This window comes from Streptomyces sp. NPDC006332, from assembly GCF_040612855.1.
Classification (GTDB): Bacteria; Actinomycetota; Actinomycetes; order Streptomycetales; family Streptomycetaceae; genus Streptomyces.
Genome location: NZ_JBEXRA010000055.1, coordinates 1 through 55,489 on the forward strand (window position 1 = coordinate 1; position 55,489 = coordinate 55,489).

At 71.5% G+C, this 55,489-nt stretch carries 46 protein-coding genes; 19 read left to right on the forward strand and 27 right to left on the reverse strand.

The features are described 5' to 3' along the window. Window positions 1–411: 411 nt before the first annotated feature. Both ABZ027_RS34980 and ptsP read left to right on the forward strand, forming a co-directional pair. On the forward strand, window positions 412–861 hold the full coding sequence (locus ABZ027_RS34980; protein ID WP_356775523.1) for a PTS glucose transporter subunit IIA: 450 nt from the start codon (window positions 412–414) through the stop codon (window positions 859–861). A 74-nt stretch (window positions 862–935) separates the two neighbouring features. Beyond that, window positions 936–2,606, forward strand: a complete 1,671-nt coding sequence (ptsP, locus tag ABZ027_RS34985) for a phosphoenolpyruvate--protein phosphotransferase (protein ID WP_356775525.1) — start codon at window positions 936–938, stop codon at window positions 2,604–2,606. A 71-nt stretch (window positions 2,607–2,677) separates the two neighbouring features. Here the strand turns inward: ptsP and ABZ027_RS34990 are convergent, their stop codons facing one another. Together ABZ027_RS34990 and ABZ027_RS34995 are read right to left on the reverse strand one after the other, a co-directional pair. Beyond that, window positions 2,678–3,571 carry a hypothetical protein gene (locus tag ABZ027_RS34990; protein ID WP_356775527.1) on the reverse strand — a complete coding sequence of 298 codons (894 nt, stop codon included), beginning with the start codon at window positions 3,569–3,571 and terminating at the stop codon, window positions 2,678–2,680. A gap of 22 nt (window positions 3,572–3,593) precedes the next feature. Next, window positions 3,594–4,802 (reverse strand): MFS transporter, encoded by a 1,209-nt coding sequence (locus tag ABZ027_RS34995; protein ID WP_356775529.1) that lies wholly within the window; start codon window positions 4,800–4,802, stop codon window positions 3,594–3,596. A gap of 111 nt (window positions 4,803–4,913) precedes the next feature. On the opposite strand from ABZ027_RS34995, the gene ABZ027_RS35000 reads away from it, so the two are divergent. Further along, window positions 4,914–6,233: an aminotransferase class I/II-fold pyridoxal phosphate-dependent enzyme gene (locus ABZ027_RS35000; protein ID WP_356775531.1), complete on the forward strand. Its 1,320-nt coding sequence runs from the start codon at window positions 4,914–4,916 to the stop codon at window positions 6,231–6,233. Window positions 6,234–6,251: 18 nt separating this feature from the next. On the opposite strand, the gene ABZ027_RS35005 is transcribed toward ABZ027_RS35000, so the two are convergent. Then, window positions 6,252–8,219, reverse strand: a complete 1,968-nt coding sequence (locus ABZ027_RS35005; protein WP_356775533.1) for an acetoacetate--CoA ligase — start codon at window positions 8,217–8,219, stop codon at window positions 6,252–6,254. 213 nt (window positions 8,220–8,432) lie between these two features. On the opposite strand from ABZ027_RS35005, the gene ABZ027_RS35010 reads away from it, so the two are divergent. Then, on the forward strand, window positions 8,433–10,799 hold the full coding sequence (locus tag ABZ027_RS35010; RefSeq protein ID WP_356775535.1) for a TIM-barrel domain-containing protein: 2,367 nt from the start codon (window positions 8,433–8,435) through the stop codon (window positions 10,797–10,799). A gap of 2 nt (window positions 10,800–10,801) precedes the next feature. Here the strand turns inward: ABZ027_RS35010 and ABZ027_RS35015 are convergent, their stop codons facing one another. Further along, window positions 10,802–11,338, reverse strand: a complete 537-nt coding sequence (locus tag ABZ027_RS35015; RefSeq protein WP_356775537.1) for an NUDIX domain-containing protein — start codon at window positions 11,336–11,338, stop codon at window positions 10,802–10,804. 47 nt (window positions 11,339–11,385) lie between these two features. Next, window positions 11,386–12,210 (reverse strand): M15 family metallopeptidase, encoded by an 825-nt coding sequence (locus tag ABZ027_RS35020; RefSeq protein ID WP_356775539.1) that lies wholly within the window; start codon window positions 12,208–12,210, stop codon window positions 11,386–11,388. A gap of 183 nt (window positions 12,211–12,393) precedes the next feature. Here ABZ027_RS35020 and ABZ027_RS35025 point away from each other — a divergent pair, with 183 nt between their 5' ends. Beyond that, window positions 12,394–12,819, forward strand: coding sequence for a zinc ribbon domain-containing protein (locus tag ABZ027_RS35025; RefSeq protein WP_356775605.1), 426 nt, complete (start codon window positions 12,394–12,396; stop codon window positions 12,817–12,819). Continuing rightward, entirely contained in the window at window positions 12,816–14,006 is a 1,191-nt protein-coding gene (locus tag ABZ027_RS35030) for a lipid-transfer protein (RefSeq protein ID WP_356775541.1), read from the forward strand. Before ABZ027_RS35025 ends, ABZ027_RS35030 begins: the two co-directional genes overlap by 4 nt. Window positions 14,007–14,033: 27 nt before the next feature. On the opposite strand, the gene ABZ027_RS35035 is transcribed toward ABZ027_RS35030, so the two are convergent. The 4 genes from ABZ027_RS35035 to ABZ027_RS35050 form a co-directional block, all read right to left on the reverse strand. Beyond that, the gene (locus ABZ027_RS35035; RefSeq protein WP_356775543.1) at window positions 14,034–14,639 is read right to left on the reverse strand and encodes an ATP/GTP-binding protein; all 606 of its coding nucleotides are present in this window, start codon (window positions 14,637–14,639) and stop codon (window positions 14,034–14,036) included. A 377-nt stretch (window positions 14,640–15,016) separates the two neighbouring features. Then, window positions 15,017–15,412, reverse strand: coding sequence for a DUF742 domain-containing protein (locus tag ABZ027_RS35040; RefSeq protein WP_356775545.1), 396 nt, complete (start codon window positions 15,410–15,412; stop codon window positions 15,017–15,019). 9 nt (window positions 15,413–15,421) lie between these two features. Beyond that, entirely contained in the window at window positions 15,422–15,859 is a 438-nt protein-coding gene (locus tag ABZ027_RS35045) for a roadblock/LC7 domain-containing protein (RefSeq protein ID WP_356775547.1), read from the reverse strand. Further along, on the reverse strand, window positions 15,856–18,843 hold the full coding sequence (locus ABZ027_RS35050) for a nitrate- and nitrite sensing domain-containing protein (protein ID WP_356775549.1): 2,988 nt from the start codon (window positions 18,841–18,843) through the stop codon (window positions 15,856–15,858). The genes ABZ027_RS35045 and ABZ027_RS35050 overlap by 4 nt, the downstream gene beginning before the upstream one ends. A 419-nt stretch (window positions 18,844–19,262) precedes the next feature. On the opposite strand from ABZ027_RS35050, the gene ABZ027_RS35055 reads away from it, so the two are divergent. The 3 genes from ABZ027_RS35055 (at window position 19,263) to ABZ027_RS35065 (ending at window position 22,792) form a co-directional block, all read left to right on the forward strand. Next, the gene (locus ABZ027_RS35055; RefSeq protein WP_356775607.1) at window positions 19,263–19,808 is read left to right on the forward strand and encodes a hypothetical protein; all 546 of its coding nucleotides are present in this window, start codon (window positions 19,263–19,265) and stop codon (window positions 19,806–19,808) included. 58 nt (window positions 19,809–19,866) lie between these two features. Further along, complete coding sequence (gene solA / locus ABZ027_RS35060; RefSeq protein ID WP_356775551.1) at window positions 19,867–21,021, forward strand: N-methyl-L-tryptophan oxidase; 1,155 nt, start codon at window positions 19,867–19,869, stop codon at window positions 21,019–21,021. Between the two features lie 202 nt (window positions 21,022–21,223). Then, window positions 21,224–22,792, forward strand: a complete 1,569-nt coding sequence (locus tag ABZ027_RS35065) for an amino acid permease (RefSeq protein ID WP_356775553.1) — start codon at window positions 21,224–21,226, stop codon at window positions 22,790–22,792. A 137-nt stretch (window positions 22,793–22,929) separates the two neighbouring features. On the opposite strand, the gene ABZ027_RS35070 is transcribed toward ABZ027_RS35065, so the two are convergent. The 8 genes from ABZ027_RS35070 to ABZ027_RS35105 all read right to left on the reverse strand — a co-directional run bounded on the left by ABZ027_RS35070 (window position 22,930) and on the right by ABZ027_RS35105 (window position 34,255). Beyond that, on the reverse strand, window positions 22,930–27,549 hold the full coding sequence (locus tag ABZ027_RS35070; RefSeq protein ID WP_356775555.1) for a hypothetical protein: 4,620 nt from the start codon (window positions 27,547–27,549) through the stop codon (window positions 22,930–22,932). A 44-nt stretch (window positions 27,550–27,593) separates the two neighbouring features. Next, window positions 27,594–28,484 carry a hypothetical protein gene (locus tag ABZ027_RS35075; protein WP_356775557.1) on the reverse strand — a complete coding sequence of 297 codons (891 nt, stop codon included), beginning with the start codon at window positions 28,482–28,484 and terminating at the stop codon, window positions 27,594–27,596. Next, window positions 28,481–28,678 carry a hypothetical protein gene (locus ABZ027_RS35080; RefSeq protein WP_356775559.1) on the reverse strand — a complete coding sequence of 66 codons (198 nt, stop codon included), beginning with the start codon at window positions 28,676–28,678 and terminating at the stop codon, window positions 28,481–28,483. Before ABZ027_RS35080 ends, ABZ027_RS35075 begins: the two co-directional genes overlap by 4 nt. A 2-nt stretch (window positions 28,679–28,680) precedes the next feature. Continuing rightward, complete coding sequence (locus ABZ027_RS35085; protein ID WP_356775561.1) at window positions 28,681–30,207, reverse strand: hypothetical protein; 1,527 nt, start codon at window positions 30,205–30,207, stop codon at window positions 28,681–28,683. Window positions 30,208–30,340: 133 nt separating this feature from the next. After that, window positions 30,341–31,036: a GntR family transcriptional regulator gene (locus ABZ027_RS35090; protein WP_356775563.1), complete on the reverse strand. Its 696-nt coding sequence runs from the start codon at window positions 31,034–31,036 to the stop codon at window positions 30,341–30,343. A 56-nt stretch (window positions 31,037–31,092) separates the two neighbouring features. Next, window positions 31,093–31,941 (reverse strand): SGNH/GDSL hydrolase family protein, encoded by an 849-nt coding sequence (locus ABZ027_RS35095; protein WP_356775565.1) that lies wholly within the window; start codon window positions 31,939–31,941, stop codon window positions 31,093–31,095. After that, window positions 31,938–33,125 (reverse strand): glycosyltransferase, encoded by a 1,188-nt coding sequence (locus ABZ027_RS35100; RefSeq protein ID WP_356775567.1) that lies wholly within the window; start codon window positions 33,123–33,125, stop codon window positions 31,938–31,940. The genes ABZ027_RS35095 and ABZ027_RS35100 overlap by 4 nt, the downstream gene beginning before the upstream one ends. Next, window positions 33,122–34,255 carry a glycosyltransferase family 1 protein gene (locus ABZ027_RS35105; protein WP_356775569.1) on the reverse strand — a complete coding sequence of 378 codons (1,134 nt, stop codon included), beginning with the start codon at window positions 34,253–34,255 and terminating at the stop codon, window positions 33,122–33,124. Before ABZ027_RS35105 ends, ABZ027_RS35100 begins: the two co-directional genes overlap by 4 nt. Between ABZ027_RS35105 and ABZ027_RS35110 the strand changes: the two genes are divergently transcribed. Continuing rightward, window positions 34,157–34,375: a hypothetical protein gene (locus tag ABZ027_RS35110; RefSeq protein WP_356775611.1), complete on the forward strand. Its 219-nt coding sequence runs from the start codon at window positions 34,157–34,159 to the stop codon at window positions 34,373–34,375. The genes ABZ027_RS35105 and ABZ027_RS35110 overlap by 99 nt on opposite strands. Window positions 34,376–34,488: 113 nt before the next feature. Here ABZ027_RS35110 and ABZ027_RS35115 read toward each other — a convergent pair whose 3' ends face one another. Further along, window positions 34,489–35,907 (reverse strand): HEAT repeat domain-containing protein, encoded by a 1,419-nt coding sequence (locus ABZ027_RS35115; RefSeq protein WP_356775571.1) that lies wholly within the window; start codon window positions 35,905–35,907, stop codon window positions 34,489–34,491. Between the two features lie 300 nt (window positions 35,908–36,207). Then, window positions 36,208–36,600: an ankyrin repeat domain-containing protein gene (locus ABZ027_RS35120; RefSeq protein WP_356775573.1), complete on the reverse strand. Its 393-nt coding sequence runs from the start codon at window positions 36,598–36,600 to the stop codon at window positions 36,208–36,210. Window positions 36,601–36,861: 261 nt separating this feature from the next. Here ABZ027_RS35120 and ABZ027_RS35125 point away from each other — a divergent pair, with 261 nt between their 5' ends. Continuing rightward, window positions 36,862–37,056: a hypothetical protein gene (locus ABZ027_RS35125; protein ID WP_356775575.1), complete on the forward strand. Its 195-nt coding sequence runs from the start codon at window positions 36,862–36,864 to the stop codon at window positions 37,054–37,056. Window positions 37,057–37,093: 37 nt separating this feature from the next. Beyond that, window positions 37,094–38,686 carry a hypothetical protein gene (locus ABZ027_RS35130; protein ID WP_356775577.1) on the forward strand — a complete coding sequence of 531 codons (1,593 nt, stop codon included), beginning with the start codon at window positions 37,094–37,096 and terminating at the stop codon, window positions 38,684–38,686. Window positions 38,687–38,705: 19 nt separating this feature from the next. Here ABZ027_RS35130 and ABZ027_RS35135 read toward each other — a convergent pair whose 3' ends face one another. Continuing rightward, a complete protein-coding gene (locus ABZ027_RS35135; RefSeq protein ID WP_356775579.1) occupies window positions 38,706–40,211 on the reverse strand; it encodes a PLP-dependent aminotransferase family protein in 1,506 nt (501 codons plus the stop codon). A 98-nt stretch (window positions 40,212–40,309) separates the two neighbouring features. Here ABZ027_RS35135 and ABZ027_RS35140 point away from each other — a divergent pair, with 98 nt between their 5' ends. From ABZ027_RS35140 to ABZ027_RS35155, 4 genes are all read left to right on the forward strand, one after another. Beyond that, the gene (locus ABZ027_RS35140) at window positions 40,310–40,966 is read left to right on the forward strand and encodes a hypothetical protein (RefSeq protein WP_356775581.1); all 657 of its coding nucleotides are present in this window, start codon (window positions 40,310–40,312) and stop codon (window positions 40,964–40,966) included. Continuing rightward, on the forward strand, window positions 40,963–41,730 hold the full coding sequence (locus ABZ027_RS35145) for a glycerophosphodiester phosphodiesterase (protein ID WP_356775583.1): 768 nt from the start codon (window positions 40,963–40,965) through the stop codon (window positions 41,728–41,730). The genes ABZ027_RS35140 and ABZ027_RS35145 overlap by 4 nt, the downstream gene beginning before the upstream one ends. 54 nt (window positions 41,731–41,784) lie before the next feature. Beyond that, complete coding sequence (locus ABZ027_RS35150) at window positions 41,785–43,140, forward strand: MFS transporter (protein ID WP_356775585.1); 1,356 nt, start codon at window positions 41,785–41,787, stop codon at window positions 43,138–43,140. 266 nt (window positions 43,141–43,406) lie between these two features. Further along, window positions 43,407–43,781, forward strand: coding sequence for an RNA polymerase-binding protein RbpA (locus ABZ027_RS35155; RefSeq protein WP_003977404.1), 375 nt, complete (start codon window positions 43,407–43,409; stop codon window positions 43,779–43,781). Window positions 43,782–43,943: 162 nt separating this feature from the next. Here ABZ027_RS35155 and fxsA read toward each other — a convergent pair whose 3' ends face one another. From fxsA to ABZ027_RS35175, 4 genes are all read right to left on the reverse strand, one after another. Next, a complete protein-coding gene (gene fxsA / locus ABZ027_RS35160) occupies window positions 43,944–44,507 on the reverse strand; it encodes an FxsA family membrane protein (protein ID WP_356775587.1) in 564 nt (187 codons plus the stop codon). A gap of 72 nt (window positions 44,508–44,579) precedes the next feature. Beyond that, complete coding sequence (locus ABZ027_RS35165; protein WP_356775589.1) at window positions 44,580–45,380, reverse strand: polyprenol monophosphomannose synthase; 801 nt, start codon at window positions 45,378–45,380, stop codon at window positions 44,580–44,582. A 556-nt stretch (window positions 45,381–45,936) separates the two neighbouring features. Next, window positions 45,937–47,538 carry an amidohydrolase gene (locus tag ABZ027_RS35170; protein ID WP_356775591.1) on the reverse strand — a complete coding sequence of 534 codons (1,602 nt, stop codon included), beginning with the start codon at window positions 47,536–47,538 and terminating at the stop codon, window positions 45,937–45,939. A gap of 77 nt (window positions 47,539–47,615) precedes the next feature. Continuing rightward, window positions 47,616–48,056, reverse strand: a complete 441-nt coding sequence (locus ABZ027_RS35175) for an Lrp/AsnC family transcriptional regulator (protein WP_356775593.1) — start codon at window positions 48,054–48,056, stop codon at window positions 47,616–47,618. 273 nt (window positions 48,057–48,329) lie between these two features. Here ABZ027_RS35175 and ABZ027_RS35180 point away from each other — a divergent pair, with 273 nt between their 5' ends. Next, window positions 48,330–48,767 (forward strand): hypothetical protein, encoded by a 438-nt coding sequence (locus ABZ027_RS35180; protein WP_356775595.1) that lies wholly within the window; start codon window positions 48,330–48,332, stop codon window positions 48,765–48,767. Between the two features lie 449 nt (window positions 48,768–49,216). On the opposite strand, the gene ABZ027_RS35185 is transcribed toward ABZ027_RS35180, so the two are convergent. Beyond that, window positions 49,217–50,389 carry an acyl-CoA dehydrogenase family protein gene (locus ABZ027_RS35185; RefSeq protein WP_356775597.1) on the reverse strand — a complete coding sequence of 391 codons (1,173 nt, stop codon included), beginning with the start codon at window positions 50,387–50,389 and terminating at the stop codon, window positions 49,217–49,219. 330 nt (window positions 50,390–50,719) lie between these two features. On the opposite strand from ABZ027_RS35185, the gene ABZ027_RS35190 reads away from it, so the two are divergent. Beyond that, entirely contained in the window at window positions 50,720–51,967 is a 1,248-nt protein-coding gene (locus ABZ027_RS35190) for a glycoside hydrolase family 18 protein (protein WP_356775599.1), read from the forward strand. Between the two features lie 59 nt (window positions 51,968–52,026). Here ABZ027_RS35190 and ABZ027_RS35195 read toward each other — a convergent pair whose 3' ends face one another. Together ABZ027_RS35195 and ABZ027_RS35200 are read right to left on the reverse strand one after the other, a co-directional pair. Next, a complete protein-coding gene (locus ABZ027_RS35195; protein ID WP_356775601.1) occupies window positions 52,027–52,689 on the reverse strand; it encodes a TetR/AcrR family transcriptional regulator in 663 nt (220 codons plus the stop codon). Window positions 52,690–52,824: 135 nt separating this feature from the next. Then, window positions 52,825–54,189: a peptidase C39 family protein gene (locus tag ABZ027_RS35200; RefSeq protein WP_356775603.1), complete on the reverse strand. Its 1,365-nt coding sequence runs from the start codon at window positions 54,187–54,189 to the stop codon at window positions 52,825–52,827. 212 nt (window positions 54,190–54,401) lie between these two features. Here ABZ027_RS35200 and ABZ027_RS35205 point away from each other — a divergent pair, with 212 nt between their 5' ends. Then, window positions 54,402–55,061, forward strand: a complete 660-nt coding sequence (locus ABZ027_RS35205) for a hypothetical protein (RefSeq protein ID WP_356775609.1) — start codon at window positions 54,402–54,404, stop codon at window positions 55,059–55,061. Window positions 55,062–55,489 lie beyond the last annotated feature (428 nt).

Sequence of the window (55,489 nt, forward strand, 5' to 3'; positions counted from 1 at the left end):
TTTGGCACGCTGTTGAGTTCTCAAGGAACGGACGCTTCCTTTGTACTCACCCGAGAGACTCTCTCGTGGCTTTCCTCCGGGCGCTTCCCTTCGGTGTTCCAAACTCTATCAGTGTTTTTCCGACTCTCTGACCACCGTCCTGCAGGCATGCAGAAGATGACCCCGAGATAGGATCTAACGAGTTTGGTGCTGCCAGGCAAGGACGCGAGTGCGCCGCTCAGCCCTGGGCAGGAGCACGACTGTACACGGGGCCGCGAGACAGGTGCAAATTGATTGGGGTTGTGGTCTAGACCACTTATCCGTAGGCTCTCATGGGGAACCGTTACTACACGTGACATACCCTGCTGAACAGTGCGCCGTCCGGGACAGGCAGTGACGGCCCCAATGAATCTCCACCCCGGGAGGCTTCCCATGACCACCGTCCAGTCCCCTCTTGCCGGGCGCGCCATCGGACTGGCCGCCGTGCCGGACCCGGTCTTCTCCGGGGCCATGGTCGGCCCGGGCACGGCCATCGACCCCGTGCGTGAGCCCTCGGAAGCAGTGGCGCCCGTCGGCGGCGTCATCGTCTCGCTGCATCCGCACGCCTTTGTCGTGGTCGACGAGGAGGGCCATGGTGTCCTCACCCACCTCGGCATCGACACGGTGCAGCTCAACGGCGAGGGTTTCGAACTGCTCGTGAACAAGGGCGACACTGTCGCCCGCGGTCAAGGTGTGGTGCGGTGGAACCCCGCCTCGGTCGAAGCCTCCGGCAAGTCTCCGATCTGCCCCGTCGTAGCGCTCGAAGCGACGGCCGAGGCTCTCGACGAACTCCGTGAGGACGGCGATGTGAAGGTGGGCGACAGTCTCTTCCTCTGGAAGTGACATCGGTGCCGTCGCTGACGGCTCATAGGACAACCATCGCGGTGGCGGGACCGCCGCACTACGGAGACGGTGAGATGGAGACAACGCTGCGAGGCGTGGGCGTGAGCCACGGTGTGGCGATCGGCGAGGTTCGGCACATGGGAACGGCGGTGCTCGAACCGCCCGCCAAGCAGATCCCGGCTGAGGATGCGGAGCGCGAACAGGGGCGCGCCCGCAAGGCCGTGGAGGCCGTGGCGGCCGACCTGATGGCGCGGGGCAACCTGGCGGGCGGCGAAGCCCAGGCGGTTCTTGAGGCGCAGGCCATGATGGCTCAGGACCCCGAGCTGATGGCGGACGTGGAACGGCGTATCGCTGTGGGCAGCACTGCCGAGCGAGGGGTGTACGACGCCTTCGCCGCCTACCGTGCCCTGCTGGCCGGTGCCGGTGAGTATCTCGCCGGTCGGGTGGCCGACCTGGATGACGTGCGGAATCGTATCGTCGCCCGGTTGCTCGGGGTTCCGATGCCGGGTGTGCCGGACAGCGACGAGCCCTACGTCCTCATAGCGCGTGACCTCGCGCCGGCCGACACGGCGCTGCTGGACCCGGCACTGGTGCTCGGGTTCGTGACCGAGGAGGGCGGGCCTACCAGCCACAGCGCGATCCTGGCGCGGGCGCTGGGGGTGCCGGCCGTGGTGGCGCTTCCCGGTGCCGGGGAGTTGGCCGAGGGCACGGTGATCGCCGTCGACGGCAGCACCGGTGAGATCTTCGTGAACCCCAGTGCGGAGAAGAAGACGCGGATGGCGGCGGCAGCGGCCGAGCGCAAGGCCGCGCTGGCCGCGTCGACCGGGCCCGGTGCCACGTCCGACGGTCACAAGGTGCCGCTGCTCGCCAATGTCGGCGGTCCGGCGGACGTACCCGCGGCCGTCGAGGCCGGGGCCGAGGGTGTCGGTCTGTTCCGTACCGAGTTCCTGTTTCTCGACGACAGCAAGAACGCGCCGTCGCAGGAGAAGCAGGTCGAGGCCTACCGGCAGGTCCTCGAGGCGTTTCCCGAGGGCCGCGTCGTGGTGCGGGTACTGGATGCCGGTGCCGACAAACCGCTGGACTTCCTCACCCCGGGCGATGAGCCCAACCCGGCTCTGGGCGTGCGTGGTCTGCGGACGCTGCTGGACCATCCGGAGGTGCTGCGCACTCAGCTGACCGCCTTGGCCAAGGCCGCGGAGGGGCTGCCGGTCTACCTGGAAGTCATGGCTCCGATGGTGGCGGACCGCGCTGACGCCAAGGCGTTCGCCGACGCGTGCCGCGAGGCAGGGCTGCGAGCGAAGTTCGGCGCGATGGTGGAGATCCCGTCGGCGGCGTTGCGGGCGCGCTCGGTGTTGCAGGAGGTCGAGTTCCTGTCGCTGGGGACCAACGACCTCGCGCAGTACACCTTCGCCGCGGACCGTCAGGTGGGTGCGGTGTCCCGTCTGCAGGATCCGTGGCAGCCCGCGCTGCTCGACCTGGTGGCCCTGTCGGCTGAGGCCGCCAAGGCCGAGGGCAAGAGCTGCGGTGTATGTGGTGAGGCGGCGTCCGACCCGCTGCTCGCGTGTGTGCTGACCGGCCTGGGTGTCACCTCGCTTTCCATGGGGGCGGCTTCGATTCCGTATGTCCGGGCGACCTTGGCGAAGTTCACCCTGGCGCAGTGTGAGCGGGCCGCGGCTGCCGCGCGGGCCGCGGACAGTGCTGAGGAGGCGCGCGACGCCGCTCAGGCCGTGCTGTCCGGCGAGTAGCCGTTCCCTGAGCGGTTTGTCCGCTGTCCCGGAGGGGCGCGCCACCTGTGAGTGGGGCGCCCCTCCGGCGTTCAGTGGTGGTGTCCCATCGGTTGTCCGGTGTCTCCGAGGTCCGGGGGTACGCAGTAGTCGACGTCCGGTTCGGGAGAGACGAGGTCGCCGGAGTCGATGTCGGTGCAGTAGGCGTCGAAAACCTCTGCGGCGGTGAGTGGTTCGAGGCCTTCGCCGCGCAGGCGCCAGCCGTAGATGCGGTCCGGGGCGCCGGGGGCGCTGGTGCGCATGACGAGGCCGCCGGGGCTGTGGGTGGCGAGGCCCAGGGCGAGGACCGTGGTGAACTCGAGGGCTTCGGCCTCGTCGAGGTGGGTGGCGCCGTCGGTGTCCTCGTCGGCGTGGAGCACGGAGAGAAGGGTCTCCGGGGTGCCGGTGACGCTGCAGACAAGGTGGCGGTCGCCCGGGTCGGCGGTGTCCAGGACGCGGACGAGCAGCTGCGAGGCTCGCACGAAGGCCGCGCGGCCGACGTCCTCACCGCAGGAGGCACACGCGCCGAGGCGGGCCAGCAAGGTGCTCGCGTACTCCCAGGTGGCCTGTCGTACGGCTTCGTCCACGAGGGCCGGCACCAGGTCGGTCAGGGGCTGGCCGTCGTACGGGATGGTCGGGCCGGTGGCGGCGAGTTCCGCTGTGAAGCGTGTGCGGCTCGAGGGGAAGTCGGGGTCCAGGCCCGCTTCCGCGCAGAATTCGGCGTACTCCAGTGGGTCGAAGAGGGCGACGGTGGTGTGGCTGCCTTGTGCGGCGCGGGTCCTGAGAAGGTCTTCGACCTGTCGGAGATAGGTCGGATGGTCGTCGAAGGTGAAGGTGCGGTAGCGCCGCATCGCGCGGAAGTCGTGCTCGTCGGTGAGCAGGCCGATGGTGCCGGCGATTTCGCGGCGCAGGACGCGTCGCATGGTCTGGTGGTCGGTGTGCGCCATGTTTCCCCCTGTGCACGGTCGATCAATGCTCACTCACAGTAACGGGCGGCACTGACAACGGGCCCCGAGCGAGGCGATCCCGGACGAGCCTGCGTTGAATCATGCAGGTCAGGGCGATGGTGGCGCCGAAGGCGGTCCAGCCGATCGGGCCTGTCACGATGGCCGCGGTGACGGTGAGTGGGCCGATGCTGCGCTGGGCGGACTGGGCGAGGCCGTGGACTCCGAGGTAGGAGCCCAGGGTGGTGTCGGGGGCGAGGGCGACGGAGAGTTCCCAGGACACGGTGGCGTGCAGCATCTCCGCCACGGTGAAGGCGGCGGCCGCGGCGGTGAGGAGGAGCGTGGCGGTGAGGGGGCCGCCGGTGGCCGAGAGTGCCATGGTGACGCCGCCCAGAGCGACGGCGGCTGCGTGTGGGACAAGCAGGTTGCGTGCGGCTGCCGTGGTGGTGCCGTAGCGGGCCAGGGGGACCTGCAGGGCCACCACCATCACGTTGTTGAGGACGAGCAGCAGGGGTGCGAGGCCGTGCGGTGCGTTGTTCGCGTGCGCGATCCACAGGGGTAATCCGACCTTGAAGACGGCGTCGTCCAGGAAGAGGACGGTCTCTGTGGCGACGTAGGCGAGATAGGTGCGGTCGCGCCAGGGGCTCGTCGGCGCGGCCGGGGGTTCGGGGTTCTGCGATGCGGCGACTGTGCGGGACGCGGACGCGGGTTCGCCGCAGCGGAGGGTGAGGAGTGCGGTGGCGAGGAAGGACAGGGCGTCGCCGACGAGGAGCCATTGGTATGCGGCCGTGGTGTCGAGAGTGAGCGCGGCTGCGGCGGCGAGGCCGCCCAGGGCCCAGCCGGCGTTGGCGACGGTTCGCTGCAGGGCCTGGTAACGGACGCGCTCCGGTCCCGCGGCCCGGGTCGCGTAGAGCTTGGTGAGGACGTTCGCGGCGCGGTCACCGAGGCTGCCGACTGCCGAGAAGACGAGGAGCAGGACGTAGTCGTCCGTGGTGATCAGGGCGATGGAGGCCAGGGCGCGCAGGAGTTGGAGTGCGGGCAGGACGCGGGTGAGCGGAACATGGTCGGCGATGCGGCCGCCGATCGGTGCGCCGGCGATTCCCACGGCCCCGGCGACGGCGACGAGTGTGCCGACCTCGGCGAGGGAGAGGCCGGAGACGTAGGTGAAGTAGAGGACGGACACCGATGCCCACAGACCGCTGCCGACGCGGTCGACGAGGGCCACCCCGAGCATTCTGCGTCCGTCACGCCCGCCGGGTATCCCTCTGGACCATGTCGTTGCGCGGCGTATCGGATGCACTGCTCCCCCTTGCTTCCAGTTATGTACTGATACATACTTGGTAACGTGGCAATACAATATGTGGTCAGCGGTACGACAGCCAAGGGGATTGCCGCCTCTGTGGAACGGGGCGTAGCGGAAGGGGCGTTGGCGCCGGGCGCCGCGCTGCCGCCGGTGCGGCGGCTCGCGGACGAACTCGCGGTGAGTCCGGGGACGGTCGCCACGGCCTACAAGGAGCTGCGCAGGCGCGGAGTCGTCGTCACGCGCGGGCGGGGTGGAACGGTGGTGGCGCCCGCTCCGACGGTGCCGTCACGACGGCCGCCCAAAGTCCCGGAGGGGCTGCGGGACTTGTCCGGCGGGCACCCCGATCCTCGACTGCTGCCCAGCCTGGTGCCGCCCTCCCGCCTGTCCCCCGGGGCTCGATCGCATCGTTCGACACCACGGCTGGCGCGGCTGGAGGACGCCGTGCGGGAGTGGTTGCGGCCCGAGGGTGTGCCCGTGGACAACGTGACGTTCGCGCACGGGGCGCTGGATCTGATCGGGCGGCTGCTGTCCGTGGAACTGCGGCCCGGTGACGGCGTGGCCATGGAGGATCCCGGATACCACCATCTGCTGGATCTGGTCGCGGCCCTGGGGCTGCGTGTCGTCCCGGTGGCCGTCGATGACGAGGGCGTGCGCCCCGACGCGCTCCGACAGGCGCTGCACGCGGGTGTGCGTGCCCTGGTGTGCAGTCCGCGGGCGCAGAACCCGTACGGCGGCCGCTTCTCCACCGCGCGCCGCGACGAACTCGTCGCCGTGCTGCGGGACCGGCCCGATGTGCTGGTCGTGGAGAACGACCACGCCTCCGCGGTGGCCCAGGCGCCCCTGCGCACCCTGACCGGGCACGGGCTGCCGCGCTGGGTGCATGTGCGGACGGTCAGCAAGTTCCTCGGGACGGACCTGAGGTGGGCGGCGGCGGCCTGCGACGCGACGACGCTGGCCCGGCACGACCGGCGGTTGCTGCTGACCTCCGGCTGGGTCAGTCATCTGCTCCAGGAGACGGTGCTCGGGCTGATGACCGACGAGGACACCCGCGCGTTGGTGGCGCGCGCCGAGGAGCGGTACGGGGTCCGTCGGAGCGCTGCCCTCCGGGAGCTTCGAGAGCGCGGCATCGAGGCGCACGGGGCGAGTGGGATGAACCTGTGGGTGCCCGTGCGGGACGAGTCGGCGGTGGTGAACGGGCTGCGGTCGCACGGCTGGTGGGTCGCGGCGGGCGCCCGGTTCCGGACGGCGGCCGGCCCCGGCGTACGGATCTCCGTGGCGGATCTCGAACCGGCTGACGCGGTGCGGCTGGCCTCGGACTTCGCCGGAGTGCTCGGCGAGTCCGAGGCCACCTATGGCGGTTGACCGCCCCTGGAGTGCCCGTCAGGAGCGCTTGCGGGCCAGCTCCTCGTAGAAGCGCATCAGGTCGAGGTTGTCGACGGAGCCCGGGTTGACCGCCTTCTCCAAGGGGGTGCCTTGGAGAAGGCGCTTCACGGGAACCTCGATGCGCTTTCCGGTGAGGGTGTGCGGAACGCCGGGCACCTCGATCACCTCGTCGGGGATGTGGCGGGGGGAGAGCTGGTCGCGGATGGTCTGCTTGACGCGGTTCAGGAGGGCCTCGTCGAGGACGGCTCCGGGGGCGAGGTGCACGAAGAGGGGCATCCAGTAGCCGCCGTCGGGCTGTTCGATGCCGATGACGAGGGATTCCCTGATCTCCGGCAGGCGTTCGACCGCCTCGTAGATGTCGGCCGACCCCATGCGCACACCCTGACGGTTGAGCGTCGAGTCGGAGCGGCCGTGGATGACGACCGAGCCGCGTGCGGTGACGGTGATCCAGTCGCCGTGGCGCCACACCCCGGGATAGGTGTCGAAGTAGCTCTCCCGGTAGCGGCTGCCGTCGGGATCGTTCCAGAAACGGACCGGCATCGACGGCATCGGGTTGGTGACCACGAGCTCACCGACCTCGTCGACGAGGGGATTGCCGCTCGGGTCCCAGGACTGCAGATCCGTGCCCAGGCCGGCCGCCTGGAGTTCACCGATGTGGACCGGGAGGGTCGGTACCGCTCCGGCGAAGCAGGAGCACACGTCGGTGCCGCCGCTGACGGACGCGATCCACAGATCGTCCCGGACCTCGTCGTGCAGCCAGCGGAACCCGTCGGGCGGGAGGGGGGACCCGGTGGTGGCGACGCACCGCACCCGGGAGAGGTCATGGTCGCGGCCGGGGTGCACGCCGGCCTTGCGGCACGCCATGACGTAGGCCGCGGAGGTGCCGAAGAGGGTGGCTTCGGTACGTTCGGCGATCCGCCACTGGGCGCCGGTGTCCGGGTATCCGGGACTGCCGTCGTAGAGGACGATCGTCGTGCCCGTCAGGAGGCCGGAGACGAGGAAGTTCCACATCATCCAGCCGGTGGACGTGTACCAGAAGAAGCGGTCCTGGGGGCCGAGGTCGCAGTGCAGGCCGAGTTGTTTGAGGTGCTCGACGAGAATGCCCCCCTGGGACTGGACGATGGCCTTGGGCAGGCCGGTCGTGCCGGAGGAGTAGAGCACCCACAGGGGGTGGTCGAAGCGGACCTCCTCGAAGACGGGCTCGGTGTCGGCGCTCGTCAGGGCCGACCACTCCAGGGCGCCTTCGGGGGCCTCGGTGCCCAGGAGGGGGATGTGGACGACCGCGCGCAGAGTGGTCAGTTCACGGCGCAGTTCGGCGACCGTGTCGCGACGGTCGTGCTCCTTGCCGCCGTAGCGGTAGCCGTCCACGGCGAACAGGACCACCGGTTCCACCTGCTGGAAGCGGTCCAGGACGCTGCGGGCGCCGAAGTCCGGGGCGCAGGACGTCCAGACGCCGCCCACGGCGGCGGTGGCGAGCAGGGCGACGACGGCCTCGGGAATGTTGGGCAGGTAGCCGCTGACGCGGTCTCCGGGCCGTACGCCGAGGGCGCGCAGTTCGGCGGCCAGGGAGCCGACCCGGCGGCGCAGCTCGGACCAGCTCACGGGAGTGAGCTCGTGGGTCTCGTCGACATACAGGAGGGCGGGTTCGTCCGTGCGGGTGGCGCTCGCGCGCAAGGCGTGCTCGGCGTAGTTCAGCGTCGATCCCGGGAACCACTGGGCACCGGGCATCGAGCGGTCGCCGAGCACCCGCGTCCAAGGGGTCGAGAACCGTACGTCGAACCACTCCACGACCGCTTTCCAGAAGGTGTCCAGTTCGTCGACGGACCAGCGGTGCAGTGCGGGATAGCCTCCGTCGGCGGGGGCGTTGTGGTGCTGCGCGGCCCAGGCCTGGAACGTGGTGATCTGCGCCTGGGCGATGCGTTCCGGATCGGGCTGCCAGAGCGGCTGGGGGTTCTCGGTCGTCATGGGGCGGCTCCCGGACTCTGCGCGTCGTGTGCGTCCTCCGCGCACGGGCTGGGGTGTGCGCGTGACGCGGCTGACACGGACGATGCCATGTGATCGATCCTTACACCAGGGCGTGCCCCACATAGTCCGTGTCGTGAAGATGTGGTCCCGGCACGGGTGAACGGAAGTTGAACAACACTTACCTGCAGACCCGTCAATGGCAGGCTGAACAGCATGGACGGTCGTGACCTGGTGCGTTCGATAAAGGCAGTCGGTTCGGCGGGGGCGGCCCAGCGGGTGCGCACCGTACGGGCCGCGTGGCGCAGGAGGCGTGCCGATGCGGCCGGGCTGCCCCGGCGGGGGGCCGAGCGGGCGCGGGTGCCCGGTCCCGTGCGGGACGTGGAGCCGGGGCCCGGGGGCGGTGTCGTCCGGTTCAACCGCTCGGAGCTGCGGATCACCGTGGCGGTGAACGGGGCCGTTTTCTGGGGGTGGGACGGGGCCGGCCCGGAGCCGTCCTACGCGCTCGCCGGCCGCTGCCCGGAACCCGACCCCAGGGCGGTGCTGGAGCCGGACAAGGACGGCGGCTGGCGGGTGGTGGCCGAGCGGGTGACGGTCGTCGTCTCGCGGCACGGCGCGATCGAGGTGCTCACGCCCGGCGGAGTGGTGCTGCGCCGGGATCTGCCACCGCGCTGGTGGGAGCCGGTGGGGGGCGGCCCGGCGCGTTGGATGCAGCGCTCCGAGGTGGCCGCCGACGCGCGGTTCTTCGGGCTCGGCGGACGGGCATCGGGTCCTCGGCTGCGGGACGGGACGTACCGGCTGTGGAACACCGATCCCGGACGGCCCTTCGGCCCGGGCGACGATCCGCTCTACGTCACCATGCCGGTGCAGTTGGTGGTCGCCGACGCGGCGACGCATCTGGTGTTCCACGACAGTTCGTGGGACGGCACGGTGACCCTGCGGGAGGGTGAGGAGGGCGCCGGGTCCGGCCACGACCACGAGGGCGTGTCCGAGCTGCGGATGGACGGTGGTCCGTTGCGCTGCTGGGTCATGGTGGGCACTCCCGCGCGCGTGCTGCTCGCCTGGGCCTCGCTCACCGGGGCGCCCGCCCTGCCGCCCGCGTGGGCGCTCGGCCACCATCACGCCCGGTGGGGCTTCGGCGGCGAGCAGGAGGTGCGGCGGATCGTCTCGGGCTACCTGGAGCGTGATCTTCCGCTCGACGCGGTCCATCTGGACATCGACCACTACGACGCCCACCAGGTGTTCACGGTGGACACCGAGCGCTTCCCGAAGCTGCCGCAGCTCGCCGAGGATCTGCGGCGGGACGGGATCCGCCTGGTGTCGGTCGTCGATCCGGCGGTGAAGGCCGAACCGGGCAACGACGTGTTCGACAGCGGGAGTGCCGAGGACGCGTTCGTACGGGACGCGTCGGGACGGCTCGTGCGCGGAGTCGTCTGGCCCGGGGAGGCCGCCTACCCGGACTTCACCGACGCGCGTGTACGGCAGTGGTGGGGCCGCCTCTACGCGGAGCGGGTCGCTCAGGGGTTCTCGGGATTCTGGCACGACATGAACGAACCGACCTCGTTCACGGCGTTCGGGGAGTCGACCCTGCCCCGCTCGGCCCGGCACTCCCTGGGGGGAAGGGGCGGCGACCATCGTGAGGCGCACAACGTCTACGCCCTCTGCATGGGGCAGGCCGCCTACGAGTCGCTGTCCGGTCTGACTCCCCAGGAACGCCCCTTCGTCTTCTCACGCTCGGGCTGGGCGGGCATGCAGCGCTACGGCGGTACGTGGTCCGGTGACGTGGCCACGGGCTGGCCCGGGTTGCGGGCGTCGCTGTCGCTGGTCATCGGCCTCGGGCTGTGCGGAGTGCCGTACTCGGGACCGGACGTGGGGGGCTTCGACGGGAGTCCGTCGCCCGAGCTCTATCTGCGCTGGTTCCAGCTGGGCTCGTACCTGCCGCTGTTCCGTACGCACGCGAGTCTGCGAGCCGGACGCAGGGAGCCCTGGGAGTTCGGTGCCGAGGTGCTGGCGCACGCGCGCGTGGCGCTCGTCGAACGCCGACGGCTGCTGCCGTACTTCGTGACCCTGGCCCAGCTGGCCCGGCGTACGGGGGCGCCCTATGTGCGGCCGCTGTGGTGGGCGGCGCCCGAGGATCGCGCGCTGCGCGACTGCGAGGACGCGTTCCTGCTGGGCGACTGCCTGCTGGTGGCGCCGGTGCTCGATCCGGGGACGGACCGGCGGGCTGTGCAGCTTCCCCGGGGCCGCTGGTACGACACGGCCACGGAGCAGGTCCACGAAGGGCCGGGGCAGGTCCTGGTGGACGCGCCCCTGGCTCGTGTTCCGGTGTTCGCGCGCGCGGGTGCCGTCATTCCGGTGCGCGGGGAGGACGGCGGGCTGGAACTGGAGGTCTGGGCGCCCGCCCCTGGACGCACCGGGGGCGGGACGGTGGTGCACGACGTGGGCGACGGCCGGTCCGAGCCGGAGGTCGAGCGCTACCTCGTCCGCTGGGAGGGCCGCCGGGTGGTCGTCGAGCGGGAGGGCGAGGGCGGCCCGAGCCAGTCGCCTCACCCGGTCCGGGTTCGGGGGCTCGGGGCGGGCTGACGTCAGGCGTACCGGCCCTCGAACCATTCCCGGGCGGCCAGGGTGTGCAGGGGGAAGGCGAGCTCCTGCGGCCTGCGCAGGAGCTGCCAGCCCTCCGTCTCGTCGGTGGCCGCGGAGGGCGGCAGGCCGTCGGCGGGGCGCTCCGGCAGGACCCCGAACAGCAGGAGGTGTCCGTCGGGCGAGCTCAGCGCGTCGACGAGCCGCACGTCACGGCTGGCCGCTTCGATGCCGGTCTCTTCCCTGAGCTCACGGACCAGGGCGTGCCGCCAGTCCTCGCGGTCGTCGACGTAGCCGCCGGGCAGCGCGATGCCTCCGCGCGCGGGGGCCACGGTTCGGGTGATGACCACGAGAGCGGTGCCCTGGGTGTCGTAGACGGGCTGGAGGGCCACCGCCACCGGGAGTGGATTGCGGTAGGCCACGGTGTGGCAGGCCGGGCAGGTGCGGGGCCAGCCGGAGACGCCCTCTCCGTAGGGAGTCCCACAGCTCGAACAGTGGGAGCCGGGCGCGGAGTTGGGGGTGGGGAACTGAGTTTCGGACACGCGGCGGACTGTATCCGATCATCGGAAGGGCGTCTTCCGGGGGCGGCTCAGTCATGGGTGGTCAGCGACTTCTCGGACACCGGGAAGTCGAAGTAGGTGTCGGGGTAGGACTCGGGCTTGAAGGTGTAGTGCCACCATTCCTCGGCGAGGTTGATGAAGCCGCGGCCCTCCAGGACGCTCTTCAGGAGCAGGCGGTTGGCCCGCTGTTCACCCTGGACGCGGGGGTCGAGGGTGTGGGAGAGCGTGTCGAAGCAGTCATATCCGGTGCCCATGTCGACGGAATTGTCCGGGAAACGCTCGCTCCTGGGCGCGTGGCAGGGGACCAGGGGCTCTCCGGGCCGATACGGCCTGGTGGGTTTCGCGGGGAGCTTCACCAGTGTGAGGTCCATGGTCGAGCCGCGGCTGTGGCCGGACTTCTCGGCGATGTAACCGTCGGCGAACAGGCGGGTCTTGTCGACGTCCGGGTAGAACTCGCCCTTCATGGTCTGGTCGTCGAGGTCCTCGGCCCAGCGGACGAAGTGGTCCACGGCGCGCTGTGGGCGGTAACAGTCGTAGACCTTGAGGCTGTACCCCTTGCGCAGCAGCTCGCTCTGCGCCTCGTGGAGCGCTCGCGCGGCTGGTCGGGTGAGGATGCAGAGAGGCTGCTGGTAGCCGTCGACGCGCTCACCGACGAAGTTGTGCGGGGTGACGTAACGCATCTCCTGGGTGATCGTCGGATCCACTGTTCGCAGCGCCACGAACTCCGCCGGCGCCTTCGGCTCCGTGCTCGCGCGAGCGGAGGCGGGGGCGGTGACTGCGGTGACGGCCGTGACGATCAGCAGGGCGGCGAACGTGGTGACGGGACCGCGTAGTGCGCTGGAGAGTCGTGTCATGTCTCCTGCCTTTATCAGGAACGCGTTCCCGCGGGGAAGTGATCGGGGGCGATCCTCCTCGAAGAATCCCCTCGAAAGGCGCTTCGACGGCGGGCCTGCCCATGGAGTGACGCCCGTGGCACACTTCTGACGTACCGTCAGATGTATTGGTGGGGAGGGACCTTGACGCGCACACCGACGCCCGTGGTCGCCGGATGGTTCGCCGGCGACGGGGACGACTTCCGGCTCCTGGGCACCCGCTGCCGCGCCTGTTCATCGGTGTTCTTCCCTCGCGAGGACACCCATTGCCGTAATCCCGGGTGCCTCGGCGGCGACCTGGAGGACATGCCTCTCTCCCGGCGCGGGCGGATCTGGTCGTACACGGATGCGCGTTACCGGCCTCCGTCACCCTATGTGACCGACCCGGAACTTCCCTGGGAGCCGTACGCGTTGATCGCTGTGGAGCTGGCGGCAGAACGGATGGTGGTGCTGGGACAGGCGGTTCCCGAAGTCACCGTCACCGATCTGGCGGTGGGCATGGAGGTGGAGGTGGTGCGTGGCGTACTCCATGAGGACGCGACGACCATCTGGACGACGTGGCAGTGGCGGCCGACGGGGGCGACGGCATGACGGGAGAGGTGGCGGTGCTCGGCGCCGGCATGCATCCGTGGGGCAAGTGGGGCCGCGGATTCGTCGAGTACGGCGTCGTGGCGGCCCGCGCCGCGCTCGACGACGCCCGACTGGAATGGCGGGAGGTCGGCTCGATCGTCGGCGCGGACACCGTGCGCGGCGGCTACCCGGGCCATGTGGCCGGGGCGACCTTCGCGAAGGCGCTGGGCTGGCAGGGAGCGCGGGTCGCGAGCGTGTACGCGGCGTGCGCGTCGGGGGCGCAGGCCATCGACGCCGCGCGTGCGCAGATCCTTTCGGGTCTGGCGGAGGTGGTGCTCGTGGTCGGGGCGGACGCCGCGCCCAAGGGCTTCTTCCGGCCCGCGGGCGGGGACCGGCCCGATGACCCGGACTGGTTGCGCTTCCGGGCGCTGGGGGCCACCAATCCGGCGTACTTCGGGCTGTACGCGCGTCGGCGGATGGCCCTGTACGGGGACACCACGGAGGACTTCGCGCAGGTCAAGGTGAAGAACGCGGCACTGGGCACGCTGAATCCGTACGCGCGCTACCGCAAGCGGGTCAGCGCCGAGGAGGTCGCCGCCTCCGCCGTGGTCGCCGATCCGCTGCGCCTGCTCGACATCTGCGCGACCTCGGACGGCGGGGCTGCCGTGGTGCTGTCGAGCATGGAGTTCGCGCGTCGGCGGGGGGTGGCGGAGCCGGTGCGGATCCGGGCGGTGTCCACGGTGACGCCGCGCTACCCCAACACGGTGCTGGACCTGCCCGACATCGCGACGGACTCGGCGGTCGCGGTCGAGCCCCCCACGGGTCCGTTCCGGGCCTCCATCGCGCGGTCGGCCTACGAGGAGGCCGGCATCGGGCCCGAGGATCTCTCCCTCGCCGAGGTGTACGACCTGTCCACCGCCCTGGAGTTGCAGTGGTACGAGGACCTGGGGCTGTGCGCGGAGGGCGACGGCGTGAAGTTGCTGCGAGAGGGCGCGACGGCGCTCGGTGGGCGCATACCCGTCAACACGAGCGGGGGACTCGCCTCCTTCGGAGAGGCCGTTCCGGCCCAGGCGATCGCCCAGGTCTGCGAACTGACCTGGCAGCTGCGGGGAGTCGCGGGCGACAGACAGGTCGAGGGCGCGCGCGTGGGGATCACGGCGAACCAGGGGCTCTTCGGTCACGGGTCGGCCGTGGTCGCGGTGCGGTGAGGGGCGGACCTCGGGAGCCGCGCCCACTCACGTCGTGACGGTCTGCCGGTGCTGCGCCGTGTGGGCCATCGCGTGCCGGACGACACCGATGAGGACTTCCTTGACCGACCCCCGGTCACGGGCGTCGCACAGCAGCACCGGTACGTCGTCGTCGAGGTCGAGAGCCTGGCGTACGTCTTCCTGCGGGTAACGGACGGACCCGTCGAAGCAGTTGACGCCGACGACGAAGGGTATGGAACGCCGTTCGAAGTAGTCGACGGCGGCGAAGCAGTCCTCCAGGCGGCGGGTGTCGGCGAGCACGACAGCGCCGAGTGCGCCCTCCGACAGCTCGTCCCACATGAACCAGAACCGCTCCTGTCCGGGAGTTCCGAACAGGTACAGGACGAGGTCCTCGCGCAGCGTGATGCGGCCGAAGTCCATCGCCACGGTGGTGGTGTGCTTGCTTTCCACACCGCTGATGTCGTCGATGGGGCGTCCGGCCTCGGTGAGGTACTCCTCGGTGCGCAAGGGCCTGATCTCGCTGACCGCTCCGACGAGGGTCGTCTTGCCCACGCCGAAGCCGCCGGCCACCAGGATCTTGAACGTGACGGGCTCGACCGGAGGCTTGCCGCGCTCAGAACGCCCGAAGATCATCGATCTCTTCTCCTGCTTGATGGGGGCTTGATGGGAGGGGCTTGCGGGGTCCCTGGGACTCGCCCAGCAGTGCGCCGACCACCGCGATGGCCGCCTCGGAGTACCACTGCCGGCCTGTCCTCACGTCCGTCTCCCCGGTCGCGCTGGTGGGCACCGTGTCCGCGGGGCTGCCGGTCGGTCTGCCTCGGACGGTCGTCGACGATCGGTCAGATCATATCGGGAGCGCTCGTTCGACGCCCGGTCCGGAGCGGCGGATTCCGATCGGCGGACCGGTTCCTGACCGATTGTCTGCCGCCCTGCACACGATCTCCCCGACCGCGGTCCGCGAGCGCCTCGCGGCGCTCACAGAACCGCCTCCTCCGGGACGGGAAGCACGGTCACAGCGCCCGAAGGCCGTTGATCACATCGCGCAGGATGCTCTCGTCCGGCAGTTCCGCCGGGGGCACGGGCCGGTTCACGTGGACGAACTCCGCGTCCACCAGGTCCCCTATGAGGACCCGTATCACTCCGATGGGCAGGTTGAGTTCGGCGGACAGTTCGGCGACCGACTGCGGGGCGTCACGGCACAGGTCGACGATGTCCACGTGCTCCGGGGAGAGCGTGTGGTCGCCTTCCGGGTCGTCCGCGTGGCTTTCCGTGACGACCACCGCGATGAGGTCGAGGCGGTGCTGGGCCGCACTGGTGGTGCGGCCCCGCGTCATGGCGTACGGACGGACGACCGGTCCGGCCTCGTCGTCGAACCAGTGACTACTTCCTTGACCGTCTGCGCTCATGCCATCCCACTACCCGCCCTGAGGCAGATCGGTGCGCGGAGCGGCACTCAGATGCGCGCCGACCCGCTTCACCAGGAGCGTCATCTCGTAGGCGACCAGACCCACGTCCGAGTCGGCGTCCGAGAGCACGGCCAGGCAACTGCCGTCGCCGGCCGCCGTGACGAACAGGAAGGCTTCGTCCAGCTCCACCACCGTCTGCCGGACACTGCCCGCCTCGAAGTGGCGGCCCACTCCCTTGGCGAGGCTGTGGAACCCGGAGGCGACGGCAGCCAGATGCTCACTGTCCTCGCGGGTCAGGTCGGCGGAAAGCCCGATCGGCAGCCCGTCGCTGGACAGCACGAGGGCCTTGCGGATGCTCGCGACGCGGTCCACCAGGTCGTCCAGGAGCCAGTTGAGCTCGCCGGACCTCTCGATCGCGCTGTGGCCGGTCGGCTTCGGTGCGGTCATCGACCGTCCCCCTTTGTCGTTCGTTGTGGTGCTGTGCCGCTCTGGGTGTCATCACCCGCGGCGTTCTCCTCACGGCCGCGCTGCCAGCCACGCTGGAGCGAGGCCATGCGGCTGCGTACCTCGTCGGCGTCCCGTTCGTCGAGCCCGGACCGGTCGTCGGTGCGCGGCTCAGGGCCCTTTCTCAGCTGCGGAGCCAGGTTGGCCTGGCGTACCCGGCGTGGCAGCGGGGCCGTGCCGGACGGGGCGTCCCCCGGCCCGGGAGCCGGGCCCTGCCTCCCCGGACCGGAACCGATTCTCGCCGGGCCGGAACCCAACCCCGGCCGGGCGGATCCGGTGCCGGGTTCCCGTGCCGCGGCGCGGTCGCCGGGAGCGAGGGAGGTCTCGTTCGGCGCGCCCAGGCTGCTCGGGCCGCTCGACGCGATCTCGGTACGGCGGGTGCGCCTGGGGAGTGCGGGCGCCTCGGGCGATGTGCCGCGCTCTCGGCTCGGGGACGCCGCAGACGTGGAGGACTCGGTGCGCTGTTGGTCCAGGCGGTCGGCGACGCCGGTGGCACGCAGTGGCTGGCCCGCACCGCGACGGCGGGCGGGCAGCGGCGGCGGCCCCTGCGAGCGCGACCTGCTCGGGTCCGTCGGGTCCTGCTCGTCCGTCTCCTCGCGGCGCGACCGCTGCTCCGTGACCGGACGTCCGTGCGAGCTGACCAGCTTGGGGGCGCCTCGGCGGGGCAGCGGAGCCGGGGCGTTCACATCGTCCACGTCGGCCGATCGCGAAGCGCCGAAGCCGGTGGCCTCGTGCGGTTTCTCGTGCTCCTCGCCCTGGCGGCCCACCGTGCTGTCGTCCGTACGCGCGGACCGGCGCGGGCGGAACAGTCCGCCGCGTTCGCTGTCCTCGTCGTCGAGAGCGCCCGGGAAGTCGTCCAGAGCGTCCAGGTCGACGGGGGCCTCCAGCTCGACCGGGCCGTTCAGGACCGCGGGAGCCAGCCCCGGCGACTGCGTCGACGCCGCGGAGAGCGGGGCGCGACGGGTCTCTTCCAGTTCGGCTTCCTTGGACGGATGGGACCGGTCGAGGCGGAAGCCGATGCCGTTGGTGTCCGGAACGTCGTCCGTGAGCAGGGTGTCCGGGATGAAGACGACGGCTGTCGTACCGCCGTACGGCGACGGCTGCAGGGAGACCCGGACGTTCTGTCGCTGGGCGAGCCGGCTGACCACGAACAGGCCCAGCCGGTCGGTGTCGGACAGTTCGAACTCCGGTGTCTCGGCGAGCCGGAGGTTGGCGTCCAGGAGCGCGTCGGCCGCCATGCCGAGGCCGCGGTCGTGAATCTCCAGGGTGAAGCCGTTGGCGACGCGCTCGCCCAGGACCTGGACAGCGGTGTGCGGCGGGGAGAACACCGTGGCGTTCTCCAGGAGTTCGGCGACGAGGTGCGTGAGGTCCGCCACGGCCGGGCCGGTCACGGCGACCCTGGGAAGCCGCCGGACCTCGATGCGCTCGTAGTCCTCGACCTCGGCCACGGCGGCCCGGACGACGTCCATGAGCTGCACCGGCTTGCGCCACTGCCGCGAGGGGGCGGCGCCGGAGAGGATCACCAGACCCTCGGCGTGCCGGCGCATCCGGGTGGTCAGGTGGTCGAGGCGGAACAGGTCGGCGAGTTCGTCGGTGTCCTCGGTCCTGCGTTCCATGCTGTCGAGCAGGGTGAGCTGCTTGTGGAGCAGGACCTGGCTGCGGCGGGCGAGGTTCACGAAGACCTCGGCGACACCGGCCCGGAGTTCGGCCTGCTTGACGGCCGCTTCGACGGCCGCACGCTGCAGGGTGTTGAGGGCCTGGCCGACCTCGCCGATCTCGTTCTTGTCGTACTCCAGCCGCGGGACCTCGGTCTCCACGTCCACCTGTTCGCCCGCGGAGAGGCGACGCATCACGCTGGGCAGCCGTACACCGGACGCCTCGTGGGCCTCCAGGCGCAGCTGCCGCAGGTCGCGGATGAGGGTGCGGCCGACGCGCACCGAGAGGACGAGCGAGGTCAGCAGGGCGATCAGACCGAGGAGTCCGGCGACGGACGCCTTGACGATGACACCGATGGCGTTCGGGCGGACCCGGTCCTGATAGCGGTCGCCGGCCTGGTCGTTGAGGGTGGAGAGGTCGTCGAGCGCGCTGCCGGCGGCCGCGTCCCAGTTCTTGGCGGTGACGGAAGGCGCGGTCCCGGGATCGGAGGTGATGACCGCCTGTTCGGCCGACCGCAGGGGGGCGGAGTTCGCGTTCTTCCAGAAGCTCTCGTAGCGCTCACGCTCCGCCGGGGGCAGCACCGGCAGGCTGATGTCGTACAGCAGGGTGCGCTGGGCGACGAGGTCGGTGACGTCCCGGGTCTCCTCGCGGGAGAGCTTCCCGACCACCAGGGCGGAACCGAGCAGAGCGTCCTCACGGGAGAGCAGTTCGCGGGCGCGGGTGATGTTCACCAGAGCCCGGGCCTGTTTGTCCAGCTCCACGCTGTCGACGCCGTCGATCGAGGCCAGGAGGGCGTAGCACGGATCGACGAGCCGGTTGTACAGGTCGAGGGCCTGGGACCGGGTCACGGTGCCCTCCTCGACGCTGCGCCGCAGGGAGTCGATGCCGTTGAAGGCGTCCAGGACGGCGGTGACGCGTTCGTCGTCGTCCGCGTCCAGGCTGTCGCGGAGGTCTGGGTCCTTCGCGTTCGCACGGAGCTTGGTGACGGCGTCGTCGGTGGCGTCCCGGGTGGTGCGAAGCGCGGACAGCGCGTCCGACGCCCGGGGATCCGCGAGGTAGACGAGCGTCTGGCGGCGTTCCTGTTGCAGGACGCGGACGGTGTCCTCGGTGGGGTAGCCGACCTTCTCGACGATGGACGAGACATGGAACAGCTGGGCCACTTCCCGGCCCGTGAGTACCGTGGCGAAGCCCCAGATCGCGATCAGGGACACCAGCGGCACAAGGAGCAGCGCCACGATCTTCCGGCGGATCGATTTCCCGCGAAAGCGCATGGCCTCCCCCAGCTCGACCCCCTCTCGACAGGGGGTACACATGTGCGTCAACAAACGGCGCGAGCCTACTACCGACGCCCAGTTAACTCGAAGGCCGGTCCGGACCCCGAACTTCCACACCTGCGGCGAGTCATGGGGAGTTGTCCCCTCATTGGGGGAGATCGTCCCCTGCCCTTTCCTGACCTCGGCCGGGACGGACGGAGCGGGTCGGATGGCCAGTTGGCTGGATTTTTACGTTCCTTGGGAATCTTGGAGGCGTTTTGTTCGTCCTTCTCCATGGGAGTTGGGGGCGAATCGGCCACAGGAGCCGCATCCCGCAACCCGGGCGGCGTAAAACAGCGCAAGCCGGGCAGCCACTGGGGAGCCGGGTCTTCGGACTCGGGGCGAGCGGTCTGCTGGCGGTGGGGAGTGACATGTTGATGGGCACGGCGGAGCGGCACGAGGCGCCGTCGGACGGCGGGGCGGACGACGCGACGGCCGATCTGACGACACGACAGGAGGCGTCGGATCACGACATTCCGGCGGCGCGGGAGAGCGCTGCCGGGGCGAGTGACGTGGTCGAAGAGCAGCCGTACTACCGACCGTTGTGGGTCGAGGAGCCGGCGCGGCGTCGCCGGTTGCCCGATCCCGTGCGGACGTCGGCGGTCCGGGCGGTACTGATCATCTCGGTGACGCTGATCCAGGCGATGGTGGCCTTCCTGTGCACCATGGCGGGCTCCTGGCTGGCCTTCCCGATGGTGCTGAGCGGTGTGGCCGGCACCGTGCTGGCGACCTGGGCCGTGCTCGACGTCTGGGTGACCCGGCAGGTGTGGAACCAGCGCAACGGGGTGGTGTCCACGCCCAGCAGCACCGCGCGCGCCCTGCGGCGCGAACGTCGCAAGGCCCGGCGCCAGGCACGGGTCACCGAGCGGACCCAGGAGCGGATACGCCGACGGGAGCGCACCGGGCAGGTTGCGCACCCGTAGGAGGCCCTGCGGGCCCCATGGACGCCGCCGCTGCTGACGCGCCCTCCGGAGGTTTGCGATGTCCCCCACGTACGACGTGATCGTCATCGGTCTCGGCGGCATGGGCAGCGCCGCGGCCCATCACCTGTCCGCGCGCGGGGCCCGGGTGCTCGGCCTGGAGAAGTTCGGTCCGGTGCACAACCGCGGCTCCAGCCACGGCGGTTCACGGATCACCCGGCAGTCGTACTTCGAGGACCCGGCGTACGTCCCGCTGCTGCTGCGCGCCTACGAACTGTACGAGGAACTGGAGCGGTCCACCGGCCGCCAGATCGCGATCCTCTCGGGTGGCGTGATGATCGGCCGCCCCGACTCCCGGACCGTCTCCGGCTCGCTGCTCTCCGCCCGGCAGTGGGACCTGCCGCACGAGATGCTGGACGCCGAGGAGATCCGCCGCCGCTTCCCGACCCTCACGCCCAGGGACGACGAGGTGGCTCTGTTCGAGCGCAAGGCCGGCCTCCTGCGCCCCGAGAACACGGTCGCCGCGCACCTCCAGCTCGCCACCCGGCAGGGCGCCGACCTGCACTTCGAGGAACCGATGACCCGTTGGGAGCCGTACCGGGACGGCGTTCGGGTCCACACGGCCGAGAACACCTACACCGCCGGACAGTTGGTGATCTGCCCGGGGGCCTGGGCGCCGCAGCTGCTCACCGACCTGGGGGTGCCGTTCATGATCGAGCGGCAGGTCATGCACTGGTTCCAGCCGACCGGCGGGGTCGGCCGCTTCCTCCCCGAGAACCACCCGATCTACATCTGGGAGGACGCGGACGACGTCCAGATCTACGGCTTCCCGTCCATCGACGGACCCGATCTCGGCGCCAAGGCCGCCTTCTTCCGCAAGGGCCGGGAGACCACGCCGGAGACCATCGACCGGTCGGTCCACGCGGACGAGATCAAGGCGATCGCCGACCATCTGGCCGGTTGCGTCCCGGACCTCCCCGGCACCTTCCTCAGGGCCGCGACCTGCATGTACACCACCACGCCCGACGAGCACTTCGTCATCGCCCGTCACCCCGGGCATCCGGAGTCGGTGACCGTGGCCTGCGGGTTCTCCGGACACGGGTTCAAGTTCGTGCCCGTCGTCGGCGAGATCCTCGCCGACCTGGCCCTGACCGGCGGCACCGAGCATCCCATCGGCCTGTTCGACCCCGCCCGTCTCGCCGCCGCGCCCGCCTGAGAAACACACACGCGCTGATCCGCTGCCGCCGACGGCTTCGAACCACCTCTGGCGCAACCCGACCCCAACACCGCAGGGTTAGCTCGACTGACCCGCGCGTCACGGCCCGCACACCTTTCCCGCGTACCACCCCTTCCCTGATCCAGGCACCCGCGACGAGCCGCTCCCCCCTCCCCGCCCCCGGCCCACCAGGAGTCCGCTCATGACGACCGCCGAGCAACCGACAGGCCCACGCGGCAACGACGACACCGAGCTCACCGAGTTCGGATACAGACCCGAACTCAAGCGCACCCTCGGCAACTTCCACACCTTCGCCGCAGGCATCAGCTACATCTCGATCCTGACGGGCACCTTCCAGTTGTTCTACTTCGGCTACGGCAGCGGCGGCCCCGCCTACTGGTGGTCGTGGCCGATGGTCTTCGTCGGCCAGTTCATGGTCGCCCTCTGCTTCGCGGAGCTCGCCGCCCGCTACCCCGTGGCCGGCTCGGTCTACAACTGGTCGAAGAAGATCGGCAACCCGCATCTGGGCTGGCTGGCAGGCTGGATGATGCTGATCGCGTCGATCGTGTCGATCGCGGCGGTGGCACTGGCCTACCAGTTGACGCTCCCTCAGATCTCGTCGACGTTCCAGTTGGTCGGTGACGGCACCGGCAAATACGACGTGGCGACCAACGCGGTCATCCTTGCTGCGGTGTTGATCCTGTTCACCACCCTGGTGAACGCCTTCGGCGTCAAGTTGATGGCGCGGATCAACACGGCGGGTGTGTTCATCGAGTTGATCGCCACCGTCGTACTGATCATCCTGTTCGCGGTCCACATCACGCGTGGTCCGCAGGTCGTGATGGACACCAACGGAACCGGGTCGGCCTACGGCAACGGTTACCTGGGCGCCTTCCTGGTGGCCTCGCTGGCCTCGGCGTACGTCATGTACGGCTTCGACACGGCCGCCTCGCTGGGCGAGGAGTCCCTGGACCCGACCCGCAACGCACCGCGGGCGATCATCCGGGCGATCGTGGCGTCCTTCGTGCTCGGCGGCCTGGTGCTGCTGCTCGCGCTGATGAGCGTCTCCAGCCTGAAGGGCGAGAAGCTGTCCACGGACGGCCTGCAGTACATCGTGCTCGACGTGCTCGGGCCGACGGCCGGCAAGGCGATGCTGTGGTGTGTGCTGATCGCGGTCACGGTGTGCGCGCTCGCTGTCCACACGGCCGCGATCCGGCTGGCGTTCGCGATGGCCCGGGACAACAACCTGCCCGCCTCGCCGCGGCTGGCCAAGTGTCACCCGCGCTTCCAGACACCGGTGCTGCCGACTGTGATCATCGGGATCCTGGCGCTGGCGATCCTCGTGGTCAACATCCGCCAGCCGCAGATCTTCACGGTCGTCACCAGCATCGGCATCATCATGATCTACCTGGCCTACCTCGGCGTCACGGTGCCGATGCTGGTGGCACGGCTGCGCGGCACATGGCAGCCGGCGGGTGACGGCAGGTTCTCGCTGGGCCGCTGGGGCCTGCTCGTCAACATCGTCGCCGTGGTGTGGGGCACGGCCATGACGGTCAACCTGATCTGGCCGCGGTCCGCCGTCTACAACGCCGCTGCTCCCTACCACTGGTACCTGCGCTGGGGCGCGGTGCTCTTCGTGGGAGTCATCGCGGGCGGCGGTTTCGCCTACTACTGGTTCGTCCAGCGGCACAGGACCGGCGTCCTCGCCGACCACAAGTTCCAGGAGTCGGCCTCGCCGGCCGGCCCCTTCGCCGCGCCGGCGGCCGAATGAACCGGGCCGTCTGCTGGACTCCCGTCGGCGAGAAGTGCGCGGATCGCTGAAAGCCGACACCTGAGGAGTCCGTGATCACGGTCGCGGGGCGGACGCGGGACCGGTTGTGGCCGGTCGTGCAGCCGCCCCGCGCCCCCTCAGGGTGCTGCCGGCGCCGGACGTTTGAACATCCGGGTCGCCGTGATCTCGCTGTGCGCGTCCTCCCCGGCGGGAGCGTCGGGCAGTCCCGGCCTGAGGTGTTCTTCCACGCTGATGTACTTCAGCCCCGCCCGCAGGTCGGCGTCGTTGCGCATCCGGATGACCAGCGGGAACTCGGCCAGCGCGGTCGTGTCGAAGAGGCCGGTGGTGTAGAGGAGCTGGACACCGAGCGCGTCCGACACGGCTCGCTGGAGCTCCAGCAGGTAGGTGGCGTTGGCGCGGCCGATCGGGTTGTCGAGGAACAGCGTGCCGGCGTGCCGGTGCTTGTCGCGCCCCCGGTCGTTCGAGCGCAGCGCCGCCATCGTGCAGTACAGGGCGATGGCGGCCGTCAGCAGCTGACCGCCGGAGAACACGTCGCCCATCTGCCCGACGGGCACCCGCTCGGCGCGCAGTACGGCGTCCGGCTTGAGGATCTCGACGGCGACTCCCTTGGGCTGGAGCGCCGCGGCGACCCCGCGCAGCAGCAGGGACATGCCGTCGCGCCGCAGGTCGGAGTTCTTCTTGACGGCCGCGCGGGTCGCCTCGTCGATGACCTCGCCGAGCCGCTCGGTGAGGGTGGCCTGGTCGGGCTCGTCGAAGCGGATACGCAAGAACTCCTGTCCCGACCACTCACCGAGCCCCTCCGGCAGCCGCGACAGCCGCTGTGCGGATCGGAGCGTGGCGAGCGCCGACTCCACCAGCCCCCGGAGCCGGTCCACGATCGAGTCCCGGTTCCGCTCCAGCTGAGCCAACTCGTCGGTGAGGACCCGGAGCCGGGGCGCGAAGGCGTCGGCCCACTTCTGGGCGTGCTCGGGCAGCGCGGAGGCGGGCAGCTCCCGGATCTGCTGCCGGGCGGGCGTGCGGACCTGCTCGTAGCGGGTGGAGTTGGCGTGCCGGACGAGGATGTCACTGGCCTCGCGCACGGCGCCCTCGGCGGCGGACAGGTCGGTGGCGCAGCCGCGCAGGGACCGGCGGGCCTCGGCGGCGGACTGCCGTGCCTCCTCCAGACTGCCCGGGTACGGCTCGGGTTCCTCCGGTTCCTCCTCCGTGGTGTGTTCACGCAGCAGGTCGCGGAGCATCGCGGCGATCTCGTCGAAGCCGCCGACCGCGTCCTCGGCGGCCCGGTGCGCGTCGAGGAGTTCGGCGTGCGCGTCCCGGGCCTGGCCCAACGCCTCGGTGCGCGAGGCCAGTTCGGCGCTGGCGGTGCGCAGCAGCGCCTGGGCGTGCTCGGCGTCGCGGGGCTGCTGCTCCTCGGGCAGTTCGGTGTGCGCGTCGCCGTCCTCGGGAGCGTGCCGCTCGGCCTCGCCCCGCAGCCGTCCGAGCTGCTCGCTCGCGCTGGACATCCGGGTCTCCAGGAGCTGCACCAGTTCGTCGGCGCGCGCCACGGCCGCCTGCCGGGACGGCCCGTCGGAGCCGTCGGGCGACTGGAGCAGCTGCTCCGCGCGCGTGCGGACCTTGTTGGTCAGCCGGTCCAGGTCGGACCGCGCGGCGCTCTCGTCGCTCTCCGCCCGGGCCTGCTCGGTACGCAGATCGGCGCCGACGCCGACCTTCTCGTACACCTGGGAGGCGGCCCGATACGCCTCGCGGAGAGCGGGCAGGGACGCCCGGGGTTCGTCCGAACCGCCCTGCGACACGTCGTCGGGGGCGCCGGCGATCTCGGAGCGCTCGGCGCGCAGCACCCGGGCCGTGCGGCGGGCGTCGTCGGCGGCACGCTGGGCGGCCCGCCGGTCCTCGTCGGCGGCGCGGGCACGGTCCAGGCAGGTCTGGGCTCGGGCTTCCGACTCGGCCGCCTCATCGGCGAGTTCACGCACCTTGACCTGCCAGCCTGCCCGCTCTCGGAGCCGGAAGGCGAGCCCGGCGAGGGCGTCGGCGGCCCGCCGGGCCTTCTGGGCGGTCTCCTGCCGTTCGTCGCGGACCTGCGCGGCCTCGGCGGCGGCCTCGTCGGCCTCGGCCCGCACGGTCCGCGCCTCGGTCAGTTCGGCCTCGGACTCCTGGGCGAAGACACGCGTGTCCTGGGCGGCCCGGGACAGCTCCACCAGCCGCCCCGCCGGGCAGCCGGTGCGCCAGGAGGAGAGCCGGGCCGCCAGCTCCCGGTCCTTGCCGAGCCGCGCCGCCAGGCCCCGGATCTCCTCGTCACGCTCGGTCGCCCGGGCCCGCAGTGCCTGACGCTCCTCGTCGGCGGCGTGTTCGTCGTGCATGGCCGGGTTCGGCGGTACGAGGAAGACGTCACCGCCGTCCGCGTCGGGCGCCGGGGTCGGTGCGAGCAGGGCGGCGGCCGTACCGACCGCCACGGCGGACCGCGGCAGCAGCGCGGCGTCACTCAGGGCCGCGCGGGCCCGCGCGTGCGTGGCCGGGTCGGTGATGATCACTCCGTCGACCAGTTCCGGCCGGGCGGCCAGAACGCGCGCGTGGTCGGCCGGGTCGACGGCCTGGGCGAGGTAGCGCCAGCCGGGCAGGGCCGGGATGCCCTGCTCACCGAGGAACTCCACGGTGGCCAGTACGTCGGGCCCGGGCGGCAGCAGCCCGCCGTCACCGAGCGCGCCGAGGATGCGGGAGTCGTCGGCGGCGGCTGTCCGCAGCTCGAAGAGCTGCCGCTCGGCGGAGGAGACGGCGTCGTCGAGGAGTTCGCGCAGTTCGTCGGCGAACCGGTCCAGGTCCTCCGGGGTGAGACCTTCCCGGGGGTCGGTGTCGCTGTCCTGGCGGGGTGAGGGAATCGCGGACGGGCGGGCGTCGCCGCCCGTCAGGCTCAGCAGCTCCGCCAGTCGCTCCTCGTGGGCCAGCGCCTCGGCGAGGCGACGTTCGGCCTCGTAGGACCGTTCCGCCGCCGTGGCCGCGTCCTCCGCGCGGGCCGCTGTCAGCTCCGCGCGGGACTCGGCGGCGGCCGCCTCGCGGGCGTGCTCGGTGGCCCGGCGTGACGCCTCACGCGCCTGGTCCCAGGCGGCGACCGCCGACTTCTCGGCGTCGCTGGCTGCTAGGGCCGCGCGCGCCGGGTCGGCGTCGGGGGCGGTGTCGTCGAGCCAGCCCGCGCGGACCGCCTCGGCGGTCTCCTGCTCCACCTCGGTCAGGCGCTGGCGCAGGTGTCCGATCTCGCTGCGGGCGCGCTGCGCCTCGGTGGCGGCGGAGGTGGAGTCCCGGTAGGCCGACTCGCCGACCTCCTGGAGGGCGGCGGACCGCTCCTCCTGTTCGTTGGCGAGGCTCTCGGCGCTCTGAGCCGCCGCGTGCAGGGCGCGGACGAGATCGACGGCGGCCTTGGTGCGGGCGGCGAGCGCGGGGGCCGCGTCCCGCTCGGCCTCCTGGATCGCGGTGGCCACCCGGGCCACCCGGTCGGCGGCGGCACGGTGCCGCAGTACGGCCTCGGCGGCCTGCCAGGCGGAGTGCAGGGTGCGCGCGTCGGCGAGTTCACGTTTCTGTGCCGCGGCCGACTTCTCGGCGGCGGCGAGCGCCAACGAGGCGTGCCGGTAGGCGAGTTCGGCGGCGATCAGCGCGCTGCGGTCCCGGGCCGCCTCGGTGTGGGTGACGGCGTTCGCCGCGGCGGTGACCCGCTGGGCGAGGTCGGCGGCCCGCACCCGCTCCTGGGCGCCACGGGCGGACAACCGGCGCGCCAGGGTTCTCGTGCGGCGCTCGGCCCCGGTGTGGATGTCCCGTGCGCGGGAGCGGGCCTCGGCTGCCTCGACGATCCGCCCGAGGAGGTCGACGGACCCGGCGGTGAAGTCGCGTTCGGCGATCAGTTCGGCGCGTCGCCCCAGCTTGTTGCCGAAGCCGCTGACCAGGTCGGCGAGGCCGTCGGTGTCACGGGTGTCCGTGACCGCGCGCAGCAGCAGGTCGGTGAAGTCGGAGTCCTTCTTCACCGCGAAGAGGCCGGCGGCCTCGCCCTCGTCGGCGTTCATCTCCCGCTGGTAGCGGAAGAGTTCGGGGTCGAGGCCGAGGTCGCCGAGGTGCTCGATCCAGCGGTCGTGGATCTCCTCCCAGTGCACCTCCAGATGCGGGTAGGCCTTGCCCGCCTCGGTGATGGCGTCCCTGAAGCCCTTCATGGTCCGCCGCCGCCCCTGTGCGCCGGAGACGCCCTCGGCGGACGGCCGTACGGCGGTGGACTCCGCGACGGGCAGGCTGTCCAGGCTGAGGCCGGGGCCGGGCCGGAAGGAGTACCAGGCCTCGGCGAACTTCCGCGGGTCGTTGGAGACCTGCCGTCCCCGCCACTCGCTGGCCTTGCCGACGACCACGCACTCCCCCGTGAGCACGTGCTGCCACTCCAGGGCGACGTGACCGCAGTCGTCCGCGAGCAGGAACTTGCGCAGCACACCGGAGCTGGCGCCACCGAGGGTGTTGCGGTGGCCGGGCAGCATCACGGAGAAGATCAGCTTGAGCAGGACGGACTTGCCGCCGCCGTTCTCCAGGAAGAGCACACCGGCGGGCGCGGGCCGGCGCGGCGGGCCGACGGGCTCCTCCTCGAAGAACTCCGCCTGGGCGGGCGCGGGGTCGGGCACGGGCGCGCCCACGCCCCGCAGGTCAAGCACGGTGTCGGCGTAGCGTGCACCGGCGGGTCCGATGGAGTAGAGGCGGACCCGGGACAGCTCGTACATGGCGGACTCTCGTCAGTCTTCGTCAGGTGGGGGGGCAGGGGCGGTCAGGACGACGAAGGCGCGTGGAAGGGCAGCCCGGCGTCGGCCACCAGGTCCAGTTCGTCGGTGTCCTCGGCGGGCAGCAGGGTCGGCGTGCCGTCGGTCACGGGCACGACGCCCAGTTCGAGCAGCTCGGCCATGGCGGCGGTCCCGGCCATGTCCCGCACCTGGAGCTGATAGCGGGCGGTGGTCCGGTACGTGCCGCCGTTGTCGTCGCCGGTGCGCTGCAGGAACCCGGAGTCGGTGAGGAACGCGACGGCCTTGCCGACGATGCCGGTGGTGGAACCGGCCAGGCGGCGCGCGTCCTTGGTGGCACCGGTCGCGCTGCGTCTGACCCAGACCCGCCAGGCGGCCTCGAGTGCGGGCGCGTCGGTGGCCGGGTCGGTGTTCTCGCCCTGTTCCTCGGCTCGCTCCTCCAGGCGCCGGCAGGCCTGTCGTACGAACGCGTCGACGCCGTTTACGGAGACGCGCCCGATGTACCCGTCGTCGGCGAGGTCCTCGGGGCGCGGGAACGCCATGGCGGCGACGGCGAGATGCGCCAGTCCGTGCAGGAACCGGTCCCCGCCGTCGGCGGACGTCCGGCGCGCGTAGTCACCCATCCGTACGGCGAACACCGAGTCCTCGGCGGCTGTCACCGCCATCCCGGCGCGCGGGGACACCTCCAGCACGACCAGCCCGAGCCCGGCGGCCACGGCGTCGGCGAGCCGCGCGAACGGCGGGTCCTCGCGGTAGCGGCGCAGCAGCTCCGTGTACTCCTGGTCCCGCGCGGGCTGCAACTTCGGCTGCAACCCGAAGGCGACGAGCCGCGCCGCGTCGGCGGCGTCGGCGGGGGTGACGGGGGCGGTCGCCGGCGCGGGGCCGGCTTCCGGCTCACTCCACTCGGCGTGCTCGGTCACGGTTGGGGCTCCTTGTCGGGGTGGTTCATGTGACGGTGGTCGGTGCCGGGGTGGTGTGGGCTGCGGTGGTCCGTGTCGCGGTACGTCGTGTCGCGGTGGTCGGTGCCGCGGTGGTTCCTGTCGCGGCGGTCCCTGCCATGGCTGTCCGTGCCGCAGCGGTCCGTGCCGCGGCGGTCGGTGGAGAGGTGCGTCACGCTTACGCCGCCTCCGTCCGGTCCGCCGCCATCCCCGCCGCGTCCAGGAGGGCCGTCCCGACGATCAGGTCGGCCCCACCGAACTCCGGGTCGTCCAGCTCCGTCCCGTCGTCCACGGAGAACAACAGCTTCTCCTCGCCCTGCCGGTAAGCCGTGCCGACCGGGGGGCTGGCGGCGTGCACCGCCAACAGGGCCACCAGGTAAGGCAGATCGGGGTCCTGCTCACGCGCGTCGGCGAGCAGTCCGGAAAGTCGCCGGGGCGCGTCCGCCGGCAGGTCGAGCAGGCGCCTCGCCGCCGCCAACTGCTCCTCGCTGAACCGGCTGTCGTCCGGGGTGGCGATGAGATCCGGTTCCGGCATCTCCGCACCCAGGTGTTCCCGCTCCAGCGGCGGCGTCAACAGTATGTCGACGAGGTCGCCCACCCGCACCGACACCGGGGTGCGCAGCCCGGTCCCGTGTGCGAAGAACGCGTCCGTGACCCGGACCGCCCGCTCCAGTTCCAACGGCAGGACCGGCGCGAGCAGATGCCCGTACAGGTCCGTGCCGGACGTCGTCATCGGCGTGGCGAAGGCCTGCCGGTCCTGCTCGGCACGGAACAGCGGGCCGGCCTCCAGCAGGCGGGACTGCAACTGCGTGTGCCGGCGGATGCAGTCCTTCACGATGTCCACCAGCTCGGCGGCGCGCCGCTTCTGCTCCGCGTCCTCGGACTCGTCCCGTGCCTTGCGGATGTTCGTGAGGATCGCGTTCTCGTGGCGGTACCGGTCCGCCACGTGGTCGAGGGCCTCGGCGATCATGTCGGGCACGGTGTTGAGCCAGTCCACCGCCCGGACGTTGCGCCGGGTGGCGTCCAGGGCCCGCCGCAGGGTTTCCGAGTACTGGACCGTGCGGTACCGGGCCTGCTCGGCGGCGAGTTGGGCGTCCGCGAGACGGCCGCGGCTGATCAGCACCTCCAGCTTGACCTCGGCGGCGATCTGCGCGCTGGTGACATCGGTGTCGAGGGCGCCCACCAGGACGTTGACGGCCTCGTCGGTCGTCCGGAGGTACACCGAGCCACCGGGGCCTGGCACCTCCTCGATCAGCTTGAAGTCGTAGTCACGGCGCACATAGGTGCCGTCCGGGGCGAACGTGCCGTACACCGCTCGGAAACCGCGGTCGACGCTGCCGACGTTGATCAGGTTCTCCAGGACCCAGCGGGCCACGCGCTCGTGTTCCGGGACCGGACGCTGCGGGGCCTGGGCGGCGATACGCGGGATGAGCCGGGCGACTATCTGGTCGTGGTCGGCGCCGGTGTCGAAGTCCATGTTCAGGGTGACCAGGTCGATGGCGGCCAGAGCCACCTCCGCCATGCCGTACACCGAGTACTCGCCGGCGAGGTTCGCTTTGCGCGCGTCCAGGTCGTGCAGCGGCGCGGTGCAGGCGAGCGCGCGCAGCCGGCGCGCCAGACCCTCGTCGGCGGCCGGCCCCGGTGCGGGGCGCGGCCCCGCGTTGAGCTGGGGCGGAACACTGTCCGTCGATGCAGGCGAAGTCACGGTGCACAGACTAGGTCCTCGGTCTGACAACGACCCAAACGACGCGGATCGCCTCCGGTGGCCGGCCGGGCGGTCAGCGGTGGTGTGCCGTCCGCGGGCCGCCTCCGGCCTGTCGGGCGTCAGCGCCCGTCCCTCAGGTGTCCTCCCCCACCCTTCGCCTGTACACCTCGACCACGCGTTCCAGCGAGTCGGCGAGGTAGACCCCCAGCCGTTCCTCCGCGTCCCGCTTGTCCCCCGCCCGCAGCGCCTCCAGGATCGTCTGGTTGCGGGCCAGGTACGGCTCGTGCAGCGCCTTCGGGTCGTCCACGACGTGGAAGGCGAGGCGCAGTTCGGCGAAGACGCTGCGCATCAGTTCGTCGGTGCGCTCGCTGCCGGCGAGTGCGACCAGCTCCCGGTGGAAGTGGATGTTGGCGGTTCCCAGCCCTTTCCAGTCACCTTCGCGCACCGCCCGTCGGCCTTCGGCGACCGCCCCGGCGAGCAGGTCCAGCCCGTACGGGGGCTCGCCCAGGCCGCGTACGACGGCGCGCTCCACGAGGTCGCGGGTGCGGTAGATGTCCTCGACGTCCTCGACGCTGAGGACCCGGACGAAGACGCCCCGGTTCAACTCGTGGACGAGCAGGCGTTCGTGGGTGAGCAGCCGGAAGGCCTCGCGCAGCGTGTTGCGGGAGACCCCGAGCGCACCGCCGATGCTGTCCTCCGACAATCGGGTCCCGGGCGGGAAGTACCCCTCGGCGATACGGCTCCTGAGGATGTCCGAGACCCGTTCCGCGGTGCTGGTACGGCCCAGCAGGGCACGGTCGTCGGCCAGTTGCGCCAGCTGCTTGGCCATGCCAGGAATTCAACCGCAGCCACCAGAACGAAACAACATGGGGATGAAGGAATCGTTCAACGATCTCCTACCGTGGTGAGCGCCGCGGACACGGCCGCTGAAGCCCGCAGATCGAGCCGGGCGCTCGTCCCCCGCGCGCGGTGCCGCATCTCGTCGACGGCGAGCGTCAGGAGCTGCGGCAGCAGGTCGGTGCACCGTCGGGCCACCCAGCCGGTGCCCGCGGTGGCCAGCCACCACAGACTCGCCGACCTGGTGGGCACCGGGAACTCAGGCTCGGCCGAGGGTGCGACGCCCGCCGCCAGGCCCCGCTCCGTCAACAACGCGTGGAACCGCACCGCCAGTTGCCGGTGACCCCGCTCGCCGGGGTGCAGCCGGTCCGCGCTCCACATCGCGCGGTCGGTGAGCCACGCGCCCTCGCAGGCGTGCAGGTGCACGGCCCCGTGCCGCTCGGACAGCGCGTGCACCACGGCGTTGACGGCCCGCTGCCGCCGCGCCAGTGGACGCGCCAGGGCCCCCGGCAACCCCAGCATCGTGCCGGGGTCGGGCAGACAGGCCGTGAGCAGGACGGCGCCCTGCTCGGTGAAGGCGGAGCAGACGGTGTCGAGGCGCGCGGCCACGGCCTGGATGTCGAAGGTGCAGCGCAGGGTGTCGTTGACCCCTATGAGGACCGAGACGACGTCGGGCCGCAGCGCGAGCCCCGCGGGCAACTGCCGTTCCAGCACGTCACGCGTCTGCGAACCGCTCACCGCCAGGTTGGTGAACTCCACGTACTCATCGGACTCACCAGTCCCCTCCGCGAGCCCGTCGGCCAGCAGTGCGGCCCAGCCGCGCCACCCGTCGCCGACGGGGTCGCCCACGCCTTCGGTCAGCGAGTCGCCGAGCGCCACGAACCGCAGCGGTCTCACGCCACGCCTCCGGGTACGAAGGGCCCGCCCGGGCCGCCCCCGGACACGCCGGGGGCCACGGAGGTCACCGCGTCGTGCGCCCGGAGGAAGGCCGCGACCGCCGCGTCCCACCCGAAGCACTCCGCCCGCGCCCGTGCGGCCTCCCGGCGTTCCTCCACGGACCGGGCCAGCAGCAGCTCCACGGCGTCCGCGAAGGCGCCCCCGTGGTCCGTCGCGACGGCTCCGGCGGAACCGATCACCTCGGGCAGGGCGGACGAGGCACTGGCGACCACCGGGGTGCCGCAGGCCATCGCCTCCAGGGCGGCGAGCCCGAACGTCTCGGCGGGCCCCGGTGCCAGGCAGACGTCGGCGGACGCCTGGAGGGCGCCCAGCAGACCTCGGTCGCGGACGTGCCCGAGGAACGTCACCGGCAACCCGCGTTCCCGCGCCCGCTGTTCGAGCCGGGACCGCAGCGGCCCGTCCCCGGCCACCACGAGCACCGCCCGCCTGCCTCGCCGTAGAAGCGCTTCCAGGGCGTCCAGCGCGGTCCCCGGCCGCTTCTCCACGGACAGCCGGGTGCATGTCACCAGGAGCACCTCGTCCCCGCGCGCGTGCCGGTCACGCAGGCCCCGGTCACGCAGCGCCGGGTGCCGTTGCACCAGGTCGACGCCGAGTGGCGCCCGTACGACGTTCCGCGCCCCGATCCGCACGAACTCCCGCTCGGCGAACTCCGTGGTGCACACCACGCGCGCGTAGGTGTGGGCCGTACGGACGTTGAGGGCGTCGGCGGCGCGCCGGGCCGTCTTCTCCGGCACACCCCAGGTGCGCAGCACGCCGTCGGCCGTCTCGTGGGAGACCATCACGGCCGGGACCCGGGCGCGCCGGGCCCACTTGCCGGTCCAGCGCAGGGTCGTACGGTCGGAGACCTCCAGACGGTCGGGGGCCAGGTCCTCCAGGAGCGCGGACACCCGCCGCCGGTCGGTGAGGACCCGGTAGCCGCCGGTGCCGGGCAGCGACGGCCCGGGAAGGGTGATCACCCTGCCCTGCTCGGTCTCCCGGTCGCCCGCGTGCTCACCCGGCACGACCAGCACGGGCTGGTGCCCGGCGGCCTGGTAGCCCGTGCCGAGTTCGCGCAGCGCGGTACGCAGGCCACCGGAGGACGGCGCGACGAAGTTGGCCAGCCGCACGATGCGCAATGACGTCATGCCGCCACCGCCGTCTTCCGCGCGGCGAGCACGTTCGCATAGTGCTCGATCAGCTGGTCGCCGACGGCGGCCCAGGTACGCCCCTCGACGGTCACCCGCGCGGCGACGCCGAACGCGGTGCGCAGGCCCGGGTCGGCGGCCAGGGCCCGGACGGCGTCCCGTACGGCGGCCGGGTCTCGCGGTGGGACCAGGAACCCGGTACCTCCGTGGGCGACGAGGTCCAGCGGGCCGCCGGCCGCGGGGGCGACCACGGGCACGCCGCTCGCCATGGCCTCCTGCACGGTCTGGCAGAAGGTCTCGAAGGGGCCGGTGTGCGCGAAGACGTCCAAGGAGGCGAAGATCCTGGCCAGTTCGTCGCCGGTGCGGCGGCCCAGGAAGACCGCGTTCGGCAGTGCCTGGTCCAGGCTCGGGCGGCTCGGCCCGTCACCGACGATCACGACCCGGACGCCGTCCAGGCCGCACACTCCCGACAGCAGCTCTATCTGCTTCTCGGGGGCCAGCCGGCCGACGTAGCCGACGATCACCTCGCCGTTCGGGGCGAGTTCGCGACGTAGCGCCTCGTCCCGCAGCTCGGGACGGAAACGGGCGGTGTCCACGCCCCGCGCCCACAGCCGTACCCGGGGCACACCGTGCGCCTCCAGGTCGTTCAGGGCCGGGCTGGAGGGGGCGAGGGTGAGGTCGGCGGCGGAGTGGACGGAGCGGATACGACGCCAGGCAGCGGCCTCGCCGGCGTGGACGTAGGTGCGGGCGTATCCGGCGAGGTCGGTCTGGTAGACGGCCACGGCGGGGATGCCGAGCCGGGTGGCGGCGGCCATGCCGCGGACGCCGAGGACGAAGGGAGAGGCCAGGTGGACGACATCGGCACGGTGCTCGGCGATCGCCGCGGCCACGCGTCGGCTGGGGAGGGCGACACGGACCTGGGGATAGCCCGGGAGCGGTAGGGAGGGGACACGGACGACAGGGCAGGGCGACAGGGCGTCGGCCCCGGGCCCGGTGCCGGCGGCGGTGGCCGGCGCGACGACGAGCGGAGAGTGACCGCGATCTACGAGGTGCCGGGCGGTTTGGAACGCGCAGTGGGCCACGCCGTTCACATCGGGGGGAAAGGATTCGGTCACGATGACGACACGCATACTCGTGTTGTCGCCGTACTGGACGTGCCCGCGTCAACGTGGATCTTTCCGGACGAGGAACGTCCCGTGAGCGTTGCGCTGCGCACCCGCGCAGGTCAGACCGCGTCCACGCCCGCCTGACCCGCGAGTCACCCCCAGTTCACCCAGAGGGTGCGCCCGAACCCGGAAATCTCGCCGATGGTCGTATCTGAGCCGACTGTGATCAGGAGCGGGCGCACCCGGCAGCCGGTCGTTCACATGGCGGTCGCGTCCGGTCCGATGCGGCTACGGACGGCGGTCTGGACCTCGGCTTCCTCGGCCGGATCGGCGGCGAGCCTGCGCAATCGCTCCACGACCCGGGCGTCACCGGTCTCGGCGTGCCGGGCGGCGAGCTCGCGGGTGGACTCCTCGCAGTCCCAGAGGCACTCGACGGCGAAGCCGGTGCCGAAGGAGGGGTCGGTGACGGCGAGGGCACGGGCGGCCCGGCCGCGCAGGTGGGAGGAGGCGGTCTCCCGGTAGATGTGGCGCAGGACGGGGGCCGCGCAGTCGATGCCCAGCCGTCCGGTGCCGTCGACGAGCGTCCACAAGGTCGGCGCGTCGGGCCCTTCGCCCCGGACGGCCTCCCGGAGTGCCGCGAGGACGTGTTCGTTGTCCTGGACCCCGCCCAGGCAGGCGAGCACGCGACCGGAGGCCGCGCCGAGGGGATCGGGGCGGCGGGCCCAGCCGCGCGCCCGGTCGACGGCCGCGACACTGCGCATGCGCTCGAAGGCGTCCACGGCGGCGTCCACGACGGCCGGGGTACCGGTGGCCACCGCTGCCTCGATCAGGTCGAGGGCGTCCGGATCGTTGCTGTCGGCGAGATAGCGCAGCGCGGTGCAGCGGGCGCCGTCGGTACCGTCCTGGGCGGCTCGGACGATCTCCGGCCGGTCCTCGGGTCCCGCGACGGCCACCAGACAGCGGGCTGCGGGGACATGGAGGGCGGCTCCGCGTTCCATCCCCTGCTGGGCCCACTCGAAGACGGCCCGCACGCTCCACCCGGGACGGGGCCCGCCTGGCCGCATCTGACGTTGCCAGCGGTCGAAATGACCGGCCTCATGAGCGGCCCGCACGCGCGTGGCGATCGACTCGCGCGGGTCATCGGCCCACAGTCGCCAGGGCCGCGGCTCGAAGGCGTCCCGCACGACCGCCGCCAGCCGGGCCTCGCCCTCGGCGTCGGTCGTGAACCGCGCGAGGACGGGGGCGGCGAGGGCGCGCAGCCCGGCGTCGTCGTCGCGCAGCGCCAGTTCGTCCAGGGCCCAGGCCCAGTTGGAGCCGGAGCCGGCGTACCTGCGCAGCAGTTCCAGCGCGTCCCGCCTGCCGTACGAGGCGAGATGACCGAGGACCGCCAGGGCCAGGCCGGTGCGTGACTCCTCGGTGTCGAGTACGTCCTCGACGTCGAAGAGGTGCGCCTCGATCTCGTCCAGCTCGCCGTTCAGGTCGAGGAAGAGACGGGCGTAGTAGAGGGAGCGGTTCTCCACCTGCCAGTCGTGGCGGGGATCGCGCAGCACGCAGTGGTTCAGCGCCGCGAGCGCTTCCGCGCGCGGTGCGGTGAGTGCGTGCAGTGTGCCGTCGCCGCGGCCCCGCTGGAGCAGGCCGAGCAGCGTACCGCTGGGCGCTATGACCGGATCGAACATGGGAAACAGCCTCACATCAAGCGTCGACGCAACCGGGGACCTGCGTTACCTGGCCGCGTGACAACACGTCGGGGCGCCCGCCGTTTCCTGCTTGCTGTAAGCCATCTTCCTCTGCCTCTCGTCGGTGGCCCATCCGGACCGTTTCACGGTCCGCGCGGTGCGGCGTCATCTGCCCGGCCATCGCGTCCGTGAATCACGACGTCATGATGACCCGGCAGTTCCATCCACCGCGACCGAAATTTCGGCGGTCTGTCACCGCCTCCCCCGTTTTCTGTGTCTGCCCTGGTCAGGGCGGGTGTGTCAGTGTGTGCCGAACAGTTCGAGCAAGTGTGTCCGGCCGAACATCCGGGCCGTGTCGACGGCCGACGGTGTGCCGGACGCCGGGTCGGCGCCGCCCTCCAGAAGGGCATTGATGACGTCTTCCTCACCCTTGAAGACGGCTCCGGCGAGCGGGGTCTGCCCCCGGTCGTTGATCCGGTCGGCCTCGGCTCCCCGGGCGAGCAGGGCGCGTACGGCGTCGGCGTGGCCGTGATAGGCGGCGAGCATCAGCAGGGAGTCGCCGCGGTCGTTGGTCAGGTTGGCCGGAACCCCGGCGTCCACGTACGCCACGAGCGCCTCGGCCGGCCCCTGCCGGGCCAGGTCGAAGACCTTGGTCGCGAGCTCCACGACCTCGGGGTCGGGGGCTTCACTCATCGGCCGGACCGCCTCTCCATGCAACCGTTCAGGTGAATCGCCAGGGTACTGGCTCACGCCGCACATGACCCGATGTGCCGGAGGTAAAGATCACCGCATACCCGGGCTTTTGCCGCAGTGGGACCCGACCGGGCCAAGACCGCTCCGCCGGTTGGGCGAAATCAGCAGTAATTCACCTAGTTGCACCTTTTATCGTATGGATACATCCTGTGATCCTGGAAGTACTCATGGTGACTGTCCCCGCGAACCAGGAGATCCCCAATGATCCTGTCCATCTCAGGCGTGGTCCTGCTCGGCATCGTCGTCTTCCTCTTCTTCCGCAAGGACGGCCTCAAGGGCTCGCACGCCTTGGTCGCGACCCTGTTCGGCTTCTACCTCTCGAGTACGGCCATCGCACCGAGCATCAAGGCCGGCGGCGAGAGCCTCGCGAGCCTCCTGGGCGGAATCAAGTTCTGACGCTCCCCACGTCCGTACGCACGATCAGGAGACAGCAGTGGCCCGGCGCCCCCTCCCCCGCATCCTGAGCACCGGCAGCGCACAGATCGCCCGGGGCCGGGAGCTGGCCCGGACGGCGGCCGACAGCGCCACCGACGTCCTGCACCCGCTGATCACGATCACCCGCGGGCTGCGCCGACTCGCAGCGGCCGGGGGGCGCAGATGGGTCGACACCCCCAAGGACAGACGCGGACCGCTGCTCTTCCTGGTGGCGTCCGCGATCCTGGTCGTGGCGCTCGTTCCGTACGGTCCGCTGCTCGCCGTCATCACCCTGATGGCGGCGGCGGCCTGGCAGGGCCGGGAGCGCGGTCCGGCTCAGCCCGAGGGTCCTGACGAGTCGCAGGCCCAGCGCCTGCAGTCCTTGTACGAGGCCCTGGTCCCCTACTTCTCGAAGCCCGAGGACCCGGCCCCCCTCTACGCGCACGGCGGCGACTGGGAGCAGGCCTTCCCCGCCTACGAGTTCGACGAGACGGGCCGCACGTCCCATCTCGTGATCCGTTACCCGGCGTACTTCACCGACGGCGAGGCCGAGCCCCGGGCCCGCATCGAACAGTTGCTGGCAGCCAAGTCGGGCCGCGGCCGCGAGTACCACTTCGCCTGGGACGAGGAGGCCAACCAGCTCTCGGTCTCCGTGCTGCCACCACTGCCCAGCCACATCACCGCCCAGCACTTCGTCACCACCCCCGGCGAGACCGTGCTCGGCATCACCGACCACTCCGAGGTCCAGCGCACCCTTCCCCTCACCTACGGGGAGGAGCAGCGCGATGTGCCCCCGGTGGTCTGGCGCACCGGCCCCCGCTCCACCGAGCCGCACCTCCTGGTCATGGGACAGCCGGGCAGCGGTACCTCGACCCTGCTCCGCTCGATCGCCCTGCAGGCCCTGCGGTACGGCGACGTGGTGATCGTCGAAGGCGGCGGAACCGGCGAGTACGCCTGCCTCACCGGCCGGGACGGCGTCCTCGCGGTCGAGTGCGGGCTGGCCGGAGCGCTGGCCAGCCTGGAGTGGGTGACGACGGAGACCGAGCGCCGCCTGATCGCCGCGAACCAGGCGCGTCAGGCGGGCCTGCCCCTTCCGGAGGACACCCGGCGTCCGCTGTGGGTCCTCCTGGACCGTCCGAGCGCGTTCGCTCACATCGCCGCCGCCGACGGCCGCAAGGACCCGCAGTCACTTCTCCAGGTGCCGCTGCGGCACGGCCGCGCGGCGAACGTCACGGTGGTGGTGGCGGACCAGTTCGACAGCGCTGACGCCCTCAGCGACGCCGTACTACAGCACACCCGGGCGCGCGTGGTCCTCGGTCCGGCGACGGGAACCCAGCGGGAAGCGGTCCTCGGCGTCCGCCCGACCACCACCCCCGTCACGCACGTCCCACCCGGCCGCGGTTACGCCCGCCTGGGCGTCGGCCCCGTCCACCGTCTCCAGGTCCCGGCGACCCCGGACCCGTACGACGACGCGACGAGCGACGCGGACCGGCAGGCGGTACTGGCGCTGCTGCCGCCGCGGACCACACCGGCGGACGGGGAGAACCTGCCGGAGGCACCACCGGCGGAATCGGCGAAACCCCTGACCGCGGAGACCGCCCAGATGCCGTAGGGCGGGTCCGCGACGCCGCTCACGCGACGAACGTACGAGGCGTCTCCCCGCCCGCGGACCCCCCGTTCTCCACCAGCCGTGCCGCCGCGGCCAACCGCGTCGCCGCCTCCTCGGCCACCGCGCCGCCCACGGTGAACGGCAGCCGGACGTACCCCTCGAAGGCGCCGTCGACCCCGAACCGAGGCCCGGACGGCACGCGGACGCCCACCCGCTCCCCCACCTCGGCGAGCCGCGACCCGGAGAGCCCGCCGGCCCGCACCCACAACGTCAGCCCGCCCTGCGGCACCTCGAACTCCCACGTCGGCAGCTCCCTGCGTACCGCCGCCACCAGCGCGTCCCGGTTCTCCCGCGCCTGGTTGCGCCGCACCTCCACGGCGTTCGCCCAACCGCCCGTGCTGAACAGCCAGTTCACGGCCAGCTGCTCGAGGACCGGAGTCCCCATGTCGGCGTAGGCCCGCGCGGCGACCAGGCTGCGGATGACGTCGGGCGCGGCCCGCACCCAACCGATCCGCATCCCCGCCCAGAACGCCTTGCTGGCCGATCCGACGGTGATCACCGTGGACCCGGCCGGGTCGAACGCGCAGACGGGCGGGGGCATGGCGCCCGCGATGTCCGCGTCCAGCCACAGCTCGCTCATCGTCTCGTCGGCGACCAGCACCGTGCCCGCGGACCGGGCCGCCTCCACCAGCTGCCGCCGCTGCCCCTCGCCGGCCAGCGCCCCGGTCGGGTTGTGGAAGTCGGCGACGACGTACGCCAGCCGGGGCGCGGCGTCCCGCAGGACCTGCCGCCAGCGGTCCACGTCCCACCCCGTCAGCCCCTCGGCCATGGCGACGGGCACCAGCCGGGCGCCCGCCTCCCGCATCAGCTGCAGGATGTTGGCGTACGACGGCGACTCGACGGCGATGCGCTCGCCGCGCCCCGCGAACAGATGACAGATCGCGTCGATGGCGCCCATCGCGCCGGTCGTGACCATGATCTGCTCGGGCATCGTCGCGATCCCGCGCGCGGTGTACCGTTCGGCGATCATCGAGCGCAGCGCGGGCAGCCCGGCCGGATAGTCGCCATGCGTGTGGGCGTACGGCGGCAGTTCCTCCAAGGCGCCCTGGACGGCGCGGGTCAGCCACGGCTCGGGCGCGGGAAGGGCCGCGCAGCCGAGGTCGATCATCGAGCCGAGTGCCTCGGGCGGCAGGGGTTCCAGGCCACGGGCGGGCAGCGGGTTGCCCGCCGGGACCGCGGTCCAGCTGCCGGCTCCGCGCCGGGACTCCAGGAACCCCTCGGCGCGCAGCGCCTCGTAGGCGGCCGCGACCGTCGTACGGCTGACGGACAGGGCCAGCGCCAGTTCGCGTTCGGCGGGCAGCCGGGCGGCCACCGGCACCCGCCCTTCGAGGACCAGCAGCCGGATGCCGTCGGCGAGCGCACGGTAGGCGGGCGGGCGACGGGTGCCGGGGCCGGCCGGGCGGTCCTGTTGGGAGTTGAGCAGCCGGGCCAGCTGCACCGCACCCATCGCCGAGGTCCACTGCGCCATGGAAATCAGTCCACCTTCCCCGAATTGGCCATGGATGACGTTTCCACTCAAGCCCCAGGGTGTCACGAGTCAGGCCACTGCCACCACAGGGGGACCACTTGTCCAGGAACAGCCCGGGCCGCGTCGGACGACGACTGATCCAGCTGTACGCCGGTCTCGCGCTGTACGGGGCGAGTTCCGCGCTCCTCGTCCGGGCGGGCCTGGGCCTGGAGCCCTGGAACGTGCTGCACCAAGGCATGGCCGAGCTCACCGGCCTGACGATCGGGGTGGTCTCGATCATCGTCGGCGCGGCGGTGCTGCTCCTGTGGATCCCGCTGCGCCAACGCCCCGGGCTGGGCACGGTCTCCAATGTCTTCGTGGTCGGGATCGCCATGGACGGCACCCTCGCCGCGACCCCCGAGACGCACACTCTGGCGGTACGGCTCCCCCTTCTCCTCGCCGGCATCCTGCTCAACGGAGCGGCCACCGGTCTCTACATCGCCGCCCGGTTCGGGCCCGGCCCCCGGGACGGCCTGATGACGGGTCTGCACCGGCGCACCGGCCGTTCGATCCGGCTGATGCGGACGGGTGTGGAGGTGGCGGTGGTGGCGACCGGGTTCCTCCTGGGCGGCACCATCGGCGTCGGCACGCTGCTGTACACGGTGTCCATCGGCCCGCTCGCCCAGCTCTTCCTGCGGGTGTTCGCCGTCCCCTCGGAAACCGGCAGCACGGTCGTTGCCACCGGGCCACCGCGGCGAGCAATACTGCGACCGTGAGCAACCGGACACGCCACCCCTATCTCGACCACCCCGGCCCCATAGCCTTCGCTCATCGCGGCGGAGCGGCCGACGGCCTGGAGAACACCACCCCGCAGTTCCGGCGGGCGGTCGAGGCGGGCTACCGCTACCTGGAGACCGACGTCCACGCCACCGCGGACGGCAGGCTCGTCGCGTTCCACGACGCGACCCTGGACCGGGTGACGGACGGGGCGGGCCGGATCGCCGACCTGCCGTGGAAGGACGTACGGCACGCGCGGGTGGCGGGCCAGGAGCCGGTGCCGCTGTTCGAGGAACTCCTGGAGACCTTCCCCGAGGCGCGCTGGAACGTGGACGTCAAGGCGGAGTCCGCCCTCCTCCCCTTCCTGGAGCTGGTCGAACGCACCGACTCCTGGGGCCGGATATGCCTCGGCTCGTTCGCGGAGGCCCGCGTGGTCCGCGCCCAGCGGCTGGCCGGGCCGCGCCTGGCGACGTCGTACGGCACCCGTGGTGTGCTCAACCTGCGGCTGCGTTCCTGGGGTCTGCCGGCCGTGGTGCGCCGGTCCGCGGTGGCCGCGCAGGTGCCGGAGGCGCAGTCCGGCATCCCGGTGGTGGATCACCGCTTCCTGCGCACCGCGCACGCGCTCGGACTCCAGGTGCACGTGTGGACGGTGAACGAACCCGAGCGCATGCACCGGCTCCTGGACCTGGGAGTCGATGGCATCATGACCGATCACATCGACACACTGCGCAAGGTCATGGAGGACCGGGGCGTCTGGGTCTGACCCGGGCCGCCACCCGCTGCCTCGCGCGGCACCACGGGGAAGCGAGGGGCGCGGGTGGGCACCGACACCGTGCGCACGGGACCGGTCGACGAGGCCGGCCGGCGGCGGCGCGAACAGCGCGGCTGGTACTTCTACGACTGGGCGTGCTCCGTCTACTCGACGAGCGTGCTCACCGTGTTCCTGGGCCCTTATCTGACGTCGGTCGCCACGTCAGCGGCGGACGGGGACGGATTCGTGCACCCCTTGGGGGTCCCGGTGCGGGCCGGGTCCTTCTTCGCGTACGCGGTGTCCCTGTCGGTGATCGTGGCGGTCCTGGTGATGCCCCTGGTGGGCGCCGCCGCCGACCGCACCGGACGCAAGAAGCCCCTCCTGGCGGCCGCCGCGTACACCGGCGCGGCGGCGACCACGGCCATGTTCTTCCTGGACGGCGACCGCTATCTGCTCGGCGGTCTGCTGCTGATCGTGGCGAACGCGGCGCAGTCCGTGGCGATGATGCTCTACAACTCCTACCTGCCGCAGATCGCTCTGCCCGAGGAACGTGACGCGGTCTCCTCGCGGGGCTGGGCCTTCGGGTACGCGGCCGGTTCGCTGGTCCTGATCGTGAACCTCGTCCTTTACACGAGTCACGAGTCCTTCGGCCTCTCGGAGAGCGCGGCGGTCCGCGTCTGCCTGGCCTCGGCCGGCCTGTGGTGGGGCGCCTTCACCCTCGTCCCGCTGCGTCGCCTGCGCGACCGTCGCCCCACCGCGCGGCGCGCCGGGGAAGCGAGTGCTCCCGGCTTCCGTCAACTCGCCGCGACCGTCCGCGACATGCGCCGTCATCCACGGACCCTCGCCTTCCTGCTGGCCTACCTCGTCTACAACGACGGCATCCAGACCGTGATCTCCCAGGCGTCCGTCTACGGCTCCGAGGAACTCGGCCTCGGACAGTCGACCCTCATCGTGGCGGTCCTGCTGGTCCAGGTGCTCGCGGTGGCCGGAGCACTGGGGATGGGGCGGCTGGCCCGGGTCCACGGAGCCAAGCGCACGATCCTGGGCTCGCTGGTCGCGTGGACGGTGACACTGGCGGCCGGGTACTTCCTGCCGGCCGGCGCTCCGGTGTGGTTCTTCGTGCTGGCCGCCGGGATCGGGCTGGTGCTCGGCGGGAGCCAGGCGCTCTCCCGGTCCCTGTTCTCGCATCTCGTCCCGCCCGGCAAGGAGGCCGAGTACTTCTCCGCGTACGAGATGAGCGACCGAGGCATGAGCTGGCTGGGCCCGCTGCTGTTCGGGGTCACCTACCAGGTGACCGGGAGTTACCGGGACGCGATCATCTCGCTGGTGGCCTTCTTCGTCATCGGGTTCGTGCTGCTCGCGAGGGTTCCGGTACGGCGGGCGATCAGCGACGCGGGCAATCAGGTTCCGGAGACGATTTAGCGTTCCGGGCGAAAGCGCTGTAGTGTACGCGTTTGGCCTGCCAGGCGTACCGTTACTGCGCGTCAAAGATGCCGAACGCTGTGTCACATCTGCTAGCAGATGTGACAAACCGGGCGCTGGTGGGTACAACAAGGGGCGGCTACGACGGCGACGCATGACCCGGAACGAGACCCGGAACGGGAATCTTTACCGCCGACCGGACGTTGACCGGATGACGACGACAGCGACACCTGTCCTGTGGGCGACAAGCCCGGGAGGCACGATTCATGAGTGAGCGAGCTCTTCGCGGCACGCGCCTCGTGGTGACCAGCTACGAGACGGACCGCGGTATCGACCTGGCCCCGCGCCAGGCCGTGGAGTACGCATGCGAGAAGGGGCACCGGTTCGAGATGCCCTTCTCGGTCGAGGCGGAGATTCCGCCGGAGTGGGAGTGCAAGGTCTGCGGGGCCCAGGCACTCCTCGTCGACGGCGACGGCCCTGAGGAAAAGAAGGCCAAGCCCGCGCGTACGCACTGGGACATGCTGATGGAACGGCGCACCCGCGAGGAACTCGAAGAGGTCCTCGAGGAGCGCCTGGCCGTTCTGCGCTCCGGCGCGATGAACATCGCTGTTCATCCGAGGGACAGCCGGAAGTCGGCATAATCCCGGCAAGGCTTGAGCGGGATACACCACACAAGTAACCGCGGGCGCCGTACGTGAAAGCTCACGTACGGCGCCCGCGGTTTTGTGTGCCCGCGGTACTGATGGCCGAGGCGACGTCCGACAGGGGCGGCGCCCCCGCCGGATGCGCCCGGCGTCACCGACTCAGTGCGTCAGGGGCGGGCGCGAATCCCGCGGTGCGTCTCCCGGCTCGTCCCTGATGACCTCGCCCTGGACCACCTTTCCGTCCGGCTGGCGCATACGGGCCTGCTGGAAGGCGCCTGACAGGGTGCCCGGGACCGACTCACGGAGCTTGCGCTCGACGGTGCGCTCCGCGTAGCGGCTGAGGGTCTTCTGGACCGGCGGGAGCAGCAGAAGCAGACCCACCGCGTCCGAGATCAGGCCGGGGATCATCAGGAGCAGCCCGCCCAGCATCATCAGGCCGTTGCCGCCGCCGTTCGACGAGTCCGACGGGGCCCCGCCGCGCTGCAGCGCCTCGTTCAGGTTCTGGAAGGCGCGCCGGCCGGCCCGCTTGATGACCACCGAGCCGAGCACGAAACCGGCGACCAGCAGCAGGAAGACCGTGAACCCGCTCGCCGCGCCGGCCACCACGGTGAGCAGCCAGATCTCCAGCACGAGCCAGGCGGCGACGCCCAGCGGCAGGAACGTGCGCAGCCGGGAGCGCCGGGGCCTGGTGGGGTAGGTGGGGGTCGGAGCGCCAGTCGTCATGCGTCCAGTGTGCCTGGAACCGGCTCAGTACGGCATAAGGGGACGATCAGCCGCGGCTGTGAGAGGGCGGATCTACGACCTCGACGGCTTCGTGCGGCCCACTATCTTGCCGACCCGCTCCCCCACACCCCAGGTGGTGACCCGCCACAGCGCCTCCACCAGGATGTCCCGGCTCATCTTCGAGTCGCCGAGTTCGCGCTCGACGAACGTGATGGGCACCTCGACGACGTGGTAGCCGGCCTTGACCGCGCGACGGGCGAGGTCGACCTGGAAGCAGTAGCCTTGGGAGGCGACCTCTTCGAGGCCGAGGCCTTCGAGGGTCTCGCGACGGAAGGCGCGGTAACCGCCGGTGATGTCGCGCAGCGGCAGGTCCAGCGCGAGGCGGGAGTAGAGGCTGCCGCCCCGGGAGATGTACTCACGGGACCTGGGCCAGTTCACGACCCGGCCGCCCGGTACCCAGCGGGAGCCGAGGACCAGGTCGGCGCTCTTCAGGGCGGTCAGCAGACGGGACAGTTCCTCGGGTTGGTGGGAGCCGTCCGCGTCCATCTCGACCAGGACGCCGTAGCCGTTCTCCAGGCCCCAGCGGAAGCCGGCCAGATAGGCGGCGCCGAGGCCCTCCTTGCCCTTGCGGTGCAGCACCTGGACGTGGTCGTCACCGGCGGCCAGTTCGTCGGCGAGCTTGCCCGTGCCGTCCGGACTGTTGTCGTCGGCGACCAGCACGTGCGCCTCCGGGACGGCCTTGCGCACCCGGCCGACGATCGCCTTGATGTTCTCCGCCTCGTTGTAGGTCGGGATGATCACCAATGCCGTGCCGAGCGGTCCGAACCGCCTCCCCCGCTCCTGTGCCGCGAGGGTCCCGTCGCCGTCGTCCACTGCTGCCCCTTCATCTCCGTACGCAGAGGTCCACCTTAATGGCCACGGCCTGGGGTGACGTGACAGAACAATCGTATGGTGGTGTTGTTTCCAGAAAAGCGGGGTAAGAATCCCCTTTTGCGTGCGGTACGTTCCGTATTCGGGGTCGTGCCTACAGCGGATGGGGGCCCGGCGCCCTTCGGGCCGACCTGGGACCCGCTGGCTGCGAGTCGACCGAAAGCCGTTGTCTACTGAGCACCCGGGCCCCACCCGGGTCACACCTCCCCGACCGGCCGGAACGTTCCCGCGTCGTGGCACGGGCGCTGAGCCTGGCTCCCAGTGACGGTGCCCCGTGCGGCACACCGTCCCTGACCCAGCGGCGCCACGACGCGTGCGTGGACGTTCCCCGGTCGGGCGTCCGGTGGTGGACTCGGCCGAACCTACCGGCCCGCAGCCGTCGGCTGTCAACAGCCCTATGACCTGCGCATCTTCCGTCAAAGCCCTGGTCAGCGCGGCGGATACGCGGGTCCCGGCACGGCGCGTCGCGGGCCGATCGGGGGTGCGCCACCCCCGGAGATCACTCGCCCGGGCGTACGAACACCGTCCGCCCGCCCACCACGGTGCGCAGGCAGAGGGGAAGGTCGCGGCCCGGCGTAAGGTCGGGCAGGCCGGGGGTTCCGGAGCGGGGGTCGGTCGACCAGCGGGCGACCCGGTCGTCCGGGGCCTGGACGACCAGTTCGTCGGTGCGCCACACGGCGTAATCCGCGGGGGCTCCCGGCACCAGGACGCCCGCGTCGTCCCGCCCGACCGCCCGCCAGCCGCCCCGCGTGTGCGCGGTGAACGCGGCGCGCACGGAGACGCGGTGTTCGCGGGTGCGATGGAAGGCCGCCGCGCGGACCGTGCCCCACGGGTCCAGCGGCGTGACCGGGCTGTCCGAGCCGAAGGCCAGCGGGACACCGGCCCGAAGCAGAGCCGCGAGGGGGTTCAGGGTGCGGGCCCGGTCGGCGCCCAGGCGCTGGGCGTACATGCCGTCCTCGCCGCCCCACAGCGCGTCGAAGGCGGGTTGGACGGAGGCGGTGAGGCCGAGTTCGGCGAAGGCCGCGATCGTCTCCGGGGTGAGCATCTCGGCGTGTTCCACCCGGTGGCGGGCGGCGCGGACGCGGGCGAGACCGACCTTCTCGGCGGCGGTGCGCACGCCGTCGACGACGGCGGTCACGGCCGCGTCCCCGATGGCGTGGAAGCCCGCCTGGAGGCCCGCCTCGGTGCAGGCGGTGACATGGGCGGCCACGGCGGCCGCGTCCAGGTAGGCGGTGCCGGTGTGGCCGGCGTCGGTGTACGGCTGATGCAGACAGGCGGTGTGCGAGCCGAGGGCGCCGTCGACGAACAGGTCTCCGGCCGCGCCGACCGCGCCGAGTTCCCGGGCCTTGTCGATGTCGCGCTCGGCCCAGTAACCGACGACCCGCGGGCCCGGCTCCTCGGCCGCCAGCCGCAGCAGCCCCGTGAAGTCGTCCTCGGAGGAGATCTCCGGCCCTGCGCATTCGTGAACGGTTCCGATGCCGAGGGAGGCCGCCCGGGCGAGGGCGGTGCGCTGGGCCTCGACGCGCTGCTCGGGAGTGACGGCGGCGAGGGCGGCGGCACGGACCGCGTGGTGGGCGTCGGCGGTGAGCGGGCCCTCCACCACGCCGAGACCGGGAGTCAGGTCGAGCAGGGCCGTGGTGACGACCGCCGAGTGCACGTCGATCCGGCTGAGGTAGAGCGGTCGGCCGCCGGTGGCCGCGTCGAGTTCGGCTCGGGTCGGGGGGCGGCCGTCCGGCCAGCGGGAGGCGTCCCAGCCGTGACCGAGCAGGACGCGATCGTGCGGCCGGGTGGTCGCGAAGTCCCGTACGAGGGCGAGGGCCGCGTCCAGGGAAGGGGCGTCGGACAGGTCCAGGCCGGTGCGGGCGAGACCGGTGGAGGTGGTGTGCACGTGTGCGTCGGTGAACGCGGGGGTGACGAGGGCGCCGTCGAGGTCGATCACCTCGTCGACGCCGTCCGCGAAGGCGTCGGCGGCGCCCTCGGAGCCGACCCAGGCGACGTGCCCTCGTTCCACCACCATCGCCGTCGCGAAGGGGTCGGCAGGGCTGTGGACCTCGCCGCGGCGCAGCAGGACGGTGGTCGGTTCGGCGGTGCGTTCACTCATGGGGGACAGTTTCGCGCCTCACGCGCGCCGCCTCGCACCCAGGTCGGCCCGGCGCGCGCCGTCCGGCACGCCGGGGGTCAGACGCGCGGCGGTCGCGCCTCGTACGGCGTCGAGAGCACCACCGTGGTCCGGGTCGACACTCCCGCCAGCGAGCGCAGCCGGGCCAGCAGTTCCTCCAGCTCGTGCGGTGTGGAGACGCGCACCTTGAGGATGTAGTTCTCGTCACCCGCGACGCTGTGACAGGCCTCGATCTCGGGGACTCCGGCGAGGCGTTCCGCGATGTCGTCGGGGGCACTGGGGTCGAACGGTTTCACCGAGATGAACGCGGTCATCGACAGTCCGACGGCCTCCGGGTCGACGACCGCGGCGTAACCGCGGATCACCCCCCGCTGTTCCAGCCGGCGCACCCGCTGGTGCACGGCCGACGTGGACAGGCCGGTGGCCTTGCCCAGGTCTGTGTAGCTCATCCGCCCGTCCTTGACGAGCAGCTGCACGATCTGTCGGTCGAGCTCCTCCATGGCGCAAGAACCTACAGTGCACCTGACCTCCTCGGATACCTGAGCGGCGCAGGTCATACCCGGTTCGTGATGTGGCCGGAGGCAGCCGAGGGGGCTGCGGGGAGAGGGGACAAAGAGAGCGCGTCGGGCACCTGCGGATGGCATGTGACGAAGACCACACCCCATGGGGAGGCTCCGTGATGCTCTCGTGATTACCGCCGAGACGGGACGGGAAGTGCTTGCTGTGGTCGAGGCCTCAGTGCCGACACGGCCCAGCCCGAGGGGGAGAATCCAATGCAGAGTCTTAAGCGCCCTGGTCGCACCGCGCCCAAGCGGCCGCAGCTGGTCGTCGAGCCCGAGCCGGAGGGCGTCGAACCCGACGCTTTCGACGAGGAGTTCGACGCCTACGACACCTTCGAGATGTACCGGGTGACCTGCCCGGACTGTGCGCAGCCCATCGCGCTGCTGGCGGACGAGGAGGTCCTGCCGGAGCACGCGCTGTGCGCCTCGCCGTGGAACCCGTTCGGGCTGACGGTCTGCGCCGGCACCGGTCGCAGGGCGTCCGACGCCAAGCCGGCGGACGAGTCGGTCGAGCCCCAGGAGCAGGACACCGCGCTCCTGCTGACGCTCCCTCAAGGCCTCGACTGGCGGACCCAGCCCTTCTCGCACGTCGGCGGCCCGGGCTCGCGCCCCATCCGGGTGCCCGTCCTGCGCCGACGCCAGGCCGCCTGAGCGCGCGGTCCGCTCCACCTCCCTGATCGACCCGCACCACGACACTCAGCCTGCCGCGGTGCGGGGCGTCAGTGCGTCCGGACACCAGAACGGCCGAGCATGCCTTGCCGGAGCCCGGACACGGCTCCTCGGGCCCCCGGCCCGCCGCCGGACGGCGCCCCCGGACGACCGTGAACGCACGCCCGATTCCCGGGACCGGTGACCTGTCCGGTGACCTCCGCGTTGCCCTGGTATGCCCCCCACCTACACAGTGACCGGGCGTCAGCGCCGGCTCTTCGTTCCCGCTCCGGTCGCCGGGGCCGCAAAATCGGTTCCGCCGCCGCCCGTTCAGGACCCGCCCATCTACCGCGAGCTGCTGCGCACCTGGGCCGACCGCGGCCGCACGCTGCCGGGACGCCCCGACCCGGAGTGGGTCCGGCTGGCGGCGCCCCAGGTGACGGCGGGCCAGTTCAGCGGGTCTCGGGACCCGCTAGATGACGGGCGATGACCATCCGCTGGATCTGGTTGGTGCCCTCGACGATCTGCAGGACCTTGGCTTCGCGCATGTACCGCTCGGCCGGGAAGTCGGCGGTGTAGCCGTACCCGCCGAGGACCTGGACGGCGTCCGTGGTCACCTTCATCGCGGTGTCGGTGCAGTGCAGCTTGGCCATGGCCGCCTGTTTGGCGAACGGCCGGCCCGCGTCCCGCAGCCGTGCCGCCGTCAGGTACAGCGCCCGGCCGGCCTCGATCTGGGTGGCCATGTCGGCGAGCATGAAACGCAGCCCCTGGAAGTCGGCGATCGGCCGGCCGAACTGCCGCCGTCCGGTGGCGTATTCCACCGCCTCGTCCAGTGCCGCCTGGGCCAGGCCGATCGCGCAGGCCGCGATGCCGAGCCGTCCCGAGTCCAGCGCGGCCAGGGCGATCGCGAAGCCCTGTCCCTCCTCGCCGATGCGGCGGCCGTCAGGCACCCGCACGCCGTCGAGGTGGACCTGGGCGGTCGGCGAGCCCTTCATGCCCATCTTCTTCTCGGGCTGCGCCGCGCTCAGACCGTCCGCGTCGCCGGGCACCAGGAACGCGGTGATCCCGCGCGGCCCCTCCTCGCCCGTGCGCGCCATGACCGTGTAGAAGTCGGCGACTCCGCCGTGCGTGATCCACGCCTTGGTTCCGGTGATGACCCAGTGGTCGCCGTCCCGCACGGCTTTGGTGCGCAGTGAGGCCGCGTCCGAGCCCGAGGACGGTTCGGAGAGGCAGTACGCGCCCAGCAGGCCGCCGCCGAGCATCGCGGGCAGGTGCTCGACCTGCTGCGCCTTCGTGCCGTGGGCGGCGAGCGCGTAGCAGGCCAGGGTGTGCACGCTGACGCCGAGGCCGACGGTGAGGCGGGCGGCGGCGAGCTCTTCGAGGACCTGGAGGTAGATCTCGTACGGCTGGTCGCCGCCGCCGTACTCGGAGTCGTACGGCAGACCGAGCAGGCCGGACGCGGAGAGCAGGGTGAAGACCTCGCGCGGGAAGCGTCCGGCGTCCTCCTCCTCGGCCGCCTTCGGGGCGATCTCCTGCCGCGCGATGTCACGCACGAGCGAGAGCAGGTCCCGGGCCTCGTCGGTGGGCAGGTGCCGTTCCACCGGCTGCGGGGCGCGATCGGACATGGCGACGCTCTCCTCCCTGATCGGGATCTGGCGGACTCACCCGTCGTGGGGGCGGCTCGCCGGGTCTCACTGGGTGCCGACCGATGCTCGCACTCCCGGGTCGCGGAAGCTGCTGACCAGCGGCTGTGGGCTGTGAGTATGCCCGATCGGAGGCATCCCGTCACCAGTTAACGACCGCTTACTTCAGGAAACCCGCGGACCCGCCGCCCGAGATTGGTCCGAACCATTGACCTATTGGTCTAGTCCTCTTACTGTTTCGCTCCAACGCTTCCCTCGCGTTCATGCCAATCGGCGTGCGATCCCCTCCCTGTCCCTGCGAGGAGACACCCGATGCACAGCCCGCTCCACTCCCGCGCCCGTTTCCGGGCCCTCCTGTCCGCCTCGTGCTGCGCCGCCCTGGGCGCCGGTCTGCTCGTCGGTGCCGGCACCGCCACCGCCACGGCCGGCCCCGACGAGGTGCCCGCCACCGCCGCGGCCGGTTCCAAGGTCGTCGGCTACTTCACCGACTGGGGCATCTACGACCGCCAGTACTACGTCAAGAACATCGAGACCTCCGGCTCCGCCGACAAGCTCACTCACATCAACTACGCCTTCGGCAACGTCACCGACGGCAAGTGCGCCCTCGGCGACGCCTGGGCGGACACCGACAGACCGTTCACCGCCGACGAGTCCGTGGACGGTGTCGCCGACACCGCGGACCAGCCCCTGAGCGGCAACTTCAACCAGCTGCGCAAGCTGAAGAAGCTGCATCCCGGCCTCAAGGTCATCTGGTCGTTCGGCGGCTGGAGCTGGTCGGGCGGCTTCAGCGAGGCGGCCAAGAACCCCGCGGCCTTCGCCCAGTCCTGCTACGACCTGGTCGAGAACTCGAAGTGGGCGGACGTCTTCGACGGCATCGACATCGACTGGGAGTACCCGGGCGCCTGTGGCCTGACCTGCGACACCAGCGGCCGGGACGCCTTCCGGGACGTGATGGGCGCACTGCGCGCCAAGTTCGGCAAACGGCAGTTGATCACCGCGGCGATCACGGCCGACGCCACGAGCGGCGGCAAGATCGACGCGGCGAACTACGCGGGCGCGGCGCAGTACGTCAACTGGTACAACCCCATGACGTACGACTACTTCGGCGCCTGGGACGCCACCGGCCCGACGGCGCCGCACTCCCCGCTGACGTCCTACCCGGGCATACCGCAGGAGGGCTACAACACCGCCGCCACCATCGCCAAGCTCAAGAGCCTGGGCATACCTTCCTCGAAGCTGCTGCTCGGCATCGGCTTCTACGGGCGGGGCTGGACCGGTGTCACGCAGGCGAAGCCGGGCGGCACGGCCACCGGGCCGGCGGCGGGCACCTACGAGGACGGCAGCGAGGACTACCGGGTGCTGAAGACCACGTGCCCGGCGACCGGGACCGTCGGCGGCACCGCGTACGCCAAGTGCGGCAGCGACTGGTGGAGTTACGACACCCCGAAGACGATCAAGGGGAAGATGAAGTACAAGGACTCTCAGCACCTCGGCGGCACGTTCTTCTGGGAGCTGAGCGGGGACACCGCGGACGGTGAGCTGATCAGGGCGATCAACTGACCCTTCCCGACGGTGATTTGGGGCGGAGGACCACGGCCTCCGCCCCAAGTCGTGTGTCGTCAGCCGGTGCCGCGGCGAGCCGGCTCCGGAGCCGGGTACGCGGGGTCCATCTCCTCGATGGCCCGCATCGAACCGCCGAGTGTCTTCACCAGCAGTTCGCGCATCGTGTCTCTGGTGAGCTGGGGGCGGCCGATCCAGTCGAGGGTGGCGCCCTCCACACTGCACAACCAGGCGAGCAGCCCCATGCGGGGCAGCGGGCCGATGTCGCTGCGGCCGTACGCCCCGTCCGCGATGGTCGCGACGATCGCCTCGCGCACGCCGTCCCGGATGGCCTGCACCTCGGTGTCGAAGCCGACGCCGCCGCTGACGATCGTGCGGTAGGCGGCCTGGTTGTGCTCGGCGTAGCGCAGATAGCTGTCGATGGTGCGGTGGACCCGGTCCACTGGCCCCAGTTCGAGGCCGCTCGCCGCATAGGTGACCAGGTCGGCGACGGAGTCCTGGATGATGGCCAGGTAGTAGCCGCGCTTGGAGTGGAAGTAGTAGTAGATCAGCCCCTTGGCGACATGTGCCTGCCGGGCGATGTCGTCCATGGACAGCGCGTCGTACGACGTGTCGGCGAACAACTTCCGTCCGATGGCGATGAGTTCGGCACGACGCGCGATGGAACGCTCGGTGCCGCGCGCCCGCGGGCGGACGTCGTCGCGCTGTTGACTGATACTCAATTCGGACCCTGGTCTCAACAGGCGGCGGGACAGCCGCAGTATGCCAGGTCGGCCATGGGGCAACTCACAGCAGGCCGAGCCGGGTGGTGAGCACCGCGATCACCACGAGGCCCGGCCCAGGATGTGCTCCAGCGCTCAGCGGACTCCCACGGCCGCGAGCGCCGCGCGCTGGCGCGGAGTCGGGCGGACCGGGAAGTACAGGTAGCAGACGCCGCCGGAGCCGGAGACGACCTTGCCGGAGGCGTTGTACCGCTTGGTCCTGAGCCAGATGTTCTCCCACTCCCGCCGCCGGTAGACGCGCCGCACCGCCTCGTCGCCGGGCGAGGCCGGGTCGTTGGCGATCACATCGCCGTCGGCGGTGAAGCCGATCACGGTCATCAGGTGCCCGGAGGTGCCGTAACCGGCGCCGGTGAGCTCCTCCTTCAAGAACGACTGGGACGTTATGGCCGGGACGCCGGCCGCGATCAGCGTCTCCAGGTCGGTCAGCGAGCCGAGTCGGGTGACCACGCCCTGGATGCCCTCGAAGGTGGCCGCGTAGGCGGCGTTGAACGGCCAGTTGCCGCAGCCGGCGTACTGGTGGTCGTAGGTGTACCGGGCCGCATGGCACACCTGGGGGTCGGCGTACGTCGCATCGACCCACGACAGCTGCTCGGGGGTGAGCCGACCGCCCCAGTACTCGATGATCATCTGCGAGGAGGTGGGGCTGCACCAGGCCTCGCCGCCGTTGTCGTACTGCGGATACTGACCGGCGTGGATCTCCTGCGAGTAGCGCGGCACGACCAGCTCGGCGGCCGGGCCGGGCGTCGAGGCCGGCACGGTGAACCGGTCGGGGACGTCGGAGCCCATCGCGCCGATCCGCCAGACGGTGGGCGTGGCTTTCGTGCCCGGCTTGCGGTGGAGGGTGAGCCGGAGGCGGTAGGAGACCAGGCGGAGGCCGGTCGCCGGGTCGCCGATCGCGACGGTGTCCGTCCAGACGGCGCTCCTGCCGTCGCCCTGGTCGTCGACCGAGGTCCGGCTGATGTCCTGGTCACCGGAGGCCCAACGGCCCATCACGTACCAGGGGCTGTCCGTGCCGTCGGAGTACGTCCCCTTCAGTTCGACCTGGATCCAGGTACCCGCCGGGGTGTGCGCGTTCCAGGAGGCGATCAGCTCGTTCGCGGGGACGGCGAGGGTGTGCGCCGGCCCCGTCCAGGTTCCGTACTCCCAGGTGGCGGTCCTGCCGGTGTGCGGGTCGGTGTACGGGGAGGTGCCCGCCGGAGTGCCGATCACCACGCCCGGCCGAGCGCCGGCGACGGCCCGGGTGCCCCGCGCGGTGCCGCCACGCCATTCGGCGTACGTGGTCCAGGCGCGGTTGTCGACCGGGCGGGCCTGAGCCCTCATCGGATCCACGGTGTCGGCCTCGGCCTCGGCCGCGGCCGCCGGGCCCCCGGCGCCGGCCACCGCGGCGGCGACCACGGCTGCCAGGACGGTCCTGCGGGACGGCTGTTCGGATCTGCTCATGGCGGGATGACCCCCAGGTGTCACGGTCGAGTGAGTCGAGGTGTCCGAGCCGAGGTGGTCCAGTGCACGGCTGTGCGCCCACTATGGGGCAGCCCACCTGCTCCCGCCAGCACTTCCGCCCGTGCCGCGCTCACCGATCTCGGTTTCGCCCGCCGGAGCCGCGGTCGCCGCCGGGAGTCAGGCGGACGGGCGGCGTAGCCTGGTGTTCCCGCATCCGAGTCCGGCTCGGAGTCCGCCTCCCGAACGTCCCAGGAACCGTCATCCACGAGCTCGCCGCCCTGCTGCGCCGTCTGCCCCCCTCCTGCGGCCCGGTCCGTCTGATCGGGATCGACGGCCACGCCGGCTCCGGGAAGTCGACGTTCGCCGGACAGTTGTCCCGCGCGCTGGACGACGCCCCGGTGCTGCGCCTCGACGACATCTCCGGCCACGACGAGCTGTTCGACTGGACCGGGCGCCTGCTGACCCAGGTGATCGAGCCGCTGAGCCGGGGCGGTACCGCGCACTACGCCCCCTACGACTGGCACGCCCGCCGCTTCGGGCCGCCCCGCCCGCTGACCCCGGCTCCGGTGGTCATCGTGGAGGGGGTCGGCGCGGGTCGGCGCGCACTGCGCCCCCGTCTGGCACACCTGCTGTGGATGGATCTGGCCCGGGACGAGGCGTGGGCGCGCGGAAGGGCGCGGGACGGGGAGGAACAGCGGGAGTTCTGGGACGGATGGGTCCGGGCGGAACGACAGCACTTCGCCGAGGACCCCTCCCGCCCCTTCGCCGACCTCCTGGTACGACAGGGCACCGAGGGATACGAGGCACTTCCGGGGCCTGCCGCGGCCGGACAGGCCGATGGGCCCCACCAGGTCGTCACGCACGGTGATTGATCATCCGCGGTGTGCTGAACCTGTGAAGGTCGCGCCGGACAACGTGCCGCAGTGCCTCAACTCGGCTTGACCGGGGGGCCGTACAGGACTTACGTTCTGAATGCGCGGTCGTTCCAAGGCCGCCCGAAAACGCGAAGCCCCCGATTGTTCCCCCGTGATCGGGGGCTTCGTTCTGCCCTGAAGCCACTTTTCGGGCGCCGCGTGACACGATTCGCTCACCCTCGGTCACCACGCGGACTCCGCGCATCTGCTCCCACCTCGTCAAACGGTCCGTGCGGCACCCTTCGGTGGGCGACACCCCCACAGGTACGATGCCCTCGGTGCGACCTGCGGACGGCTGCTCCGCGCACCGTCGCAACTCCGGTCCGCTGCACGGAGGTTGGACCAAGGACGTCGACGGGCACCGCGTCTCGCCGCGTTCCTACGGG

Excerpts from the sequence above, each read along its gene's own strand:
- ABZ027_RS35125 (WP_356775575.1), top strand. The coding sequence starts at position 36,862 with ATGATCCTGTCCATCTCAGGCGTGGTCCTGCTCGGCATCGTCGTCTTC.
- solA (WP_356775551.1), top strand. The coding sequence starts at position 19,867 with ATGTCCCCCACGTACGACGTGATCGTCATCGGTCTCGGCGGCATGGGC.
- ABZ027_RS34980 (WP_356775523.1), top strand. The coding sequence starts at position 412 with ATGACCACCGTCCAGTCCCCTCTTGCCGGGCGCGCCATCGGACTGGCC.
- ptsP (WP_356775525.1), top strand. The coding sequence starts at position 936 with ATGGAGACAACGCTGCGAGGCGTGGGCGTGAGCCACGGTGTGGCGATC.
- ABZ027_RS35180 (WP_356775595.1), top strand. The coding sequence starts at position 48,330 with ATGCAGAGTCTTAAGCGCCCTGGTCGCACCGCGCCCAAGCGGCCGCAG.
- ABZ027_RS35090 (WP_356775563.1), bottom strand. The coding sequence starts at position 31,036 with ATGGCCAAGCAGCTGGCGCAACTGGCCGACGACCGTGCCCTGCTGGGC.
- ABZ027_RS35105 (WP_356775569.1), bottom strand. The coding sequence starts at position 34,255 with ATGCGTGTCGTCATCGTGACCGAATCCTTTCCCCCCGATGTGAACGGC.
- ABZ027_RS34990 (WP_356775527.1), bottom strand. The coding sequence starts at position 3,571 with ATGGCGCACACCGACCACCAGACCATGCGACGCGTCCTGCGCCGCGAA.
- ABZ027_RS35070 (WP_356775555.1), bottom strand. The coding sequence starts at position 27,549 with ATGTACGAGCTGTCCCGGGTCCGCCTCTACTCCATCGGACCCGCCGGT.
- ABZ027_RS35030 (WP_356775541.1), top strand. The coding sequence starts at position 12,816 with ATGACGGGAGAGGTGGCGGTGCTCGGCGCCGGCATGCATCCGTGGGGC.
- ABZ027_RS35120 (WP_356775573.1), bottom strand. The coding sequence starts at position 36,600 with ATGAGTGAAGCCCCCGACCCCGAGGTCGTGGAGCTCGCGACCAAGGTC.
- ABZ027_RS34995 (WP_356775529.1), bottom strand. The coding sequence starts at position 4,802 with ATGCTCGGGGTGGCCCTCGTCGACCGCGTCGGCAGCGGTCTGTGGGCA.
- ABZ027_RS35200 (WP_356775603.1), bottom strand. The coding sequence starts at position 54,189 with ATGAGCAGATCCGAACAGCCGTCCCGCAGGACCGTCCTGGCAGCCGTG.
- ABZ027_RS35035 (WP_356775543.1), bottom strand. The coding sequence starts at position 14,639 with ATGATCTTCGGGCGTTCTGAGCGCGGCAAGCCTCCGGTCGAGCCCGTC.
- ABZ027_RS35175 (WP_356775593.1), bottom strand. The coding sequence starts at position 48,056 with ATGGAGGAGCTCGACCGACAGATCGTGCAGCTGCTCGTCAAGGACGGG.
- ABZ027_RS35020 (WP_356775539.1), bottom strand. The coding sequence starts at position 12,210 with ATGACACGACTCTCCAGCGCACTACGCGGTCCCGTCACCACGTTCGCC.
- ABZ027_RS35065 (WP_356775553.1), top strand. The coding sequence starts at position 21,224 with ATGACGACCGCCGAGCAACCGACAGGCCCACGCGGCAACGACGACACC.
- ABZ027_RS35005 (WP_356775533.1), bottom strand. The coding sequence starts at position 8,219 with ATGACGACCGAGAACCCCCAGCCGCTCTGGCAGCCCGATCCGGAACGC.
- ABZ027_RS35045 (WP_356775547.1), bottom strand. The coding sequence starts at position 15,859 with ATGACCGCACCGAAGCCGACCGGCCACAGCGCGATCGAGAGGTCCGGC.
- ABZ027_RS35055 (WP_356775607.1), top strand. The coding sequence starts at position 19,263 with ATGGGCACGGCGGAGCGGCACGAGGCGCCGTCGGACGGCGGGGCGGAC.
- ABZ027_RS35155 (WP_003977404.1), top strand. The coding sequence starts at position 43,407 with ATGAGTGAGCGAGCTCTTCGCGGCACGCGCCTCGTGGTGACCAGCTAC.
- ABZ027_RS35040 (WP_356775545.1), bottom strand. The coding sequence starts at position 15,412 with ATGAGCGCAGACGGTCAAGGAAGTAGTCACTGGTTCGACGACGAGGCC.
- ABZ027_RS35185 (WP_356775597.1), bottom strand. The coding sequence starts at position 50,389 with ATGTCCGATCGCGCCCCGCAGCCGGTGGAACGGCACCTGCCCACCGAC.
- ABZ027_RS35135 (WP_356775579.1), bottom strand. The coding sequence starts at position 40,211 with ATGGCGCAGTGGACCTCGGCGATGGGTGCGGTGCAGCTGGCCCGGCTG.
- ABZ027_RS35010 (WP_356775535.1), top strand. The coding sequence starts at position 8,433 with ATGGACGGTCGTGACCTGGTGCGTTCGATAAAGGCAGTCGGTTCGGCG.
- ABZ027_RS35100 (WP_356775567.1), bottom strand. The coding sequence starts at position 33,125 with ATGACGTCATTGCGCATCGTGCGGCTGGCCAACTTCGTCGCGCCGTCC.
- ABZ027_RS35115 (WP_356775571.1), bottom strand. The coding sequence starts at position 35,907 with ATGTTCGATCCGGTCATAGCGCCCAGCGGTACGCTGCTCGGCCTGCTC.
- ABZ027_RS35050 (WP_356775549.1), bottom strand. The coding sequence starts at position 18,843 with ATGCGCTTTCGCGGGAAATCGATCCGCCGGAAGATCGTGGCGCTGCTC.
- fxsA (WP_356775587.1), bottom strand. The coding sequence starts at position 44,507 with ATGACGACTGGCGCTCCGACCCCCACCTACCCCACCAGGCCCCGGCGC.
- ABZ027_RS35170 (WP_356775591.1), bottom strand. The coding sequence starts at position 47,538 with ATGAGTGAACGCACCGCCGAACCGACCACCGTCCTGCTGCGCCGCGGC.
- ABZ027_RS35190 (WP_356775599.1), top strand. The coding sequence starts at position 50,720 with ATGCACAGCCCGCTCCACTCCCGCGCCCGTTTCCGGGCCCTCCTGTCC.